Origin of the sequence: Janthinobacterium sp. LS2A, assembly GCF_036543145.1 — a bacterium.
In the GTDB taxonomy this organism is placed as follows: domain Bacteria; phylum Pseudomonadota; class Gammaproteobacteria; order Burkholderiales; family Burkholderiaceae_D; genus Janthinobacterium; species Janthinobacterium aestuarii.
This window is the reverse complement of the sequence record NZ_JAZHPB010000003.1, coordinates 169897-226909: the sequence shown is the minus strand read 5'-3', so window position 1 is coordinate 226909 and position 57013 is coordinate 169897. Positions and strand designations below refer to the sequence as shown.

Here is a 57013-nt window from a genome sequence, read left to right as displayed (position 1 = left end):
CAGCTCCGGGCCGGCGAGGGCGTTGGCGATATCGGCCAGCGACAGCCCGAACTTGCGCAGCGCCATGATCCGGTGCAGCCGGTCCATGTCGCCGTGCTGGTACAGGCGGTAGCCAGCTTGCGTGCGCGCCGAAGGCGAGAGCAGGCCGATGCTGTCGTAGTGGTGCAGGGTGCGGATGGTCAGGCCGGTGAGCCTGGCCAGTTCACCGATTTTCAACAGCATCGTCTTCTCCTTGTCTTCAGTGCGTGCCAATCACGATGGCGCCTGACGTAACGTCAGGGTCAAGCAGGAATGTAGCAGAGGCCTCGAAAAAACCCGCAAAAGAATCCGTTGACCTTCATTTTTTTGTACGGTATATTTATAAAACCGAACGACAGCTTCAGCAAAATAAACGGGTTCGGGCCAGGCGGCATGACGGAGTAATCGTTGTGCGACGCAGCAAGACGCGCCATTGGCAGGGCTGGAAAGACAATCCGCACAGACGGATTTTTTTCACAGTTGGTTTGTACGTTAAATATAATATGCCACCGGCAAGATCCGGGCGGCGAGAGAGACGACCATGATGAAAAGTATCGTTTGCGATACCCCCGGCAGTTTGCGCATGGAACAGCGCCCCGTGCCCGTGCCCGGCGAGGGTGAAGTGCTGCTGCGCATACGCCGCGTCGGCATCTGCGGCACCGACATGCATATCTTCCGCGGCACCCAGCCTTTCCTCAGCTATCCGCGCGTGATGGGCCATGAATTGTCCGGCCATATCGACAGCGCGCCAGCCGGCTCGCGCCTGGCCGTGGGCGACCAGGTCTACGTGATGCCCTACCTGTCATGCGGTACTTGCGTGGCCTGCCGCCAGGGCAAGACCAACTGCTGCACCCGCATCGAAGTGCTGGGCGTGCACCGCGACGGCGGCATGACGGAATACCTGGCGCTGCCCGAGCGCTTCGTCTTCAAGACGGAAGGCATATCGCTCGACGACGCGGCCATGATCGAATTTCTCGCCATCGGCGCGCACGCCGTCAAGCGCGGCGCGGTCGATGCCGGCAAGCGCGTGCTGGTGGTGGGCGCCGGCCCGATCGGCATGGCCGTGATGCTGTTCGCGTCCTTGAAAGGCGCCGACGTCACGGTGCTCGACGGCCGCGCCGACCGTTTGCAGTTCTGCCGCGACGCGCTTGGTATCACCCGCACGGTGCAGCTGGGCGACGGCGACAAGGAGCAGCTGTCCGATGCCACAGGCGGTGAATTCTTCGACGTGGTGTTTGACGCCACCGGCAATATCGCCGCCATGGAGCGGGGCCTGGACTTTGTCGCTCACGGCGGTGCCTATGTGCTGGTGTCCATCGTGCGCGACCGCCTGTCCTTTTCCGACCCCGAATTCCACAAGCGCGAAACGACTTTGCTGGGCAGCCGCAACGCCACCGTCGACGATTTCGAGGAAGTGGTGGCGGCCATGAAGGCGGGGAAAGTCCCTACCGCGCTGCTCAATACCCACCGCACCACGCTCGATGAATTTACGGGCGTGCTCGATCGCTGGATGCAGCCCGAGGCCGGTGTCATCAAGGCCATCGTCGAGGTCTGAGATGAGCGATCTCAACCCCATACTGCAATTTGGCACCAGCCGCTTCCTGCAGGCGCACGCCGACCTGTTTGTCAGCGAAGCGGCCAAGAAAGGCGAGGCGCTGGGCCATATCACCATCGTGCAAACGACCGGCAGCGGGCAGGGCGCGGCGCGGGTGGCGGCGTTTCGCCAGGCCGGCGGCTACCCGGTGCGCATCCGCGGCTGGCAGGACGGCGCGCAAGTCGATGAAGAGCGCCGCGCCGACGCCGTCACGCAGGCGTGGCAGGCCGGCAGCGACTGGCGGCAGGTGCGCGATGCGGCCGTGGCCGCGCGCGTGATCATCTCGAATACGGGCGACACGGGCTACCAGCTCGATGACGGCGACCACGCCGGCATGCTCGATGGCGCGACCGTTCCCGCCAGCTTTCCCGCCAAGCTGCTGGTGCTGCTGCATGACCGCTACCTGGCCGGCGCCGCACCTGTCTCGATTTTTCCGTGCGAACTGGTGGCCGACAACGGCAATGTACTGCGCCAGGTGATCGTGACATTGGCGTGGCAGTGGCGCTGCGATGCCGCGTTCATCGGGTATCTGCAAACGGGCTGCCTGTGGATCAATTCCCTCGTCGACCGCATCGTTTCCGAACCGATTGAACCGATAGGCGCGGTGGCCGAACCGTATGCGCTGTGGGCCATCAAGGCGCAGGAAGGCATGCTGCTGCCGTGCCGCCACCCGCAGCTGGTGGTGACGGACAGCCTGCGCGAGTATGAGCAGCGCAAGCTGTTCCTGCTCAACCTCGGTCACACGTATCTGGCGCAGCTGTGGATGGAACGGGGCAGCCCGGCCGGCATGGCGGTGCGCGAGGCGATGGACGATGGCGCCATGCGCGCCGCGCTGGAAGCCCTGTGGCACGAGGAAGTGCTGCCCGTGTTTGCCGCCATGGGCGCGCGGCACGGCGACGCCGCGCTGGCGTATGTGGCGCAGGTCAGGGAACGCTTCGGCAATCCCTTCCTCGCGCACCGCCTGGCCGACATCGCCCAGCACCACGCCGGCAAGATCGAGCGGCGCATGGCGCCCGTGGCGGCGCTGGCGCGGCAGCTGTGTCCCGCCCTGGCGCAGCCGCGCCTGCGCGCCATGCTGGCGCCGGGAGCGCAGCCATGAACGCCCCGCTCAGCGCAGTTGTTTCTTTTTTAGCATGCCGATCCAATCCGATATCGACTAAAATGGCCCACTCATCCACTTTCCCTTTCGCTGGCATAGCGCGTTCATTCATCCATGTCCAAACCCGCCACCGTCTTCAAGCGCAGTACCAACCTGCTGTTGCAATTTCTCGCCGAGAATGTCGCAGTGGGCGAGATGCTGCCGACGGAGCAGTTCCTGACCACGATCTGCCAGGGCAGCCGTACGGCCATCCGCAGCGCGATCGCGTATCTGTCGACGCGGCGCCTGATCGCCAGTCCTGCGGACCGGCGCCTGCTGCGCAAACCCATACCGGGCGACTACTTCGATATCTCCGAATTGCAGTCGGGGGCCGAGCGCATCCAGCAAGTGCTGATGGAACGCGTGTACCAGCGCGACATGCCGCCCGGCGCGGAATTCTCGGAAGCGGAGCTGGCGCGCGAGGCGGGTGCCAGTACCGTCAGCGTGCGCGAATTCCTGATCGGCTTTTCGCGCTTCGGCCTGATCGAAAAGAAACCGCGCGGCGGCTGGCGCCTGTGCGCGTTCGACCGCTCGTTCGCCACCGAACTGGCGGACATGCGGCGCATGTTCGAGATGGCGGCCGTGGAGCAGTTTGCGCACTTGCCGCTTGGCGATCCGGCGTATGCGGAACTGGCGCGGCTGATCAAACAGCACGAGAAGCTGGCCGCCAGGATCGATACGCGCCACAACGCGTTTCCGGCGCTGGACCGCGAGTTCCACACCTTCCTGATCGGCCTCTTGAACAACCGCTTCGCGCAGGGCTTCTACGATATCGTCTCGTTCGTGTTTCACTATCACTACCAGTGGGACAAGGGCGAGGAAAAGGGCCGCAACAAATACGCGGTGCAGGAACACCTGGCGATCCTGCACGCGCTGGCGGAGCACGACATACCGAAGGCGCTCGAGTGCATGCGTTCGCACCTCGATTCCTCGCGCAGCACCATGCTGTCGTCGATCGGCACGCGGGAAAAACTGAGCCAGCCGGCCGCCTAGCCGTCTTTGCCGGGGAGGGTGCGCCATGAGCCTCGCTTCCCAGCCTAGCAGCCTGCTGCTGATGTCGCCCGAGGATAACTGCCTGATCGCCAGGACAGCCTTGGCCTGCGGCGACGTCGTCGCCATCGACGGCGTGCCCGTCACCCTGGCGCAAAATATCCACATCGGCCACAAGGTGGCGCGCCGCGCGCTGGCCGTCGGCGACAAGGTGCTGCGCTACGGCGCCCTGATCGGCAGCATCACGGCCCCCGTCGCCATCGGCGAACATATCCACACGCACAACCTGGCAAGCGATTACATCCCCACGTTTACCCTGGGCCAGGACGGCCACCATTTCCTGGACAAGGACGACCAAGCATGAACGCTCCCGTAACGACACCCGCCCTGTCGGGCTACCTGCGCGCCGATGGCCGCAAGGGCATCCGTAATATCGTGGTCGTGGCCTATATGGTCGAATGCGCGCACCATGTGGCGCGCCTGATGGTCAACGCCTTTCCCGGCCAGCCCGTGCACCTGATCGGCTTTACGGGCTGCTTCCCCAACGAATACGCGGACCAGGTGATGCGCCGTTTGCTGACGCACCCGAACGTGGGCGCCGTGCTGCTGGTGTCCCTGGGCTGCGAAGGCTTCAACAAATATGGCCTCTCCAGCGCCGTGGCCGACAGCGACCGCCCCGTGCACACGATTACCATCCAGGAAAACAGCGGCACCCGTCCCAGCGTGAGCAGCGGTGTCGAGTGGATCAGCTGGGCGCTGGAACACCTGGCGCGGCAGGAGCGTGTGCCGATGGGGATCGATGAACTGGTCGTCGCCACCATCTGCGGCGGCTCCGACAGCACCAGCGGCATCAGCGCCAACCCGGCCGTTGGCGTCGCGTTCGACACCCTGATCGCGGCCGGCAGCCCCTGCATCTTCGAAGAGACGGGCGAACTGGTGGGCTGCGAATACCACATGCAGCGGCGCGCCGTCAGTCCGGACCTGGGCAATGCCATCGTAGAAACCGTGGCCAAGGCGGCCCGCTACTACACCATCATGGGCCATGGCAGCTTCTCGCCGGGGAACGCCGATGGCGGCCTGACCACGCAGGAAGAAAAGTCGCTGGGCGCCTACGCCAAGAGCGGTTCCTCGCCCATCGTCGGCATTTTGAAGCCGGGCGACCAGCCGGCCGGCGGCGGCCTGTACCTGCTCGATGTGGTGCCGGACGGCGAGCCGCGCTTCGGTTTCCCGAACGTGTCGGACAACGCGGAAATCGTCGAACTCATTTCCTGCGGCGCCCACATCACCTTGTTTACCACGGGCCGCGGTTCCGTCGTCGGTTCGGCGATCTCGCCCGTCATCAAGGTGTGCGCCAATCCGCAAACCTTCGAGCGCCTGGCCGACGACATGGATATCAACGCGGGCAAGATCCTCACGGGCGAAGCCAGCCTGGAAGAAGTGGGCGCGGAGATCGTCGCCGCCGTGCTGAACGTCGCCAACGGAGAACTGAGCCGCTCGGAAGACCTGGGCCACCAGGAATTCGTGCTGACCTATAAACAATTCGATGCGGTGGGGCCAGGCTGCTTCCCATTGCGCGCCGCTTGAGGGCCGGATTCATGGATGTCACACAATTGCATACTTTGCCGCGCGGGGGCCTGTCGCTGCCCTGCATCGGCATGGGCTGCGCGCCGATAGGCGGCTTGTACCAGCCCGTCAGCGACGCGCAGGCGCGCATCACGCTCGATGGCGCGTGGGATGCCGGCGTGCGCTTCTTCGACACGGCGCCGTTCTATGGCTATACCCAGTCCGAGCGCCGTCTCGGTGCGGCGCTGCGCGAGCGGCCCCGCCATGAATTTGTGATCAGCACCAAGGTGGGACGGCTGATGCGGCCCGACGCTTCCGTGCGTCCCGGCGACGACGGCTTTGCCGCGCCGCTGCCGTTCCGCCCCCATTACGACTATACGTATGACGGCGTGCTGCGTTCGCACGAGGACAGCCTGCAAAGATTGGGGCTGGACCGCATCGACATTCTGTTCGTGCACGATATCGGCAAGGCCACGCATGGCGAACACGATCAGCACTACTGGCGCCAACTGACGGCCGGTAGCGGTTTTCGCGCCCTCGATGAACTGCGCGCCAGCGGCCAGGTGAAGGCTGTGGGCCTAGGTGTCAATGAATGCGAAATCGTGCTGCGCGCGATGGCGGAATTCGACCTCGATTGCACCTTGCTGGCCGGCCGCTATACCTTGCTGGAACAAGCCTCGCTGTCGCCGTTGCTGGACCTGTGCGTGGAACGCGGCAACGCCATCGTGATCGGCGGCCCGTTCAATTCGGGCGTGCTGGCCGGGAACGGCAAATTCAACTACGCCGATGCGCCGGCCGCGATACTCAAGCGCGTGGCGCGCCTCGATGCCGTCTGCCGTGAATTCGGCGTGCCGCTGCAGGCTGCGGCACTGCAGTTTCCGCTCGCCCATCCTGCTGTCGCTTCCTGCATTCCGGGCGGCCAGGACCTGGCGCAGCTGCGGCAAAACCTGGACTGGTTCGCCACGCCGCTGCCCGACGCCCTGTGGCTGGCGCTGCGGGACGCGGACTTGATCGATGCGCGCGCGCCGCTGCCTGCGGGAGTGGCCGCATGATGCGCATCGACGCCCACCAGCACTTCTGGCAGCTGGCCGCGCGTGCCGGCAGCTGGCCGCCGCCATCGTTGGCCGCCATCCACCGCGATTTTGCGCCGGCCCACCTGGCGCCGCTGCTGGCCGCGCACGGCATCGCCGGCACGGTACTGGTGCAGTCGCTGCCGTCGGCTGCCGATACCGATTACCTGCTGGCGCTGGCGGCAAAGACCAGCTTCATTCGCGCCGTCGTGGGCTGGGCCGATTTGCTGGCGCCTGACGCGCCGGCCAATATCGCCCACCTGGCGTCGCAACCGAAGCTCAAAGGCTTGCGCCCCATGCTGCAGGATATCGATGACTATGCCTGGATTGCCAATCCCGCGCTGGCGCCGGCCCTGGCTGCCATGGTGGAACAGGGCTTGCGGCTGGACGCGCTGGTGCTGCCGCGCCACTTGCCCGGGCTGCTGCATTGCGCCCGCGCTTATCCGCAGCTGGCCATCGTGATCGACCATGCGGCCAAGCCGCCGATCGCCCATGCCGCGTTCGGCACCTGGCGCGAAGACATGGCGTTGCTGGCCGCGCTGCCGAACGTGCACTGCAAGCTGTCCGGACTGGTGACGGAAGCGCGGCCCGGCTGGAACGTGGACGACCTGCGCCCTTATGCCGCACATGTGCTGGACGTGTTCGGCCCCCGGCGCGTGATCTGGGGCAGCGACTGGCCTGTGGTCGACCTGGCCGGCGGCTATGCGGCGTGGCTGGCCGCCAGCGAGGCGCTGCTGGCGCATTTGGGGCAAGAGGACAGGGACGATATTTTCGGCCGCAATGCGTGCCGGTTTTATGGTTTTGAATGAGGTGGCGGGCGTGTCTACGAATCACCGCGATGCCAACTGTAGGTTGGCTTAGCCGGTACGGCGTAAGCCAACAAAGGAGTCGTAATGCAAAGAATGGGCATGGTCATCGGCATCGCGCCGGAGCGCATCGCTGAATACAAAACCCTGCACGCCGCAGTCTGGCCGCAGGTGCTGGCCAGACTGGCTGCCGCGCATGTCGGCAATTATTCGATCTTCCTGCGCGAGCCGGAAAACCTGCTGTTCGCTTACTGGGAGTACCACGGCGAGGATTTTGAGGCCGACATGGCGACGATTGCCGCCGACCCGGAAACGCAGCGCTGGTGGACCTTTTGCGCACCGTGCCAGGAGCCGCTGGCTTCGCGTGCCGAGGGCGAGCACTGGGCGATGATGGAGCAGGTATTCCACGTCAGTTAGCAAAAATCCGGGGTCAGACCCGCCGGGTCTGACCCCAGCCGTTAAGGTGTTGGGTTAAAAAATAAAAGGAGACAACATGACCGCCAGACTACAAGGCAAAATCGCGCTGCTCACCGCCGCCGGCCAGGGCATCGGCCGCGCCACGGCCGAAGCGTTCGTGCGCGAAGGCGCCACCGTGATCGCCACCGATATCAACCAGGCCCAGCTCGACGCGCTGAAGGAAGCGACGGGCTGCACCATCCGCCGGCTCGACGTGACCGATGGCGCGGCGATCACCGCGCTGGCCGACGAGATCGGCCCCGTCGATATCCTGTTCAACTGCGCCGGCTTCGTCGACGGCGGCACCATCCTCGACTGCGACGATGCGGCGTGGGACCGTTCCTTCGACATCAACGCGCGCTCCATGTACCGGCTGATGCGCGCCGTGCTGCCCGGCATGCTGGCCAGGGGCGCCGGCTCCATCGTCAATATGTCGTCCGTGGCGTCGAGCGTGAAGGGCGCGCCGAACCGCTTTATCTATGGCACCTCGAAGGCGGCCGTGGTGGGCATGACGAAATCGGTAGCGGCGGACTTCGTCACGCGCGGCATCCGCTGCAATGCGATCTGTCCCGGCACCATCGAGTCGCCGTCGCTGAAGGAACGCATTGCGGCGCAGGCGGCAGCGACGGGCGTGAGCATCGATGAAGTGCAGGCTGCGTTTGTCGCCCGCCAGCCGATGGGCAGAGTGGGCAGGGCAGAGGAAATCGCCGCCCTGGCCGTGTATCTGGCTTCGGATGAATCCGCCTTCACCACCGGTATGACTCACGTCATCGATGGTGGTTGGTCCAATTAATTACAACAACGAGAGACACACATGAAACTGATGCGATATGGCGCCAAGGGCGCTGAAAAACCTGCACTGATCGATGCCGATGGCGCCGTGCGCGACCTGTCCGGCGTGCTGTCCGATATCACGGGCGCGACTCTGGGCAAGGATGGCCTGGCGACTTTGGCCGCCCTCGATATCGCCAGCCTGCCGGTGGTGGCGAATCCTGGCCGCATCGCGCCGCCGTGGAAGGGCGTGGGCAAGTTTTTGTGCGTGGGCCTGAACTATGCCGACCATGCGGCCGAATCGGGCATGGCCGTGCCGGCTGAACCGGTGCTGTTCATGAAAGCCACCAGCGCCATCATCGGCGCCAACGATGCCGTGGTGATGCCGCAGGACTCGAAGAAAAGCGACTGGGAAGTGGAGCTGGGTGTGGTGATCGGCACCACCGCGCGCTATGTGAGCGAAGCCGATGCGCTGTCGCACGTGGCCGGCTATTGCGTGGTGAACGATTTGTCCGAACGCGAGTACCAATTGGAGCGCGGCGGCCAGTGGGACAAGGGCAAGGGCTGCGATACCTTCGGCCCGATCGGTCCCTGGCTGGTCACAAGCGACGAAGTGGCGGACCCGCAAAACCTGGGCCTGTGGCTGGAAGTGAACGGCAAGCGCGTCCAGGACGGCAATACCAGAACGATGGTCTTCGGCGTGGCCAATCTGGTCAGCTACATCAGCCGCTTCATGACCTTGTACCCGGGCGACATCATCAGCACCGGCACGCCGCCGGGCGTGGGCATGGGCCAGAAGCCGTCGGCCGTGTATCTGAAGCCGGGCGACACCATGCGCCTGGGGATCAGCGGCCTCGGCGAACAGAGCCAGACCGTGCATGCGTGGAATCCGGAACTGATCGACAGTTAAATGAGTAGCAGACCGGCGCGCCGCCAAGATGCTCAGACATCGGCACGCCGGCCTATGGCAGTGGAGTGGAGGAGACACACCATGAATCAATCCGAAGAGATACTGGCCCTGAACAAGGTCAGCAAGCGCTTTCCCGGCGTGCTGGCGCTCGACAACGTCAGTTTCAGTCTGCGCAAGGGCGAAGCCCATGCGCTGTGCGGCGAAAACGGCGCCGGCAAGTCCACCCTGATGAAGGTGATGAGCGGCGTGTACCAGGCCGACGAGGGAGAACTGGTCTACAAGGGCAAGGTGTGCAGTTTTTCCTGCAGCGTGGATGCGGAGGCCGCCGGCATCGCCATCATCCACCAGGAACTGAACCTGATCCCGCACCTGAGTGTGGCCGAGAATATTTTTCTGGCGCGTGAACCGGTGCGCGGCATCTTCATCGATCGCAAGAAGATGCGTGCCGATGCGCAGGCGCTGCTGGACCGGTTGAAGCTGCGCATCGACCCGCGCCAGCTGGTGAAAAACCTGTCCTGTGCGCAGCAGCAGATGGTGGAAATCGCCAAGGCGCTGTCGCTCAATACGGAAGTGCTGATCATGGACGAGCCCACGTCGTCGCTGACGGAAAGCGAGACGGGCCAGCTGTTCGACATCATCAATGAACTCAAGCGCAACGGCGTGAGCGTGGTCTACATCTCGCACCGGCTCGAGGAGATGCAGCACATCATCGACAGGGTGACGGTGCTGCGCGACGGTAAATTCGTCTGCACCGACGATTTTGCCGCCACCACCCTCGACGCCATCGTGGCGAAGATGGTGGGCCGCACCCTCGATGAAAAATTTCCCGACCGCGTCTCGACGCCGACGGCTGAAGTGCTGCTGCGCGTGACCGATTTGCACCGCAAGGATGTCTTCGGCCCGCTGAGTTTTGATTTGCGGCGCGGCGAGATCCTCGGCTTTTCCGGCCTGATGGGGGCGGGGCGCACGGAAGTGGCGCGCGCCATCTTCGGCGCCGATCCGCTCACCAGCGGCGCCATCCACCTGGGCGACGTGGCGGTCACTATCGACAGTCCCATCGACGCCATCGGCCACGGCATCGCCTACCTGTCGGAAGACCGCAAGAGCCACGGCCTGGCGATCCGCATGTCGGTGGCGGCCAATCTCACCTTGACGAATGTGTCGGGGCTGGCGAACCGTTTCGGCTTCATCGACTTTGCGAAAGAAGAGGCGGTGGCCAAGCAGTACATCGCGGCGCTGGGCATCAAGACGCCGACGTCGAAACAGATCGCGCGCAATCTCTCGGGCGGCAACCAGCAAAAGATCGTCATCAGCAAATGGCTGTACCGCGAATCGAAAATCATCTTCTTCGACGAACCCACGCGCGGCATCGACGTGGGCGCCAAGTTCGCCATCTACCAGCTGCTCGACAAGCTCGCGTCGGAGGGCATCGGCGTGGTGCTGATCACGTCCGAGCTGCCCGAGATCATGGGCATGACGGACCGGGTGGCCGTGTTCCATGAAGGGCGCATCAGCGGCATCGTCAATACGCGCGAGTCGTCGCAGGAAGAGATCATGCAGCTCGCATCGGGCCGCCAGGCAGCAATGCATTAACATCAGAAAGCCACAAGAAAATGAACAAAGAACTGATCCAAAAATTCGCCGCGCTGGGCAGCCTGTCGCTGTTGCTGCTCGTGTTTTCGCTGACCAGCAACGCCTTTTTCTCCGTCAGCAATGGCATGAGCGTGGCCTTGCAAGTGACGTCGATCGCCTACCTGGGCATTGCCGCCACCTGCGTCATCATCACGGGCGGCATCGACTTGAGTTCCGGCTCCGTGCTGGCGCTGGCCGGCGTGGCTGCCGCGCTGCTGGTCAAGAGCGGCGTGCCCGTACCGGTCGCCATGCTGGGCGGTGTCGTGGTGGGCGCCATGTGCGGCGCCGTCAACGGCTTTTGCATCACGCAACTGAAGCTGCCTCCTTTCATCGCCACCCTGGGCATGATGCTGATCGCGCGCGGCCTGGCGCTGCAGGTGACGGGTGCGCGCGCCATTTCCGGCCTTGGCGACTCGTTCGGCGAACTCGGTAACGGCGTGCTGTGGCGCATCGAGCGCGACACGGGCGGCACCTTTCCCGAAGTCGTCTTTCCCGGCATTCCGTATCCGGTGGTGCTGATGGTGGTGATCGCCGTGGCCGTCTCCATCATGCTCAGCCGCACCACCTTTGGCCGGCATATCTATGCCGTCGGCTCGAATGCGGAAGCGGCGCGCCTGTCGGGCGTGAAGGTGGGCCGCGTGACCCTGCTCGTGTACACCCTGTCCGGCGCCTTGTCGGGCCTGACAGGTTGCGTGCTGATGTCGCGCCTGGTGACGGCGCAGCCGAACGAGGGCGTGATGTACGAACTCGATGCGATCGCCAGCGCCGTGATCGGCGGCGCCTCGCTGATCGGCGGCATCGGCACCATTTCCGGCACCGTCATCGGTTCCTTCGTCATCGGCATCCTGCGCAACGGCTTGAACATGAACGGGGTATCGAGCTTTATCCAGCAAATCATTATCGGACTGGTCATCTTGCTGACCGTCTGGATCGATCAGAAGCGCAACCGCGCCTGAAGCAGCAAGCAGCACGCATGAAGTCAATCTACTAAATCTATAATTACATGAGGACGACAATGAAAACCATCAAAGCCATGTCGCTGGGTCTGTTGACCGCAGCATTTGCCCTGAGCTCCAGCGCCGCCTTCGCCGCCCCGGGCGAGATCGCCGTGATCGTCAAGACGACCAATTCCAACTACTGGCAAAACGTCAAAAAGGGCGCCACGGCCAGCGCGGCAGACGCCAAGGGCTACAGCCTGACCTTCCAGGGACCGGCCTCGGAATCGGCGATCGCCGACCAGGTCAGCATGGTGGAAAACGCCGTCACGCGCAAGGTGGCCGGCATCGTACTGGCCGCGTCGGACCCGGACGCGCTGGTGCCGGCCCTGAAGAAGGCGTGGGAAGCGAAGATTCCCGTCGTGCTGATCGATTCGCTGGTGGCCGACAGCGGCAAGCGCTATTACCAGTCCTTCCTGTCGACCGACAATGAAGCGGCCGGCGAGCAAAGCGCCAAGGCCCTCATTTCGCAGGTCGGCAAGACGGGCAAGATCGCCGTGATGTCGTACGTGGCGGGCGCCGGTTCCGAGACGGGCAGGGTGGGCGGCTTCAAGCGCTATATCGAAAAGAACTCGCAGCTGCAGATCGTCGGCACGTATTACTCGCAGTCGCAGATGGCCACGGCGCTGAACCAGACGACCGACGTGCTGGCCTCGAACCCTGACTTGAAGGGCATCTTCGGCGCCAATGAGCCAACGGCCGTGGGCATGGGGCGCGCCATCGCGCAGGCGGGCAAGGCCGGCAAGGTGATCGCCGTGGGCTTCGATGGCAATGAAGACCTGAAAAACTTCGTCAAGGACGGCACCCTGTATGCGACCGCCGTGCAGGGTTCCTACTCGATGGGCGCGCTGGGCGTGAAAACCCTCGTCAGCCTGATCGAAGGCAAGAAGGTCGCACCGTTCGTCAACACGGGCGTGGTGATCGTCACCAAGGCCAATGTGGAACTGCCGGAAGCGAAGAACGTTTTGTATTGAGTTCCATATTGCGTATCAGCTGATCGTCAGGCGCTGCTTCAATTCATTGAGCAGCGTGCCGGTCTTGGTGGTCAGCTGGCGCGCCAGCGGCCACGCGAGGGACAGCGGCAAGCCTGGCGTGGCGCAGGCCGGCAGTACTTCGACGATGGCGCCGCTGGCCAGGTGCTCGTGCACGAGCCAGGTCGCCTGCTGCGCGATGCCCAGGCCGGCCAGCACGGCGGCCGTTTGCGCCTCGGCGTCCCCCACCGTCAGGCGCGGACTGACTGTCCGCCGTTCCACCCCGTCCTCGCCGGCAAACAACCACGGCGCCGCCGTGCCGTCGCCGCGGCCGTAGGCGATGCAATCGTGGCCATCGAGATCCGCGATGGCGAGCGGCGTGCCGCGCCGCGCCAGATAGGCGGGCGCCGCGCAAAAGATCAGGCGCTCTTCGCCCAAGGGCATCTGCCCCAGCGTTGGCGGCCAGCTGCCCGGTGCGCCGATGCGCACGGCGATATCGATGCGCTCTTCGAACAGGTCGGCAAAGCGGTCGCTGAAGCTGATGGACGGCTGCAGCTGCGGAAATTTTTCGCACAGATCAATCAGCGCCGGCATCACGCGCATGCGGCCATACGACGCGGGCACGCCGATGCGCACCTTGCCTGCCAGTTCCCCATCCTGCTCGGCCAGCACGTTTTCCGCCTCGACCAGTTCCTGCAGCACGCGCTTGCAGGTGGCGTAATAGGCATGCCCCGCGCTGCTCAACTGCAAACGCCGCGTGCTGCGCTCGAACAATATCACGCCCAGGCGGGCTTCCAGGCGCGCCACGCTCTTGCTCACGGCCGAGCTGCTCAGGTGCAGTCTCTCGGCCGCCCTGGTGAAACTGCCGGCGTCGGCGGTGGCAAGAAAAGTCGCGATGCCTTTCAAGTGTTCGGACATGATTGCAGAATATTTTTCATGAATAAGGTGAAATACTATCGCGGATAAGAATTTCTGTCCGCTATATCATGGCTTTTTACACAGGCACTGGAGCATCCATGAACAAGCACGCATTGATTATCGGCGCCAGCGGCGTTATCGGCAGCAACCTGGCCACGCACTTGCTGGCGCAGGGCTGGCAGGTGACGGGCGTCTCGCGCGGCCGCACCCCCGTGCCTGCCGGTTGCGCGGCCCTGTCGCTCGACGCCACGGATGGCGCGGCGGTCAGCGCGGCCCTGGCTGGCCTGGACGCCAGCCACGTCTTTTTCACGGCCTGGGCACGCCAGGCCAACGAGCGGGAAAACATCCGCGTCAATGGCGCCATGGTCGCCAATGTGCTGGCCGCGCTGGGCTCCACCAGCCACTTGCGCCATGCGGCGCTGGTCACTGGCCTCAAACACTACCTGGGACCGTTCGACGCCTATGGCAAGGGCAGCGTGCCCGTCACGCCGTTCCGCGAAGAGCAGGGCCGGCAAGCGGTCGAGAATTTTTACTATGAGCAGGAAGACCGGCTGTTCGACGCGGCCGCGCGGTATGGTTTTACGTGGAGCGTGCACCGCCCGCACACCATCATCGGCTACGCGCTGGGCAATGCCATGAACATGGGCCTGACCCTGGCCGTGTATGCGAATCTGTGCAAGGTCGGCGGCCAGCCCTTCGTCTTTCCCGGTTCGCCCGCGCAATGGCACGGCTTGTCCGACATGACTGACGCGGGGCAGATCGCACGCCACCTGGCGTGGGCGGCCGACAGCCTCGCCGCGCGCAACGAAGACTTCAATATCGTCAATGGCGACGTGTTCCGTTGGAAGTGGCTGTGGCCGCGCCTGGCCGCTTATTTCGGCGTCGAGGCGGCCGATCTGCCCGAGGCGATGGCGCCGCTGGCCGACCGCATGCAGGACGCCCCCGCGCAGTGGCGCGCCATCGCCGAGCAGCATGGCCTGGTGGAGGCGGATGTGAGCCGCCTTGCTTCCTGGTGGCATACGGATGCCGACCTGGGGCGGCCGATGGAAGTGATGACGGACATGGGCAAAAGCCGCAAGGCGGGCTTCCTCGATTATCAGGATACGCAGGATGCCTTCTTCAATCTGTTCGACAAGCTGAAGGCGGAGCGCGTCATTCTCCGCTGACCTGGTTGCGGCCAACTATGTTGTCGGCTTACGCCGTTCCGGCTAAGCCGACCTACCGGGCCATCGTGGTAGTGCGTAGGTCGGCTTAGCGCGCAAGCGCGTAAGCCGACATCTTCACATGCTATTCGGGCTTGCGCCGCTCCTGCGCCCGCTGCCACTCCAGCCCCGGACGGTCGACGCGAAATTGCAGCAGCCGTCCCTGCACCACTTCCGTCACGTAGGCCGTACGCCCATCGGGGCCGCCGAAGGTGATGTTGCTGGGCTTGGCGCCGGGTACGCTGATTTCGCGCAGGATGCGTCCCTGAGGCGACAATTTCACCACCGTGCCCTTGCCGTAGCGCGTCACGTACAGGTTGCCGTCCACGTCCACGCGCATGCCGTCCATGCCGAAATCGTCGAACTTGATCAGCAATCGCTTGCCACTCAGGCTGCCGTCCGCGGCGATGTCGTACATCCAGATATTGCGCTGCACGCTTTCATTTACATACAAGATCTTGCCGTCGGGGCTCACTTCGATGCCGTTGGCCGTGCCCATGGTGTCGAGCGCCAGGGTCACCGTGCCGTCCTGCGCGATGCGCCACACGCGGCCCGTGTTTTCCTTCCAGTTCGGGTCGCTCGCATACAGCACGTCGTCGGCCGTGATGGCGATGTCGTTCGGCTGCGCCATGCGCGGCTCGCGCGCGTGGATGGTGAGCGCGCGCGTGGCCGGGTCGACCAGGTAGATCGTGTGTTCCATGTAGTCGGCCAAATACATCTGCCCACGGCTGCCGAAGCGGATGCCGTTGGCGATGCTGGTGCCGGGCAGGGTCAGGTACACCTCGCCAGTGCCGCCGGGACTGACCTTGCCGATGGTTTGCTGGCGCGCAAAGTTGACGGCATAGATATTGCCATCCGCATCCACGGCCGGGCCTTCGATGCCCTTGGTAAAGGAATGCGCGGGCGTGAGCGTGGTGGCGAGGAACAGCGCCTCGTGCGCGGGCTGGCTGGCGCAGGCGGACAGGCTGGCCAGCGCGGCGGCCAGCACGGCCGTGCGCAGCGACGGCAGGGCGTATCGGGTATGGTGCATCGGTGTTCTCTGTATGGCAAAGGTGGCGTATGTTACCCGACGCGCGCCAGCCGGGGCGCCTGGCTAGGCTGCCACCACGACGAGGTCGGGGAAGTCGTCTTGCCAGCCGTCCCATTCGTCTTGCAGATGGGCGTGCATGCCGGCGCGCTCTTGCGCCTGATCGAAGGTGTCTGCGCTGGCCAGCAGGAAGCGGGCGATGGCGCGCAGGGTGGCCGGATCGGCCTGGATGGTCACGTCGGAACAGCGTTGCGGGCGTTCGGACGGCGCGTTTTGCAGATAGCAGTGCAGCGATAAATGGGTGGTCATGGGTGTCAGTTGTCGATGGGCACCGCACATGATGCCACGCGCGCGCGGTATCTGTAAGGTGAACGAGCGGCAATTGACGCCGGACGGGCGGAATGGAAAAAGATGCGCGACAGGACAGCGCAATGGCCGGGTTGAGGCGTATGATGGAAATACAGATGTGGTTGCCGCAAGGCAGTGTGACCGATGCCGGCTACACGTCTTGCTGGTTTTTTTCGTGGTTTTGGCAGTAATGACAACGAGGAGACATCATGGACAAACCCGAATTCATCCTGGCCGCCAAGGCCATGGAAACGCTGGAGATGTATCAAACGTTTTATGGCCACTCCAGCGAATACCAGGCGCACCAGCAGGAAGTACTGAAACTGCTGCGCCACAAGGGCGCCTCCCTGCTCGTGTCCGAGCATGGCCCGGCGAAATTCCTGCTGGCCTTTGCCGATGCGCTGGAAGCGGCCAGCTTGCCGGGCGAGTATGTGCCGCTCAGCCGCAGGTAGGACGAGCCCGTCCCGGCAGGGGATGCAGATATCTGCCGGGATAGTCCTTAGCCGCCGTTTCCCTCGCCGCTTAGCGATACCCTGGGCAGGCGCACGGTAAATATCGTGCCGCTTTCCAGGCTGGACTCGGCGCCGATGGTGCCGCCGTGCGCGCTGGCGATTTCACGCGCGATAAACAGGCCCAGGCCGATACTGGTGGCATTGGGTGCCTTGTGATCGTCGGAAATGGCCAGCTGGACCAGCGGATCGAAGATGCTCTTCAGCGACGCTTCCGGGATCTGGCGGCCGAAATTCTTCACTTGCACCACGGCCGTATCGGCATCGCCGCAAGCCGTGATGGTCACCGGCTGGTCGTTGGTGCGGTATTGCGCGGCATTGTTGAGCAAATTTGAAAACAGCTGGGCCAATCGGGCCGCATCGAAGTCACCGATCATCTCGCCCGTAGTACTCAGTTCGAACTTGCATTGCGGGTGAGCGGCCGAGGCATCCTCGACGGATGTCTTGCAGATTTCCCCCAGGTCGCCCAAGGCGGGTGAAATAGGCATGTGTCCTCCCAGCTGCGTCCTGGCGAACTCCAGCAGATCGTTGACCATGGTTGTCATGGTGGCCGCGCTGCGGGCAACCCGCGCACCGATCTGCACCGTGGAAGCGGAGGTCGCGCTCGGCCTGCTCAGCAGCGCACCGGCCATCGTCATCGTGCTCAGCGGACTGCGCAGATCGTGGCTGAGGATGGCGAGAAAGGTATTGCGGGTGCGGTCGCTCTGCTGCGAGTAGCGTATGGCCGATTCCTGCAGCGCCTGGTCTATCGCTTCATTGAAGCGCAAGATGTCGTCCGTTGCCGTTTTCGACGTCACCGACACCTGTGCCATCCACAGCCGCAGTACGCTGGCCCGCATCGCGCGAAATTCCGCCGTCAGCTGCGGCAGCGTGAAGCCGATCTGCTGGCGCAGCGAGCCGTGCGTGGCGGCGGCCGTTTCCTTGCCCGTTATTTCCGATACGCCCGTGGTCGATTTCTTTTTTCGCTGCGCCGCGTTCTCGATGACATCCATGTCGCGCACGATGGTTTGCAGCATCTGCTTGGCATGATCGCGCAATTCCGCTTTCGAGATGGCGGCCCCCGGAATGGGCAGCGACCTGGCGAAGAGTTCCCACTCTTCCAGGATCGGCTCCAGATGGCCGGTAATAAAGCGTGATAGTTTCACGGTGGACCAATGCGTTGATGGAAGAGGAGCCAGTGTACGCTGTTGAGCTGAGGGATGGGGGATTGGGTTCTGCTCTGGGTGTCATATGCAGGTAGAGTCGCTCAGGCGGAAGAATTCGGCTGGATGTGCGCCGGTACAAGGAGGAGGGCCCTGGTTGTAGCTGTGCCAGGCAGCGCCCAGGCTAGCAGATTGCTCCATACATCCCTTTTCCCGTACGCAGGTCGAGTCCGAAATAGCATTGGTATGCCGCCCCTTTTGTATGAACGCAGGTAATATCTCCCCTGCGCCGCTCACGGTAGTCAGCCGAGGAACTGCACGCCTGTTCCTGTTTTATATCGGGGCCGAGCTGAGCAAACAGTTCCCTTGCCAATTCCCCTTTGACCATGATTGCCACTTTCCGGTCGTTTCGCGTGGGTGGCAGCATTTCGGACAGCGTTCCGCCGTAGATCTGATAGTCACCACGCAAGGGCCTTGGTTCGCCAGTCCACGCCCGCTGTTTGTCGGCCGCGTGTGCCGTTGAGAATAGAGCGAGCGCCATGGCGCAGCATGCAAGCTGAGTAGTCATCCATGCTCCCTGATTTCAATATGAAGATGGTCGTCGTGTCCTTTCAGAGACCGCACGCGCCCGCCACCGATCGTCTTTTGTATCTCTTCATCGTTAAAGAAGACCTTGGTGACCATTGGATGCCGCAGAAACAGCTGTATCAATTTGATAGTAGCGCTCCGGTCATACACGCTATCAAAGCGCGACACGCGTGCGGACTGGCCTTGCAGTTTGTCCTTCCGCAAGGGGCGTAAATCCATTTCAATGCCTTTTCTGTGGCTGACATGCTTGTCGTACGCTAATCCTTCGGCGATGCTGATATTCCCGATACCAAATTTCCTATCATCAATTGCCTGCCATTCACGTTCGGTGTAAAAGATCAGGGATAGCAAGCTGGGGTGCGCATATTGGGCCATATGGCCGGAATTTGGCATCCGGTGCAGATTGCCATAGACGTAGTACCCGGCATCTTCCGGAGCTTGCGGCAATATAAAAAACCCGCGCTTATCCCTGGGCTGAACTGCAAGCATGGTCAACTCCGCTACGCGCAACGGTGGGGGAGTTGGCATTGTTTCGTATTTCTTTCCATCGGGAATTGCGGTGTCGCAAACTGTGGCGAACACGAACCGGATTCATCAACGCCATGGTGGTAACTTTTTTATATCGTTTTTGTGACGATGTGTGAGTATGTTGCCGCCTATTTGGTGCACACTTTGCCGGATATAAATCCGGGAGTGCCGCCATGGCCAGGTCACGCAGCTTGCCGCCACGATTGCTGGGAGCTGGCTTTCGTGGCTTTTCCTTGCTGCCGCTGACCATCTCATTTGTCGTGCTGGTGTGCCTGTCGCTGCTGGCGATCCAGCTATGGATGACCTTGCGTGCACGCGAAGTGCAACTCGATGAAGCGGGGCGCGAAAGCGCTAACCTGGCGCAAGCTGTTGCCCAGCATGCCTATGACACCATCAAGGAAGCCGATACGGTGCTGGTCGGATTGGTGGAGCGGGTGGAAACAGACGGTGTTTCCGATCCTGAACTGGCCCGTATGCACAAGTTGCTGGTGAACCGTGTCGCCGAGCTGCGCCAGCTGCACGGCATCTTCATTTATGCCAGCGATGGCAGCTGGCTCGTGAATTCTCAGAAAACGCTGTTGAGCAATCTGAATATTGCCGACCGGGATTACTTCAACTACCATCGAACGCATGCTGATCGAGGCCCGTATGTCGGCCCTCCCGTGCGCAGCAAATCGACGGGCGGCTGGATAGTCACCGTGTCGCGGCGGATCAATATGCCTGACGGCAGCTTCGGCGGCGTGGCGCTGGCGACCATCGATATGAATTATTTCAGGCTCTTTTATGAACGCTTTTCGATAGGTGAAAAAGGCGCCATTTTCATTGCGAATGGACAGGGCATTCTTTTATTGAGACGGCCGTTCGACGAAAGTTTGCTGGGACGCGATCTGTCGCAATTTCCCGTATTTCATGATTATTTGCCCAAAGGTCCTGTCGGGACGGCCGTGATCCGGTCGCGAGTCGATGGTGTGACGCGTATCAATAGCTATCGAAGAGTCGAGGAATACCCGCTGGTGGTCTCCGCCGCGCTGTCGCAGGATGAAGTGCTCGCTGCGTGGCGGCTCGATACGGTGATGCAAAACGCGGTGGGTGGCGTGCTGGTGCTGCTGATTGCCTTCATCGGATACCGCGTGGTGCGGCAGATCGATTTGCGGGTCAAGAGCGAGGCGGGACTGGTCGAGGCGCGCAATGAACTGGAAATGATCAATGAAACCCTGGCCCGCCTTGCCAGCCAGGATGGATTGACGGGGCTGGCGAACCGGCGCCACTTCGACCAGTCGCTGCTTGCCGAGTTCAGCCGTGCGCAGCGTGAAGACAGCTCACTTGGGCTGGTGTTGATCGATGTCGATTTCTTCAAGCAATACAACGATATCTATGGCCATGTGGCTGGCGACGAGTGCCTGAGAAAAATCGGCAAAGTGGTCGGCTACAGCATGCGCAGGCCGGGCGACCTTGCGGCGCGCTACGGCGGCGAGGAAATGGTCATTTTATTGCCAGGAACGGAGTTGCCGGGCGCATTGGCGGTGGCGGAAGGCGTCCGCCAGGCCGTGCAATCGCTGGGAATCGAGCATAGCGGCAATGCCCTCGGCGTGGTGACGGCCAGCGTCGGCGTGGCGGCATTTATGCCGAAGCACCTTGAAAACCAGGCGGTCGAACTGGTTGAACTGGCTGACACTGCACTGTACAAGGCCAAGGCATTGGGGAGAAATCAGGTCTGTTATGAATCGTCTAGTGAAATTGCCGCCGAGCAGGCCGCGACTGCCTTTGCGTTTCGATAGCCATTTTTGAAGATGGATGGGCGGGTGCGGCTTTGCGCTGCGTCCTGTGCGGCGCGTGCGCCAGCCTTGTCCATGTACAATCGGCAACATCCGGATCGACGTATCCGCCCCTTCACTGCGGAGTACGCACTAGCGTGACACCAACATTGCAAACCTGGCTGCGGGCCTGGCGGGAAGCCTTCACGTGCGTCGGCCTGGGCCTGCGCGATGCGCGTCATGCGGGCCTGTGGTGGCGTTCCGCGCTGTGGTGCATGGCGGTCGTGGCGCTGTGGCTGGGACTGTATAGCTACTTTGGCCGTTTTTTTGTCGAGCTGAGCGCCATGCTGGCGCTGGTGTCCGTCACCGGCTTGCTGGGCCTGGGTGTGATGGATGGCGTCGGGGCGCTGGCCAACGGGCCTGCCACGGTGTCGCAGATGGGCAATATCGCTGGCGGCCTGGGCAGCGCTGTCAAGGCCATGCTGTCGATCGGCCAGATCGCCCTGGCATTGCTGGCGCTGGCTGCTTTTTTCTATGTCATGGTCTTTATCGTCGGCGCCATCGGCACGGCGCGCCTGCCGCTGCGCTGGCTGTTGCTGGAGCGCGCCAAGGTGGTGGTGGCGCGGCGCTATGTCGCGTGGGCGCCGCCGGCCGGCCTGGATGCATCCGCCGCGCGCCCCGCCTGGCGGCGTGGCCTGCTGCTGCTGCTTTCCCTCCTGATTCCCGTGTGGGCCATGTGCGTGCTGATTTCGTACTTGCTGGCCTGGAACGTCCAGATGGTCTACGGCGCGGCGGCCGAAGAGGTGCTCGGCGCGGAACAGCAAGCGGCCTTGCGCCGCGGACAGCGTCCGGCGATTTTCGCCCTGGGACTGCTGTTGTGCTTGCTGATGCTCGTCCCGGTTCTTAATTTACTGCTGCCAGCCTTGCTGTGCACCAGCGTTTGCCATTTGCAGCGCCGCGGCTGGCGCGCAACGGGAACGTCAATCAACGTGGAGTGAAGATGACTGAAAATGCACGACGCGGCACCCTCGAGCGCGCGATTGAAATCGCCGCCGCCACGCATGCCGGCCAGACGGACAAGGGCGGCGCGCCGTACATCCTCCACCCCTTGCGCGTCATGCTGCGCGTCGCCCCCGGCGCCCAGCAGATAGTCGCCGTGCTGCATGACGTGGTGGAGGACAGCGACGGCAAAGTCACCTTCGACGACCTGGCGCGCGAAGGATTTTCCCAGGAAGTCATCGACGGCATGCGCGCCGTGACCAAGGTCGAAGGCGAGTCGTATGAGGCGTTCATCGCCCGCGCGGCGTTGAATCCGGTAGGCAAGGCCGTCAAGCTGGCTGATCTGGCTGAGAATAGCGATTTGTCGAGGATAGATAGGCCGACGGAGAAGGATTTGGAGAGGGGGGAGAAGTATCGGAGGGCTATTCAGCAACTCATGTCGCAGGAATGATTCTTGAGTGCCGAGATCGTGTCCGAGCGTGAGACCAGAGGCCGGCACCTGTGAAGACGTTGTCAAAAGGCTGAGGTCTTGCGGAAATGGCGGAACTGATCCTGGTCGCCGACACTTCTCTTTTCCTGTGCGCAGGTTTGTTGATGCTCATACCGGTACGTAGTGAACGTGAGCTGAGGCGTCACTCCATTGGAAGCTGGCATACCATCACCACCATGCCAATGGCAACTTTGTCTGTTTGGAAGGGGATTTCGCCCCGCTCTTTAAAACCCTGTTTTGCGTAGAAGCGGCGAGCATTTAAGTTTGTTTTGAGCACATCTAACCATATCAGGCTCTCTTTGCGCTCCACCGCCAGATCATGAATGTAGCTCAAGAGCTGCTTCCCATAACCGCGTCCTGCCTCGGATTTGAGGAAGTATATCTTCTGCAGCTCCAGGCCCACTTCGCCGCTGATAGGCGCCGGTTTCGACAAGTTGACCTTGGCGAAGCCGACGACTTTTCCGCTTTCATCGGAAGCGACAAGCCAGACTTGTGTCAATGAAGCCAGCGAATCTTCAAGCGTGCTGGGAGAAAAATCTTGGTCCAGAAAATCCAATATTCCGGTAGCGGACCAAATATCCGAAAAATGCTCACGGTAGGTCTGGCAGCCGATTTCCTGTAGAACGCGCAGGTCTGCGATTTCAGCTTCACGGATATTAATCATATTCTTTCGGTTTGGTCAGAAATGGAGATGCAATGATATTGTAAATTGCATCATTTCGTTGGGACTCTGTGGGCGGAGTCGTACGGTGAACAGCGGAACGAGAAGTCCGATCCGCCATTGGTACACGACCTGAGCGACTGATGTTGTCGTTAGGAAAAACCGCCTGCGACGCAAAACCTAGTCAGAAGAATCGAAGAGGGTTGCGCTTGCAAGCGCAACCCGGTTTTGCGGCGTCGAGCTGCGCTCGCCGAAGGCCCCGCAAAACCCCCGCGCCCGTACCGGACGCGGATGCGACGCTCGCGTTCTGCATGCATGGAATAAATAAAAAGGGCCTCCCCACCAAAACGGGGAAGCCCTTTTTATTTATTCAGTGGTGGAGACGGCGGGAATCGAACCCGCGTCCGCAAGCACTCTACAGACAGTTCTACATACTTAGCACTATCATTTAATTTAACTCAGCCAGCACGGATGTGCACGTTATGGGCAAGCGAGTTACCTATTATTTAGTCGGACGCTAAGTAACCCAGCATACGACGAGTCCCTGTAAATGACTCTAGAGCTTTTGACGGCCCACCCCAGGGACGAGGTGTTCTAGAGCTAACAGCGATTAAGCTGCCAGTGCGTACGAGTTATCGTTTGCAGTTAAGTTTTTTCAGGTTGTATTTACGAGGTAGCCCGCCCTCGGTATGCCCTGCGCTGCTTTGCAACCCACGTCGAAACCAGGTCGTCCCCACAGAACCTTCATTGTAGCGCAATCTGCCCACTCTTGCATGATGCATTCGCGGTAAGGAGCGAGGCAGCTTTGAATCGCTTGAGCCAGACGAATTGGAGGGGCTTGTGCTGGCAGGCACAAGCCGGTTGTGCGGCGCCGGGCTGTGCCCGCCGAAGTCCCGCACAACCCCCGCGTCCGCAAGCACTCTACAGACAGTTCCACATACTTGGCACGATCATTTAATTTGACTCAGCCAGTACGGATGTGCAGGTTATGGGCAAGCGAGTTACCTATTATTTAGTCGGACACCAAATAACCCAGCATCAGACGAGCCCTGTGGTGACTCTGGAGCTTTTGACGGCCCACCCCAGGGACGAGGTGTTCTAGAGCTAACAGCGATCAAGCTGCCAGTGCGTACTAGTTATCGTTTGCAGTTAAGTTTTTTCTGGGTGTATTTGCGAGGTAGCCCGTCCTCGGTATTCCCTGCGTTGCTTTGCAACCCACGTCGAAACCAGGTCGTCCCCACAGAAGCTTCTGTGTAGCGCAATCTGCCCACTCTTGCATGGTGCATTCGCGCCATAGACGTAAGGGGTCTGACCCGCCGGGTCAGACCCCAGCTTTCCACTGCGGAAAGTGCTGCTCCTCAGGCCGCCAACTGCCGCTCCTGCGCCGCCTTCACCACGCCAGTCACCAGCTCCAGCAAGGCCAGTGGCGTATCGAGCAAATGGTCGGCGTTCCAGTGCTGCGGCTCGACGGCGCCGCAGTAGCCCCAGGCGCATGCGACCGTGCGCATGCCGGCGGCGCGGCCGGCCTGGATGTCGCGCAGGTCGTCGCCCACGTACCAGCAGTTTTCCGGCGCCAGGTTCAGGCGGCGGGCCGCTTCCAGCAGGGGGGCGGGGTGCGGTTTCGGGTGGGGCATGGTGTCGCCCGATATCACGCAGCCGGCGGCGCCCAGGCCGATCTGGCCGACCAGCGGGTCGGTGAAGCGGGCGGCCTTGTTGGTGACCACGCCCCAGGCCAGGCCCAGAGCTTGCAGGCCTTCCAGCATGGCGGGGATGCCGTCAAATAAACGGCTTTCCACGGCCAGGGCCGCTTCGTAATTGTTCAGGAAGCCGTCTTTCAGGGCTTCGTAGCCGCTTTCGCCAGGAGCTATTCCATACGACGCGCCTATCATGCCGCGCGCGCCGGCCGAGGCCGTGGGACGCAGGATGTCATACGGGGTCGGCGCCAGGCCGGCGCGCGCGCGCAGCAGGTTGATGGCCGCTGCCAGGTCGGGCGCGGTGTCGGCCAGGGTGCCGTCGAGGTCGAACAGAATGGCGCGCGGGGCTGGCAGATGGTCAGTGATCATGGCGGGCAAAGTGTGTCAAGTGGGAATGAAAAATGGCGGCCGCAGCCGCCTTGTATTGTGCGTGATGGTTACAGCGGCCGGGTGCAGGCCACCAGGTAATTGACGCTCGTATCGCTATTAAGTGAGTAAATCTTGGTCAGCGGATTGTAGCCCATGCCGCGCATGCTGTTAACGTCCAGGCCGGCGCTGCGCAGGTATTGCGACAGCTCGGCCGGGGTGATGAATTTGTCATAGTCGTGCGTGCCTTTCGGCAACAAACGCAGCAGGTATTCGGCGCCCAGGATGGCGAACAGATACGCTTTCGGGTTGCGGTTCAGGGTCGACAGGAAGACGTGGCCGCCCGGTTTGACCAGCGCGGCGCAAGCCTTGACGATGGCGGCGGGGTCCGGCACGTGCTCGAGCATTTCCATGCACGTCACGACGTCGTACTGGCCCGGCTCTTCCTCGGCCATGGCTTCTGCGGCGATCAGCTTGTAGCGTACCTTGGCGCCTGATTCCAGGCTGTGCAGGTCGGCAACTTTCAAGGCCTTGTCGGACAGGTCGATGCCCGTCACGTCGGCACCCTTGCGGGCCATCGATTCGGCCAGGATGCCGCCGCCGCAGCCGATGTCGATCACGCGCTTGCCGGCCAGCGGCACTTTCGCGTTGATCCATTCCAGGCGCAGGGGGTTAATTTCGTGCAGGGGACGAAACTCGGAAGTGGGGTCCCACCAGCGGTGGGCCAGCTCACTGAATTTTTGGATTTCGAGAGGGTCGGCGTTCATAGGTCGAATAATAGCGGCAATTTTACAATTGGGCAGCCACGGACGAAAAAAAACCCCGCCGTAGCGGGGTTTTTCATGCTGTTCTTGACTTGCGCGATGACTTGCGGCAAGTCCAGGGGTTCAGCAATTACTTGTTGCGGGTACCAACAACTTCGATTTCCACGCGACGGTTTTTCGCACGGCCTTCGGCAGTTTTGTTATCAGCAACAGGTTGTTTTTCGCCTTTGCCTTCGGTGTACACGCGGTTGCTTTCAACGCCTTTGTTGACCAGGTAGGCTTTGACAGCATCAGCACGACGTACCGACAGTTTTTGGTTGTAAGCATCGGTGCCGACGGAGTCGGTGTGACCCACAGCGATGATGACTTCCAGGTTGATGCCACCCAGTTGTGCGGCCAGCTCGTCCAGCTTGGACTTGCCTTCTGGCTTCAGCGTAGCTTTGTCGAAATCGAAGAATGCATCAGCAGCGAAGCTGACTTTTTCCGAGGTAGGAGCAACTACGACTGGCACTGGCACGACTGGTGCTGGTGCTGGAGCTGGTACGACTGGTGCTGGAGGAGCCACGCATTTGCCGTCTTGCAGGGTTTCTGGCTCTACGCACAGTGGTACGTCGCAACCTGGCACCGCGTCAGCAGGTGTCCAGTAGCCGGTACGCCAGCACAGGCCGAATGGGTCACGCACGATTACGCCGCGAGCATCTTGCACATAAGCGCTTTTTGGGCTTGGTGCTTTGATGTCAGTGGTAACTGGCGCGAATGGTGGGGAGGTTGGGGTTTGGGCCGAAGCCGAGCCAGCAATCACTGCGGATGCAGCGAAAAACAGCGTTACAAATTTATTCATTCTTTTTTCCTTTCGGGGGGTGATATCCGCAGAACAACACTGCGCTACTGGTGCTACGTGCCAAGATTTTATCATGTAGACCATATGCGCTCGTTTCAGATTGCGAAACTAGCAATTAACTTCCCAGTCATTTTGCCACACGCATCAGGGGCACACGACCGTGGTTAAATCAAAGCTTGCCCGATTTTAGACCGTGCGTTGTTTTTGCGCAACGAAAATGCCCATTTGTAACGCATCTGTAACAATTGATCGCTTTTTTTTGCCTCTTTTAAGGGCAGGTGTCTTGAACTGACATTGCCATTGTGCATTATCGACAGGGCAACATGCACGGCTCCGATGCAAACTGCCAATCTTGCCGGTATGGCCAATTTGTACAGGTAGCTGGGCGCGCATGCTAAAATCGTGCGCTTGACTGTTAAGAGTGTCGAGCAAATGCCCACGGCGGCACTGCACGGCCAGCACGTACCCTTGCGGTACCCGTACTGGCTGCGCCGCCAGCCCGCCGATTTGTTCAGGCACTCTGCGACATGGAAACCGGGCCACGCCAGCAGCGCGCGGCACGGCGTCCACGACGACAGCCACCCAGGATATGCAGTATTGCGTCATACATTGCGTAACAGATAAGTTAACCACAGCCTGAGATCAGTCGAACCGCCAATGGATCAATTCGCAAAAGAAACAATTCCTATTTCCCTCGAAGAAGAGATGCGCAAGAGCTACCTCGATTACGCCATGAGCGTGATCGTCGGTCGCGCCTTGCCCGATGCGCGCGATGGCTTGAAGCCAGTGCACCGCCGCGTCTTGTTCGCGATGCATGAAATGAATAACGTGTGGAACCGCCCTTACGTCAAGTGCGCCCGCGTGGTCGGCGAAACCATGGGTAAATACCATCCCCACGGCGATGCCTCGATCTACGACACACTGGTGCGCATGGCGCAAGATTTTTCGCTGCGCTACATGCTCGTCGATGGCCAGGGCAACTTCGGTTCCGTCGACGGCGACGGCGCCGCGGCAATGCGTTACACCGAGTGCCGCCTGGACAAGATCGCCAGCGAGCTGCTGGCCGATATCGACAAGGACACCGTCGACTTCCAGCCCAACTACGATGGCAAGGAAAAGGAACCGACGGTCTTGCCGACGCGTATCCCGAATTTGCTGATCAATGGCTCGTCCGGTATCGCGGTCGGCATGGCGACGAACATTCCGCCACACAACATCACCGAAGTCATCGACGGTGCGCTGCACGTGCTGCGCAATCCCGAGTGCACGATCGATGAATTGATCGAGCTGATCCCGGCGCCGGACTTCCCGACGGCTGGCATCATCTATGGCGTGTCCGGCGTGCGCGACGGCTACCGCACGGGCCGTGGCCGCGTCGTCATGCGCGCCAAGACCCACTTCGAAGAATACGGCAAGGATGGCGGCCGTATCGCCATCATCGTCGACGAGCTGCCATTCCAGGTCAACAAGAAATCCTTGCTGGAACGCATCGCTGAAAACGTGCGCGACAAGAAGCTCGACGGCATTTCCGACATCCGCGACGAATCCGACAAGTCGGGCATGCGCGTGGTGATCGAGCTGAAACGGGGCGAAGTGCCGGAAGTGGTGCTGAACAACCTGTACAAGCAGACCCAGTTGCAAGACACCTTCGGCATGAACATGGTGGCTCTGGTCGATGGCCAGCCCAAGCTGCTGAACCTCAAGCAGATGCTGCAATGCTTCCTGTCGCACCGCCGCGAAGTGGTCACGCGCCGTACCGTGTTCGAACTGCGCAAGGCGCGCGAACGCGGCCACGTGCTCGAAGGCCTGGCGGTCGCGCTGGCCAACATCGATGACTTCATCGCCATCATCAAGGCCGCGCCGACGCCGCCGATCGCCAAGGTCGAGCTGATGGCCAAGGCCTGGGATTCGTCCGTCGTGCGCGAAATGCTGGCCCGCACGGGCGACGGCACGACGCCGGGCGGCGTGGACGCCTACCGTCCGGAAAACCTGCCGAAGCACTACGGCATGCAGACGGATGGCCTGTACAAGCTGTCGGACGACCAGGCGCAGGAAATTTTGCAGATGCGCCTGCAGCGCCTGACCGGCCTGGAACAGGACAAGATCGTCAACGAGTACAAGGACGTGATGGAACATATCGCCGACTTGCTCGACATCCTGGCCAAGCCGGAACGCGTCACCGTCATCATCACCGATGAAATGACGGCCGCGAAGAACGAATACGGCGCAGGCAACAAGGACGTGCGCCGCTCGCAGATCGAGTTGAATGCGACCGACCTGGAAACGGAAGATCTGATCACACCGCAGGACATGGTCGTGACCCTGTCGCACACCGGCTACATGAAGGCCCAGCCGATCACCGAATACCGCGCGCAGAAGCGCGGCGGCCGCGGCAAGCAGGCGATGGCGACGAAAGAGGAAGACTGGATCGACCAGCTGTTCATCGCCAATACGCACGACTACATCCTGTGCTTCTCGGATCGTGGCCGCATGTACTGGCTGAAGGTGTGGGAAGTGCCGCAAGGCTCGCGCAATTCGCGCGGCAAGCCGATCGTCAACATGTTCCCGCTGCAGGACAACGAAAAGATCACCGTGATCCTGCCGCTGTCGGGCGAGAACCGCACGTTCCCGGAAGACCATTACGTCTTCATGTCGACCAGCCTGGGCACCGTCAAGAAGACGCCGCTGAAGGACTTCAGCAATCCACGCAAGGCCGGCATCATCGCGGTCGACCTGGACGACGGCGACTTCCTGATCGGCGCGGCGCTGACCGACGGCCAGCACGACGTGATGCTGTTCTCCGATTCGGGCAAGGCAGTGCGCTTCGACGAAAACGATGTGCGTCCGATGGGCCGTACGGCGCGCGGCGTGCGCGGCATGAACCTGGAAGAAGGCCAGCACGTGATCGCCCTGCTGGTGGCCGAGAACGAGCAGCAGTCGGTGCTGACGGCAACGGAAAACGGTTACGGCAAGCGTACGCCGATCACCGAGTACACGCGCCATGGCCGTGGCACGAAAGGCATGATTGCCATCCAGACCAGTGAGCGCAACGGTAAAGTGGTTGCCGCGACCCTGGTCGATACCAGCGATGAAATCATGCTGATCACCACCGGTGGCGTATTGATCCGCACCCGCGTGTCGGAAATTCGCGAGATGGGCCGCGCGACGCAGGGCGTGACCCTGATCGCCGTGGAGGACGGCACCAAGCTGTCCGGCCTGCAGCGCGTGGTGGAAACGGATATCGACGAAGTCGAGCTGACGACGGAGGCGGACGCCGCGCCTGCGCCGGCGGCGGCTGAACCAGCCGATCCTGTCGATCCGGCACAGCCGGAGTAAGATGATTGGGGCTCTTTCGGGAGCCCCAATTGCTATTGGCGCGTGCTTATGCCGCCAGCAGAATTGCGTAGGTCGGCTTAGCCCGTCGGGCGTAAGCCGACAGGCCTTCCGGCCGCCACCCTTTTACCAGTCATTCAAGACCCCGCATGCCATGAGAAAAATCGTCGCCACCTTCTTCGCCGCGTTTTCGCTGGCCTTCCTCGCGACCCTGCCTGCCCTGGCCCAGAGCACGCAAGCCACGCCGGCGCGCCAGGCTGCGCCCAGCCCCGCCATGAAAGTGGCCGTGCGGCGCATGCTCGACGCGATGCAGTTCCCGCAACTGACGCGCAGCATCTTCGATCAGATGCTGCAATCGGTGCCCGCGATGATCCGCCAGTCGGCGCAGCAGCAAATCAACAGCAACCCGAAACTGGACGAACAGCGCAAGGCGCGCGCGCTGGCCAGCGCCGAGGAAGAAATTCCCCTGGCCATCGCCACCCTGACGCAGGTACTGGCCGACCCGACCCTGATCGACGAGCTGGGCGACGAAATGGTGCCCCTGTACGCGCGCTTTTACACGGTGCAGGAAGTCGAGCAGCTGACGGCCTTCTACAAGACGCCGCTGGGCCGCAAGATGCTGGCCACCATGCCGCAACTGTCTGCCGAATCGATGGCCATCAGCCAGCGCGTGCTGATCCCCCGCGTGAATGCCGTACTTGACCAGGTCATGCGGGCGGCCACGCAGTCGCCCCAATAAGATTTTCATTTTTGCCAAGGATCGTATCGTGACCCATATCTACAATTTTTCAGCCGGCCCCGCCGTCTTGCCCAAGGAAGTGCTGGCGCAAGCGGCCGCCGAGATGCAGGACTGGCATGGCAGTGGCATGTCGGTGATGGAAATGAGCCACCGTGGTCCCGAATTCATCTCCATCTACAAGCAGGCCGTGGCCGACCTGCGCGAACTGCTGGCCGTGCCCGACAACTACAAGATCCTGTTCCTGCAGGGCGGTGGCTTGGGCGAAAACGCCATCATCCCGATGAACCTGGCGGGCCTGGCCGCGCAGCAGCCGGCCACCGTCGACTTCGTGCATACGGGTTCGTGGTCGGGCAAGTCGATCCAGGAAGCGGCCAAGTACGCCAACGTCAACGTGGCCGCGTCGTCCAAGGCCGCCCATTTCACGGGCGTGCCGCCCGTCTCCGAATGGAAGCTGACGCCAGGCGCCGCCTACCTGCACATCTGCACCAATGAAACCATCGACGGCGTGGAATTCCAGCAGGCGCCGAACGTGCCGGCAGGGACCACCATCGTGGCCGACATGTCCTCGCACATCCTGTCGCGCGTGATCGACGTGTCGCAATATGGCGTCATCTTCGGCGGCGCGCAGAAAAATATCGGCCCGGCCGGCCTGACCCTCGTCATCGTGCGCGAAGACTTGCTGGGCAAGGCGCTGCCGATTTGCCCGTCCGCTTTCGACTGGACCATCGTGGCCGAACATGAGTCGATGTACAACACGCCGCCCACCTACGGCATCTATATCGCCGGCCTGGTTTTCCAGTGGCTCAAACGCCAGGGTGGCGTTGCGGCCATGGAACAGCGTAATATTGAGAAAGCGGCTCTGCTGTACGCAGCGCTCGATGCGGACGACTTCTACCAGAACCGGGTCGAGCCCGCATACCGCTCGCGCATGACCATCCCGTTCTATCTGCGCGATGAAAGTCTGAACGACGCATTCCTGGCCGGCGCCAAGCAGCGCGGCCTGCTGCAACTGAAGGGCCACAAGTCCGTCGGCGGCATGCGTGCATCGATCTATAACGCGATGCCGATCGAAGGCGTGCAAGCCTTGGTCAATTATTTGAACGAGTTTGCCGGACGCTGAGTCGCCTAGACGACCGCGCCGGCCCGCCGCCGGCGCAGGCCGTGCGGCCATGATTGAAGTACAGCTGACGAAACAAACCACCATGACCGATAAATTGAAACCGCTGCGCGAACAGATCGATGCGATCGACGCGCAAATCCTCGAGCTGCTGAACCGCCGTGCGCAAATCGCCCAGCAGGTGGGCCACGTGAAGGCCGAGACGCAGGCGCCCGTGTTCCGTCCCGAGCGCGAAGCGCAGGTGCTGCGCGGCGTGGCCGAGCGCAATCCCGGCCCTATGGGCGACCGCGAAGTGCAGACCATCTTCCGCGAAATCATGTCGTCCTGCCGCTCGCTGGAAAAGAGGGTCACCGTGGCGTATCTGGGCCCTGCCGGCACCTTCAGCGAACAGGCCGTGTATCAGCAGTTCGGCAGCGCCGTCGAAGGCTTGCCGTGCGCGTCGATCGACGAGGTATTCCGTTCCGCCGAGGCGGGCACGGCGGACTTCGGCGTCGTGCCGATCGAGAATTCCTCGGAAGGCGCCGTCAACCGCACGCTGGACATGATGCTGCAGACTAGCCTCATCATCAGCGGCGAGGTGGCGATCGCCGTGCACCACAGCCTGATGACGAAGAGCGGCAACATGGAGGGCGTCACGTCCATCTGCGCCCATTCTCAGGCGCTGGCCCAATGTCAGGTGTGGCTGAACCAGAATTATCCGCACGTGGCGCGCCACGCCGTGGCCTCGAACGCCGAGGCGGCCCGCATGGCCGGCGAAGATGGCACGGTGGCCGCGATTGCCAGCGAACTGGCCGGTGCGCAGTACAAGCTGGGCGTGGTCAAGGGCCATATCCAGGACGACCCGCACAACCGCACGCGCTTTGCCGTCGTCGGCACCTTGCAGACGGCGCCGTCGGGCAAGGACCAGACCTCGCTGGTATTGGCCGTGCCGAACAAGGCGGGCGCCGTGTACCAGTTGCTGGCGCCATTGGCCAAGCACGGCGTGTCGATGACGCGCTTCGAGTCGCGCCCGGCGCGCATGGGCAGCTGGGAGTATTATTTCTATGTCGACGTGGAGGGCCACGTGCACGATGCCGCCGTCGCACAGGCGCTGGCCGAGCTGCAGAGCAATGCGGCGTTTTTCAAGGTGCTGGGGTCGTATCCGGTCAGTCTGTGACTTCGATTGATGCCTGTGGTGGTGTCGGATTACGCTCCGCTAATCCGACCTACCCGACATACGGTAAGCTGTAGCTTGGGTTAGCGCAGCGTAACCCAACAACAGCCACCAGCCTAATCATTCACCAACTTTTAAAGAACACCATGTCTAAAAATATCGGTCCAGAATACGTCCGCGCCATCGCCCCTTACCAGAGCGGCAAGCCGATCGCGGAAGTTGCGCGCGAATTCGGCCTCGACGAGGCAGCCATCGTCAAGCTGGCGTCGAATGAAAACCCGTACGGCATGCCGGAGTCGGCGAAGCAGGCGATGATCGCCGCCATCGACGACCTGGGACGCTATCCGGACGCCAACGGCTTCGACTTGAAAGCCGTGCTGTCCAAGCGCTACGACGTGCCGGCAGACTGGATCACCCTGGGCAACGGCAGCAACGACATCCTGGAAATCGCCGCGCACGCGTTCGTGCAGCATGGCCAATCCGTCGTGTATTCGCAGTACTCGTTCGCCGTGTACGCGCTGGCCACGCAAGGCCTGGGCGCGCGCCACATCGTCGTGCCGGCGCAAGCCTACGGCCATGACCTGGACGCGATGGCGGCGGCGATTGCCGACGACACGCGTCTGGTCTTCATCGCCAACCCGAACAACCCGACCGGCACCTTCCTGACGGCCGCGCAGCTGGAAGCGTTCCTGCAAAAAGTGCCGGCGCATGTCGTCGTCGTGCTGGACGAAGCCTACAACGAATTCCTGTCGGCCGACGACCAGTACGAGTCGACGGCGTGGGTGCGCCAGTATCCGAACCTGGTGGTATCGCGTACCCTGTCGAAGGCCTACGGCCTGGCCGGCCTGCGCATCGGCTTTGCCATCGCCCAGCCGGTGCTGACGGACCTGATGAACCGCATCCGCCAGCCGTTCAACGTCAACTCGCTGGCGCAGGCCGCCGCGATTGCCGCCCTGAACGACAAGGCCTTCCTCGAGCAAAGTGCGCGCAATAACGCGGCCGGCTACCAGCAGTTCACGGAAGCGTTTGCGCAACTGGGCCTGGAATACGTGCCGTCGCACGGCAATTTCGTGCTGGTGAAAGTGGGCGACGACGATGAAGCGGGCGCGCGCGTGAACCTGGCGCTGCTGAAGCAGGGCGTGATCGTGCGTCCCGTCGGCAGCTATGGCTTGCCGCAATGGCTGCGCATTTCCATCGGCCTGCCGCAGGAAAACGCCATCTTCATCGCCGCGCTGACGAAAGCGCTGGCCTGACGATATGACGACGCCTGCACTGAACAAGGTAGTTATCTTTGGCGTAGGCCTGATCGGGGGCTCGTTCGCGCGCGCCCTGAAACACGCGGGCGCGGTGACCAAGGTTGTCGGCATGGGCCGCTCGCCGGCGTCGATGGCGCGCGCGCTCGAACTGGGCATCATCGACGCCATCGGCGGCGACATGGCGCAGGCCTTGCATGGCGCCGACCTGGTGCTGCTGGCCGCGCCCGTGGCGCAGACGGGCGCCATCCTGGCATCCATCGCGCCGCACCTGCAGCCGGGCACCATCGTCACCGATGCGGGCAGCACGAAGAGCGACGTGGTGGCGGCCGCGCGCGCGGCGCTCGGTGGCAAGGTGGGGCAATTCGTGCCCGGCCACCCGATCGCGGGGCGCGAGACGAATGGTCCCGATGCCGCGGTCATCGACCTGTATCAAGGCAAGAAGGTGGTGCTCACGCCGTTGGCGGAAAACGCCGCGGCTGACGTCGAGCGCGTGGCGGCCGCGTGGCGTGCCTGCGGCGCCATCCTGCACACCTTGAGCCCCGAAGAACATGACAAGGTGTTTGCCGCCGTCAGCCATTTGCCGCATCTGCTGGCCTTTGCGCTGGTCGACGACATCGCCAACAAACCGCACGCGGGCCTGTTGTTCCAATACGCGGCCAGCGGCTTTCGCGACTTTACGCGCATCGCCGGCTCATCGCCGGAAATGTGGCGCGACATCAGCCTGGCCAACCAGCCGGCGCTGCTGCACGAACTGGACGCCTACCTGGCGCAGTTGACGACCTTGCGCGCCCACCTGGCCGCGAACGACGGCGCCGCCATCGAGGGCGTGTATGCGAACGCCCAGCACGCGCGGCAGCAATGGATCGAGGCGATTGAAACGGCGGAAGTGCCGGCCGCGCCCACACGATAAATACTCAAGGATTCCAGCATGACCCAGACCAAGCACTACCCCCACCATATCGATCTGAAACCGGTGATGCACGCCGAAGGCACGGTGCGCCTGCCCGGCTCGAAAAGCATTTCCAACCGCGTGCTGCTGCTGGCCGCGCTGGCCAAGGGCACGACGAAGATCATCGACCTGCTCGCCTCCGACGACACCTTCGTCATGCTGACGGCCTTGACGTCGCTGGGCGTGAAATGGACGCAGGATGAATTGACGGGCGACCCGGCCACGGCCCACCAGGTGCACCACGTGGAAGGCTGCGGCGGCGTGTTCCCGCACCACGAGGCGGACCTGTTCATGGGCAACGCCGGCACGGCGATCCGTCCGCTGACGGCGGCGCTGGCCGTCATCGGCGGCGACTACACCCTGCATGGCGTGTCGCGCATGCACGAGCGTCCGATCGGCGATCTGGTCGACGCGCTGAACGCCGTCGGCACGCAGATCGAATACACGGGCGAGCAGGGCTTCCCGCCGCTGCGCATCCGCCGCGGCCACATCCACGCGCAGCGCATCGCCGTGCGCGGCAACGTGTCGAGCCAATTCTTGACGGCCTTGCTGATGGTGGCGCCGCTGATGGCGCGCGACCATGCTGTCACCATCGACGTGACGGGCGAGCTGATTTCGAAGCCGTACATCGAGATCACCCTGAACCTGATGCGCCGTTTCGGCGTGACGGTCGAGCATGACGGCTGGCAGTCGTTCACCGTGCAGCCGGGCCAGCAATACCAAAGCCCGGGCACGATCCATGTGGAAGGCGACGCCTCGTCGGCCTCGTATTTCCTGGCGGCCGGCGCCATCGGCGGCGGTCCCGTGCGCGTGGAAGGCGTGGGACGCGACAGCATCCAGGGCGACGTGCGCTTCGTCGAAGCCTTGCAGCAGATGGGCGCGACCATCACCATGGGCGAGAACTGGATCGAAGCCCGTTCAAACGGCGTGCTGAAAGCCGTCGACATGGATTTCAACCACATTCCCGACGCGGCCATGACGATCGCCGTGGCCGCCCTGTACGCGGACGGCACCAGCACTTTGCGCAATATCGCCAGCTGGCGGGTGAAGGAAACGGACCGCCTGGCCGCCATGGCCACGGAGTTGCGCAAACTCGGTGCCGAAGTGGAAGAGGGCGCGGACTACCTGCGCGTGACGCCGCCGGCCGAAATCCAGGCTGCCACCATCGACACGTATGACGACCACCGCATGGCCATGTGCTTTTCGCTGGCCTCGCTCGATGGCGCCGCGCGCCGCGGCAACGAGATGCGCATCAACGACCCGAAATGCGTGGCCAAGACCTTCCCCGAGTATTTCGCCGCGTTTGCGGGGATTGCCAAAGACACCCTGATTTAATTGATTGCTCATACTATGCCGACTTCCCACATCCCAGTCATCGCCATCGACGGCCCCACCGCTTCCGGCAAGGGCACGGTGGCGCACCGCGTGGCCGACAAGCTGGGCTTTCATTACCTGGACTCGGGCGCGCTGTACCGCCTGACGGCCTTGAGCGCGCTGCGCCGCGGCACGGACTTGCGCGACGAGCACGCGCTGGCCAAGCTGGCCGAGCACTTGCCTTGCCACTTTGCTAATGGCGAGATCCTGCTGGCGCAGGAAAACGTCACCGAGCAGATCCGTGCCGAAGAAGTGGGCAATACGGCGTCGAAGATTGCCGTGTTGCCAACCGTACGCCAGGCGCTGGTCAGCTTGCAGCTGGGCTTTCGCAAGACGCCGGGCCTGGTGGCCGACGGGCGCGACATGGGCACGGTGATCTTCCCGCACGCCCAATTGAAGGTGTTCCTGACGGCCAGCGTCGAGGCGCGCGCGCAACGGCGCTACAAGCAATTGATAGACAAGGGTTTTTCTGCTAATATGGAAGACCTTCTGATGGATTTGCAGGCGCGGGACGAACGTGATACTCACCGTGCGATTGCGCCGCTGGTCCCTGCGGAAGGGGCGCATGTCCTCGATACGTCGGAAATGACGGCAGATGTTGCCGTTGAAACCGTGTTGAAATGGTATGCCGCCGCAGCAAAATAGCGTGTTGTTGTGCTATGTGGTGCCCGTTGACGGCTCCTGGCCTGTCCGGGTGTGTCAAAAACCTAACCCAGTTTAAGTCGCATCGTGCGATCTCTGCTGGATAACCTGTGTGAACCCTATGTCTACTGTTACAACTAACGAATCTACCGGTATGGAAAGTTTTGCTGCGCTCTTCGAGGAATCGTTGTCGCGTCAAGATATGCGCTCCGGCGAAGTTATTTCCGCTGAAGTCGTGCGCCTCGACCACAATTTCGTGATCGTGAACGCTGGCCTCAAATCCGAAGCATTCATCCCTGTCGAAGAATTCAAGAACGACCACGGCGAACTGGAAGTCAAAGTTGGTGACTTCGTTTCCGTGGCGATCGAATCGCTGGAAAACGGTTTCGGCGATACCATCCTGTCGCGCGATAAAGCCAAGCGTCTGGCTTCGTGGCTGGCTCTGGAAAAAGCGATGGAATCGGGCGAAATCGTCGTCGGTACCGTCAATGGTAAAGTCAAAGGCGGTCTGACCGTGTTGACTAACGGCATCCGCGCATTCCTGCCGGGCTCGCTGGTTGATACCCGTCCTGTCAAAGACACGACCCCATTCGAAGGCAAAACCCTCGAATTCAAAGTGATCAAGCTGGATCGCAAGCGTAACAACGTGGTTCTGTCCCGCCGCGCCGTCATCGAAGCTTCGATGGGCGAAGAGCGTCAGAAACTGATGGAAACGCTGAAAGAAGGCACGGTCGTGACCGGCGTCGTCAAAAATATCACCGACTACGGCGCGTTTGTGGATCTGGGCGGTATCGATGGCCTGCTGCACATCACCGACCTGGCATGGCGCCGTGTACGTCACCCGTCGGAAGTCCTGACGGTTGGCCAGGAAATCACCGCCAAAGTCCTGAAATACGATCAAGAGAAAAACCGTGTTTCGCTGGGCGTGAAACAACTGGGCGACGATCCTTGGACCGGTCTGTCCCGTCGTTACCCACAAAGCACCCGTCTGTTCGGTAAAGTAACGAACCTGACCGACTACGGCGCGTTCGTTGAAGTGGAACAGGGTATCGAAGGTCTGGTACACGTTTCCGAAATGGACTGGACGAACAAAAACGTTGCTCCTAACAAAGTTGTCCAACTGGGCGACGAAGTAGAAGTGATGGTTCTGGAAATCGACGAAGAGCGTCGTCGTATCTCGCTGGGTATGAAACAGTGCAAAGCCAACCCTTGGGATGACTTTGGCGTAACCCACAAGAAGGGCGATAAAGTCCGCGGCGCGATCAAATCGATCACCGACTTCGGCGTGTTCATCGGCCTGGCCGGCAACATCGACGGTCTGGTGCACCTGTCCGACCTGTCCTGGACCGAAACCGGCGAAGAAGCCGTGCGTCGCTTCAAGAAAGGTGACGAACTGGAAGCCATCGTTCTGGCCATCGACGTTGAGCGCGAGCGCGTTTCCCTGGGCGTCAAGCAACTGGAAGGTGACCCATTCAACAACTTCGCAGCCATGAACGACAAAGGCTCGCTGGTAACCGGTACCGTTAAATCGGTTGAGCCTAAAGGCGCCGTGATCCAACTGTCCGAAGAAGTTGAAGGCTACCTGCGCGCTTCCGAAATCTCGCGCGACCGCGTTGAAGATGCTGGTACGCACCTGAAAGTCGGCGACACCGTTGAAGCAATGGTGCTGAACATCGACCGCAAAGCCCGTGGTATCCAACTGTCGATCAAAGCGAAAGACAACGTTGAAACCCAGGAAGCCATGCAGAAGATGGCAGCTACCGACAACAATGCAGCTTCGGGCACCACCAGCCTGGGCGCCTTGTTGAAAGCTAAGTTCGATAACAAGAACTAAGACTTCGCGGATACTGGCAGATGACAAAGTCCGAGCTGATCAACCGCCTCGCTGAGCGTTATTCTCAGCTGGTGGCGAAAGATGCGGAGTATGCCGTCAAGACCATTCTCGATGCGATGACCAACGCCCTGGCGACCGGTCAGCGTATCGAGATCCGCGGTTTTGGCAGTTTTGCCCTGAACAGCAGGCCCCCGCGCATCGGCCGCAACCCGAAATCCGGCGACAAGGTGATGGTTCCCGAAAAACGGGTACCGCACTTCAAGCCGGGCAAACAGTTGCGCGAGCGCGTGGACGCGATGGTCGGGCAACCGATTATCGAGGATTAATCGTCTGCTGGAAGGCGGAAAATAAAGAGCGGCGTCCTTGGATGCCGCTTTTTTTTGTTAATATGCTGTAGAGCACTGCTTAAACCTACTGCGCGGCGCGCTTTGCGGCCGGCGAGGCTCACCGTACTTCAGTACGGTTGCGCTTCTCGGCCACAAATCACTGCCGCTCGCTACGGTTTGGTCAGCACTCTACGTTTGCGCCATTTGCCATTTGCCATGTCGCACTGGTATTTTTTTGTTCACTCTGGACCTATCGATGAAAATCATCTCCACCATCGTTGGCTGTGTTCTTTTCGTCCTGTTCTTCAGTTTTGCGCTGAAGAATGCGCAGGTTGTCGACCTGCATGTTTTCCTCAATTATGAAATTCGTGGCCCCCTGGTCCTGATGCTGCTGGGCTTTTTTGTCGCTGGCGCGAGCCTGGGCGTACTGGCCCTGACGCCGACCGTGTTCCGTCACCGCCGCGAAGCGACCAAGCAAAAAACCACCATTGCCGCGCTGCAGACCGTTGGCGTGGCCAGCAATGTCCAGCCGCAACCGGACAGCGTGAGCGCGCAGTAAGCGCCGCCGTCGCTCCTATCTCTCTTACTCGAATAAAAACAATCGCATGGATTTTGAACTCTGGTGGCTCTTGGGTATCCCGATGTTTTTCGCGCTGGGCTGGATCGCCGCGCGCGTGGACATTCATCAACTGGTGTCCGAATCGCGCAGCCTGCCGCGCAATTATTTCAAGGGCTTGAATTTCCTGCTCAACGAACAGCATGACAAGGCCATCGACGCCTTCATCGAAGTCGTCAAGCTGGACCCGGAATCGGCCGATATGCACTTCGCGCTGGGCAATCTGTTCCGCCGCCGCGGCGAAACGGAGCGCGCGATTCGCGTGCACCAGAACTTGCTGGCGCGCCCGGACTTGCCGCTGGAACAGCAGGGCCACGCCGCCTACGAGCTGGGCATGGATTACCTGAAAGCGGGTCTGCTGGACCGTGCCGAAGAAACCTTCAACAGCCTGATCGACACGCAATATGCGGCCCAGGCGCGCCGCGCGCTGCTGGAAATCTACCAGCGCGAAAAGGAATGGCCACGCGCCATCGAAGCGGCCGTGGGCTTGCAGGAATCGGGCGCCGGTGCGCGCCAGAAGGAAATCGCCCAGTTCTATTGCGAACTGGCGCATGACGCCCTCGTGCACATGAAGCCGGACGACGCCATGCCGCTGCTGGAAAAAGCCCTGCAGACGGACCGCAAGAGCGTGCGCGCCACCATCCTGACGGGCGACGTGCTGCTGGCGCGCGGCGACGTGGAAGGCGCGCTGACCACCTGGCGCCGCGTGGAGCAGCAAAGCGTGCCGCACGTGGCCCTGGTGGCGCAGCGCCTGATGGATGGCTATACCAAGCTGGGCCGTCCACAGGAAGGCGTCAACCTGCTGCGTTCCTACCTGGAAGAGGCGTCGTCGATCGACCTGATCGAAGTCGTCTTCAAGGCCGTCATCGAGCTCGACGGCGTGGAGGCGGCGAAGCAGCTGGTCAGCGCCGAGCTGCGCCGCACGCCGACCCTGCTGGGCCTCGATAAACTGCTGGAAGCGCGCATGATGGATGCGCCGGCCGCGATCTGGTCCGAGCTGTCGATGGTGAAAAACCTCGTGCACGGCTACACGCAGAAGCTGGCCCGCTACCAGTGCAGCCACTGCGGTTTCAAGGCCCGCCAGTTCTACTGGCACTGCCCTGGCTGCAACAAGTGGGAGACTTACCCACCACGCCGCACAGAAGAACTCAATGTCATGAACTGATTCGTACACGTCACCTTGCCCTGAGCAATGTGGCGTGTACTTCTATGTAAGACCTGCTTTTTATCCATACGGTACATCCATGAAAATCACTATTATCGGCACCGGCTATGTTGGCCTCGTGACCGGCGCCTGCCTGGCGGAGCTGGGCAACGACGTCTTTTGCCTCGACCTGGACGCACAGAAGGTCGCCTTGCTCAACAGCGGCGGCATTCCCATCCATGAACCGGGCCTGGAAGAAGTCGTGGCGCGCAACCGCGCCGCCGGACGCATGACCTTTTCCACCGACATTGAAGCGGCGGCCGCGCACGGCGTGATGCAATTCATCGCCGTCGGCACGCCGCCCGACGAAGACGGCTCGGCCGACCTGCAATACGTGCTGGCCGCCGCGCGCGGCATCGGCAAGTACATGACGGACTTCAAGGTCATCGTCGACAAGTCCACCGTGCCCGTCGGCACGGCCGAAAAAGTACGCGCCGCCATCCAGGGCGAACTCGATGCGCGCGGCGTGACCGCCACGTTCTCGGTCGCGTCGAACCCGGAATTCCTCAAGGAAGGCGCGGCCGTCGAAGACTTCATGCGCCCCGACCGCATCGTCATCGGCGTCGACGCCACGCCGGAAGGCGAGCGCGCGCGCGAATTGCTGAAAAGCCTGTACGCGCCGTTCAACCGCAACCACGAACGCACTTACTGGATGGACGTGCGCTCGGCCGAATTCACGAAGTATGCGGCCAACGCCATGCTGGCCACGCGCATCTCGTTCATGAATGAACTGGCGAACCTGGCCGACAAGGTCGGTGTCGACATCGAAGCCGTGCGCCACGGCATCGGCTCCGACCCGCGCATCGGCTACAGCTTCCTGTACGCCGGTTGCGGCTATGGCGGTTCGTGCTTCCCGAAAGACGTGCAGGCGCTCGAGCGCACGGCGCGCGGCTACGGCCAGGAATTGCTGATCCTGCGCGCCGTCGAAGCCGTCAACGACCAGCAGAAGCAGGTGCTGGGACGCAAAGTGGTCACTCGCTTCGGCGAAGATCTGACGGGCCGGCATTTCGCCGTGTGGGGCCTGGCCTTCAAGCCGAATACGGATGACATGCGCGAAGCGTCGGCCCGCGTGCTGCTGGCCGACTTGCTGGCGCGCGGCGCCACCGTGGCTGTGTACGACCCCGTCGCCATGGCCGAGGCGCGCCGCGTGCTGCAGCTGGACTTGACGCCGGAGCAATTGGCCAAGGTGCGTTTTGCCGACAGTTCGAAAGATGCGCTGCAGGACGCCGATGCGCTGGTCATCGTGACCGAATGGAAAGCCTTCCGCAGCCCCGACTTCGAGCAGGTCAAGGCGCGCCTGAAGCAGGCCGTGATCTTCGACGGACGCAACCTGTTCGAGCCGGCCGTCATGGCCGAGAACGGCATCGAATACCACGGGATCGGTCGCTCGATCCTGACGCGCACATGAGCGCCCAAGAGGTGGTCGCCTTGACGGCGCCGGCCGCGTTGGCCCAGGTACGCCTGCTGGTGGTGGGCGATGTGATGCTGGACCGCTACTGGTTTGGCGACGTCAGCCGTATTTCGCCGGAAGCGCCCGTGCCCATCGTACGCATCGAGAAGCGCGAAGAGCGCCTGGGCGGCGCGGCCAACGTGGCGCGCAACGCGGCCGCGCTGGGCGCGAAGACGAGCTTGCTGGGCGTGGTCGGCGACGACGAGGCCGGCAGCCAGGTCGAACGCCTGCTCGAGGGCGGCGGCATCCACAGCTATCTGCAGCGCGATGCGGCCATTTCCACCATCATCAAGCTGCGCGTGATCGGCCGCCAGCAGCAGATGCTGCGCATCGATTTCGAGGATGCGCCCAGCGATACGGTGCTGCGCGACAAGCTGGCGCAGTTCAATGCCCTCTTGCCGCACTACGATGTGGTGATCCTGTCGGACTACGCCAAGGGCAGCCTGGTGAACGTGGCCGAGATGATCAAGGCGGCACGTGCCGCCGGCAAGATCGTCATGGTCGACCCGAAAGGCGATGATTTCAGCCGCTATACGGGAGCGTCAGTGCTCACTCCGAATAAATCGGAACTGCGCCGCGTGATCGGCAACTGGAGCACGGAAGAGCAATTGACGGAACGCGCGCAGCAGATGCGTGCGCAGCTGGGCCTGGACGCCTTGCTGCTGACCCGTTCTGAAGAAGGCATGAGCTTGTATACGGCCGATGAGGTGCTGCACATGCCTACCGATGCGCGCGAAGTGTTCGACGTCTCGGGCGCCGGCGACACGGTGATCGCCACCATGGCGGCCATGCTGGGCGCCGGCATGGGCCTGGGCGAGGCCGTGCGCACGGCCAACCGGGCTGGCGGCATCGTCGTCGGCAAGCTGGGCACGGCCACCGTCACCCGCGACGAGCTGTTCCCGCAGTAACTATGCCGCTGTATTCCGCATATCACCTGCGCCAGTCTGTTTGATCTGGCGCAGGTTTTCCCCTCCTTCCGCTGTCCCGTCTTGTCAACCGTATCACGCCACAGCCGTTAAAGCCGTTAAGGCGCTGCTCTTCCCTTGCGTTCGAGTCAACTTGAAACCACACCACGGAGAGATACCCATGTTCAAAAAAATACTGCTGGCCATCGCCACCTTGATTGCGACGATGGGCTTTGCCTTTGCCCAGGTCGATGTCAACAAGGCGGACCAGGCGGCACTCGACAGCGTCAAGGGCATCGGCCCCGTTACGTCGAAAGCCATCATCGATGAACGTGCCAAGGGCGGCGCCTTCAAGGATTGGGCCGATTTCGAAACCCGCGTGAAGGGCATCGGCCCGAAAAGTTCCGTGAAACTGTCGGAAGCGGGCTTGCAAGTGAATGGCCAGTCCATGTCCGGCGCGCCAGCGGCGCCCGCTCCGGCGCCGAAAGCTGCCGCAGCTAAAAAGGAAGCTGCTGTGAAGGAAGTTGCAGCGAAAGAAGCCGCAGCGAAGCCAGCTGCTGCGACCGACACCGCTGCGGCGCCAGCCAAGACAGCCGCTGAAACGAAGAAAGAAGCTGCTGCCGCGAAGAAAGAAGCCAAGGCCGCCGCTGCTGCCGCCAAGAAAGAAGCAGCCGCCGCCAAGGTCGTGCCTGCCGCCGCCACTGCGCCAGCCGCCGCCGATGCCGCCCCCGTGAAAACGGCGGCCGAAACGAAGAAGGAAGCGGCTGCCGCGAAGAAGGCGGCTACTGCAGCGAAAAAAGAAGCCAAGGCTGCGGAAGCGGCTGCGAAGAAGGAAGCCAAGCTGGCTGCGGCCGATGCGAAGAAGGCCGAAGCCGAGAAAAAGTAAGCGTGTTGCTGTAAGGCGTGCTGCGTGGTGGTGCCGCGCAGCACGAGAAGAAAACCCCGCGTGGTACCGGCCGCGCGGGGTTTTTTTTATGCGGCTACAGCTGCGACTCGATCGGCAGCCAGCGCATCACCGACACCAGCATGCGGCGCCAGAAGCCTGTTTCCGGGTCCTGCGTCCACACTTTGGCTGGCTCTTCGGTAGCGTCGGACCAGCGCAGGGCGCCGTTATCGAGGAACAATCGGTAGCTGGTGTCGCTCGCGGTCGAGTGCAGGAACAGCGTGCGCATGTCCGCCGCCAGCGCGGCATCGTCGAACAGGACGCCCATTTCCGTGTTCAGCTGGGCCGAGCGCGGGTCGAGGTTGAAGGAGCCGACGAAGCCCCGCTGACCGTCCACCACCACGGCCTTGGTATGCAGGCTGGCGCGGCTTGAGCCCATCAGGCTGATGCGCTTGCGGTGCTGGGTCTTCAATTCAAACAGCTCGACGCCGCCGCCCAGCAGCATCTGGCGGTAGCGCGCATAGCCCGCATGCACGAGGGCCACGTCGGTGGCGGCCAGCGAGTTGGTCAGTACCTGGACCTTGACGCCAGCGGCGACCTTGTCGGCCAGGGTCTGCGTCAGTTCCGTGCCGGGCACAAAGTATGGCGAGGTCAGCAGCGCTTCCTCGCGTGCGTCCGTCAGCAGGGGCAGCAAGCTGTGCATGAGCCAGTGCTCGCTGCGTTGCAAACTGGCTACGGGCGCGGCTTTTTCCGGCGGGTCCGACAGCACCTGCACCTGGTCGCTCCAGTGCAGGCGCAGGCGGCCATCGAGGTGGGCCTGCAGCTGGCCCGCATCGGTCAGCTGGCGCAGATAGGGCGAGGCGCCCAGTTCGCCCGTGAGTGCGTCGAGGCGGGCGCGTACCGCCTGCAGTTCAGCCGCGCCAGCGTCCTTCCCCTCGTGCAAGGCGCCGATGGGGATGACGGCGCGGCTGTTCCAGAAGCGGTCGAAGATGTCGCTCGTCTGCCGCACGGCGGGCCCCACCAGCAGCAAGTCGGCATCCTGGAAATTGACTTGTTCGGCGGCATCGAAGTATTCGTCGCCGATATTGCGCCCGCCGACGAGGGCGACCCTGCCGTCGACGATCCAGGCCTTGTTGTGCATGCGCCGGTTCAGGCTGACGGCGCGCAAGCCCATTTCCACGGCGCGCATCCAGATGCCGTCGCGGTTGCGGCCCGGATTGAAGATGCGCACATCGATCAGCGGGTGGCTGTCGAGCGCGAGGATGGCCGCGTCCTGGCCCCGTGCGTTGATATCGTCGAGCAGGACGCGCACGCGCACGCCGCGGTCGGCCGCGCGCAGCAGTTCGCGCACCAGCAGGCGTCCCGTGACGTCGTTATGCCAGATGTAGTATTGCAGGTCGAGACTGCGGCCCGCTTCGCGCGCGCTCAGGGCGCGCAGGGCGAACGCTTCCAGATTGTCGTCGATCAGGGCCGTGCCGCTGTGGTCCGGGCGTTGCGCCAGCTGCGGCGCCAGCACGCGGTCGAGCAGGGTGGCGTCGGCTGCCACGGGCAAGGCCGTGCCCGGCGCCCCCAGCGAGCGTTCGGCGAAGCGCCCGTAGCTGTACAGGGCGGCGATGCTGAGCACGGCAAACAAGGTGGCCAGCAGCAGCAATTTGACGAGCATGCGGCGCACCGTCAGCGGACCGCGCGCAGGCTGCGGCGTGCGGAGTGAAGGGTGGTCAGGCGCATGCGGTGTCTTTCGTGAGCGGGGCAGTGGCCGATTGTAGCAGTTTCTATAACGCACGATTTTCGTCCAGGAACATCCTTGCCCGTCGTCAAAAATGCGAGAATGGCCAGCTCAATCAATCATCGGGGGATGCACGCATGGGACGGATTTTGACGGCAATGACGGCAGCCCTGCTGTCGGCGGGCGCGGCGGCGGCGCCGGGCGCCGAACCGGCGCAGCAGCAGATACGGCAAGTGGTGGCCGACATTTCGCCGCAGCGCATCGAGGCGCATGTGCGCAGGCTCGTGGGCTTCCAGACGCGGCATACGATGTCCGATACCGTGTCCGACACGCGCGGCATCGGCGCGGCCCGGCGCTGGATCAAGGCCGAGCTGGAGCGCTGCGGCGCGCAGGCGGGCGGTCGGTTGCAGGTGGCGTTCGACAGCCATATCGCACCCATATCGAAACGCATTGCGCGGCCGACGGACATCGTCAACGTGGTGGCGACCTTGCCCGGCAGTCAGCCGCAGTCGGCCGGGCGCATCTATGTCGTCAGCGGCCATTACGACTCGCGCGCCACCGACGTGATGGATGCGCAGAGCGACGCGCCCGGCGCCAACGATGACGCATCCGGTACGGCGGCCGTGATCGAGATGGCTTGCGCGATGGCGCGCTACCGCTTCGACGCCACCATCGTCTTCATGGCCGTGGCGGCCGAGGAACAGGGGTTGCTGGGTTCCGGCCATTGGGCGCAGCAGGCAAAATTGAAAAATCTCAACATCGCCGGCATGCTCAACAACGACATCATCGGCAGTTCCCGCGCGGAAGACGGCACGGTCGATGGCGGCCAGGTGCGCCTGTTTGCCGAGGGCATCCCGGCCGTGAAGGAGATGAGCGACGGCGTGCGCGCCCTGGTGGCGACGGGCGGCGAAAACGATTCGATTTCGCGCCAACTGGCGCGCCATGTGAAACAGGTGGGCGAGCGCTATGTACCCGGCTTTACGGTCAACGTCATCCAGCGCGCCGACCGCTACCTGCGCGGCGGCGACCATATGCCCTTTCTCGCGCAAGGTTATGCGGCGCTGCGCTTCACGGAACCGCACGAAGATTTTGCCCATCAGCATCAGGATGTGCGCGTGGAGAACGGCGTGCAGTACGGCGACTTGCCGCAATTCGTTGACTATGACTACGTGGCGAAAGTGGCGCGCGTAAATGCGGCGGCGCTCGCGTCGCTGGCCTTGGCGCCAGCCGCGCCCGCCGGCGTGCAGGTGCGCACGGCCCAGCTGGAAAACGCCACCTCGCTGGTCTGGCAGCCGAATACGGAACCGGACCTGGCCGGCTACCGCATCGTCTGGCGCGCCACGACGGCCGACCAGTGGCAGGGCGCACAGGACGTGGGCAATGTCACCGAAGCCAGGGTGAAGCAGTCGAAAGACAACTATTTCTTTGGCGTCCAGGCCATCGACAGCGACGGCAATGTCAGCGTGGCCACGTATCCCATGCCCTTGCGTTAAGCGCTGTTGACGGGCAGGCGCGCAAGAAAGCCGTGAATCTGGGAAACGACGGCAGCGCCTTCGCCGACAGCGGCGGCCACGCGCTTGGTGGAGCCGGCCCGCACGTCGCCGATGGCGAACACGCCCGGCACGCTCGTTTCCAGCGCGGCCCGGTCGGGCAAGTCTGGCGGATAGATTGCGTGGCCGTGGGCGCGGCATTCGGCGCGCGTGACGTCGAAGCCCGTGCGGATAAAGCCCTGTTCGTCGACGGCCACGGCGCAGTCGTGCAGCCAGTCCGTGTTCGGGTCGGCGCCGACGAAAAGAAACACGCGGCGCACGGCGCAATCGGCTTCCTCGCCCGTGCGGTTGTTGCGCCAGCGCACCTCCGTCAAGCCATCGTCGTCGCCTTCGAGGGCGATGATTTCCGTGTGCGTGTGCAAGGTGATGTTGGGCGTGGCGGCGATGCGCTCGATCAGGTAGCTCGACATGCTGGCCGCCAGGCCTTCGCCGCGGATCACCATGTGGACCTTGGCGGCGTGGCCGGATAGAAACACGGCCGCCTGGCCGGCCGAGTTGCCGCCGCCAACGAGGATGATCTCTTCCTGCCGGCACAGCTTGGCTTCGATGGGCGAAGCCCAGTAATACACGCCCCGTCCTTCATATGTTTTCAGGTTGGCCAGCGAGGGGCGGCGATAGCGCGCGCCGCACGACAGCACGACCGTGCGGGCGCGTACCTGCGTACCGTCGCACAGATTGACGCGCAGGGGCCAGGTGTCGCATAGCAAGTTGGCGGCACTGGCCGGGGTGGCGATTTCGACGCCGAACTTTTGTGCCTGCACATAGGCGCGCCCCGCCAGGGCGCGGCCGGAGATGCCTGTCGGAAAGCCCAGGTAATTTTCGATGCGCGCGCTGGCGCCCGCCTGGCCGCCATACGCGCGCTGCTCGAGCGCCAGCACGCTCAAGCCTTCGGAGGCCGCATACACGGCCGTGGCCAGGCCGGCCGGTCCGGCGCCCACCACCAGCACGTCGAAAATCTTGTCGCCGGACAAATCGGGCAGCATTCCCAGGCAGCGCCCGAGTTCCGCATTGCCGGGATTCTTCATGATCTTGCCGTCAGGGCAGACGACCAGCGGCCATTCCTGCGGCGTGGGCTGGTAGCGTTCGGCCAGCGCGGCGGCGGCCGCATCCGTGGCTGGATCGAGCACCGTGTGCGGGTGGCCATTGCTCGATAAGAAACTTTGCAGGTGGAACAGATTGCCATTGCCGCGCGGCCCCACCAGCACGGGGCCGCCTGAATTCGATTCGATCAGCGCCACGCGGCGCAGGATCAGGGCGCGCACGATGCGTTCGCCCATTTCCGCCTCGGCCACGATCAACGCGCGCAGCGATTCCGAACTGATGTCGAGCAATTCCACGTCACCGACAGCGCTGCCGTTGACGAGGGTGGGGCGGCCCGACAATTGCGCCACCTCGGCAATGAAGTGACCGACGCCCACTTCGCGCAGCACGGACGCCTGTCCCAGCACTTCATGGCGCTTGATGCTGACCCGTCCGGACAGTATGACCAGCATGCCGAAGCTGCTGCTGCCTGCCTCGAACAGCGTCGCGCCATCGGCAAAGTGATGGCGCGTGCCATAGCGCTGCAAGCGCTGCAGTTCGAGCCCATTGAAGACGGGCGAAATCTGGTGGCTGCGGCCGTGCAAGTCGAGCGTGGCGAACTGGACGGGATCGTCCTGCGTCGTTTCGGGAATGAATTCGGGTGTGCTGCTGGCCATGGCGAGTCCGTTCGGAGGCTGAATAAGCAAATAACAAAAATAACTAACAGTGACGAGTTTAGCGCATGCGGTGCGCGCCTGCCGCAATACCCCTTGCGCACGCCCGGAAATGGCAGCGCGGCAGGCGCCATGCGACCAGTGGCGGCGCAGCCGGAGGCACAAATGGGCCCGGATGCCGCCACCGATCAGCGATACGCCGTCCAGCATCTCATATTAGAATGGGTCTTTGTTGAATCTACTCAAACAGACACGATGGCTTACAAGACACTTGAAGATACGATAGGCAATACCCCGCTGGTGCAGCTGACGCGCTTGCCGGGTGCCGATGCGCTTGCGCGCAACAACGTCATCCTGGGCAAGCTGGAGGGCAATAATCCGGCTGGCTCCGTGAAGGACCGCGCGGCCATGTCCATGCTCAAGCGCGCTGAAGAGCGCGGCGTCATCAAGCCCGGCGACACCCTGATCGAGGCGACCAGCGGCAATACGGGCATTGCGCTGGCCATGGCCGCCGCCTTGCGCGGCTACAAGATGTTGCTCCTGATGCCCGATAACCTGAGCGTGGAGCGCCGCCAGAGCATGGCCGCCTACGGTGCCGACATTTTATTGACTCCGAAGACGGGCGGCATGGAATATGCGCGCGACCTGGCCGAACAGATGCAGAAGGATGGCCGCGGCGTGATCCTCGACCAGTTCGCCAACGAAGACAATTCGCGCGCCCATTATGAAAGCACGGGACCGGAAATCTGGCGCGATACGGAAGGGCGCGTCACGCATTTCGTCAGCGCCATGGGCACGACGGGCACCATCATGGGCGTGTCGCGCTATTTGAAGGAACAGAATCCCGCCATCCAGATCATCGGCGCCCAGCCCGAGGAAGGTTCGCAGATTCCCGGCATCCGCAAGTGGCCGGAAGCGTACTTGCCGAAAATTTACGACAAGTCGCGCGTGGACCAGGTGGAATACGTGAGCCAGGGCGTGGCCGAGCGCATGGCGCGCAGCCTGGCGGCGGAAGAGGGCTTGTTCTGCGGCATCTCTGCAGCCGGCGCGTGCGAAATCGCGCTGCGCATCTCGCAAATGGTGGAAAACGCGACGATCGTGTTCGTCGTGTGCGACCGCGGCGACCGCTATCTCTCGACGGGCGTGTTTCCTGCCTGATAGTTAATACGGGAAATATATCGGCCAGAACGGCCTGAGAACTGCTGGAAAGACCCCCTCCCCATGGCGGGGAGGGAAAACCTGCAAAACTGGCAGGATCAGCCTTGTGGCGTTTCGCCTTCTTTTGGCTTGAATTGCTTGTCGCTGATACGGAATTTGTTACGACGGTCACCCATCAGGTAACGCAGGTCGCGGATGCTCAGGTCGCTGACTTCGTGCATGCGGATCAGCAGCGATGCGCCGACCGGCAGGCGGTGGTGGCGGATTTTACTGATGACCGGTGGCGCCACTTCCAGCGCGCGGGACAAGGCTGCGTCGTTTTTCAGGCGCAGGTTTTCGATCAGGGTATCGAGCAGTCTGTTTGGGTTGTACTGAAGCAGATCGTCGGAGTCCGAATCGCTGTTCATATCAATGCCGACTTGGTTTGTCATGATGTTATTGTTCCTTCTGTAGTTGCACTGCAAAGTAAAAAACACTCGGAGCTCGCTCTTGCTGCGTTCATGTTCATTCTTTACTAAAAGGAACGAATTCACACACGGTACGATCCGGGATACAGTTTTTCATGATATATACACAATTGTACAACAGGATTCAATTTCAGGCGGGAAAGCCCAATAATCTTGCTTGGTACAGAACCGGTGTTGTCTAGCTGCAACACCTATTTATTCTTTATTATGCTCTATGATAGAACAAAAATTGTACTTTGACAAAAGTTAAGTATAAAACCATTACTGCATTCCGTGCCGCACAAAGGCTGGCGAGCGAGGCTGGCACATGTTATCGGGCCTACCATAGACCTGTTTGCTGGTCGATTCAATATCCCTTACGCTTTCTTACAAGTAATATTATAACTTTACACTGACTTTCGGTTAGCGTGCGCGCACTTGACTGATGGCTTTGCCCAAGTCGATCACTGACATGGCATAAAAATAACTTCTGTTGTACTGAGTTATAGCAAAGAAGTTATTGGTTGCCAAGTGATACTCAGTTGCTTCTGAACCATTTTGCAAGTCGATCAAGCCGAACAGCATGTTCTGGGGCGTGGACGGGGCGGCACTCACGCCGGCTTCCTGCAATTCCCCCAGCCGGTACTTCGCTTGCAAGCCCTGGCCGATGAACTTTTCCCACGCGCGGCTGGCCGAAACGGTCACGGGATAGGTGCTGATGGCCGGATCATCGCGACGCCAGCCGTGCTCGACGAGGAAGTGCGCGACGCTGCCGATGGCGTCGGATGTGGAATTGCGCAGGTCGATGTGGCTATCGCCATCGAAATCCACCGCATATTTCATGATGCTGCTAGGCATGAATTGGGGCAAGCCGATGGCGCCCGCATACGAGCCGAGCAGGGTCAGGGGATCGATGCCATCCTTGCGCGCGTACAGCAGCGCGTTTTCCAGCTCTCCCTTGAAAAATTCCATGCGCGCGGCGCGGGTCGGGCTTTCCGGATAGGAAAACGCCAGGGTCGTCAGTGCGTCGAGCACGCGGAAACGGCCCGTGTTGCGTCCATATACAGTTTCCACGCCGATGATGCCGACGATGATCTCGGCCGGCACGCCATATTCGCGTTCGGCGCGCGCCAGCGCTTCCGCGTTCTCTTCCCAGAATTTCACGCCCGCATTGATGCGCACCGGTTCGATGAAGCGGGCGCTGTACGCTTGCCAGTTCTTCGGCTTGCCGGGCGGCGCGGGCTTCATCAGTTGCACGGTCGACTCGACATAGCGGACCTTGCCGATCAGGGTATCGAGTTCGGCGCGGTCAAAGCCGTGTTTGGCGGACATGTCGTCGAGGAAGGCGCGTACTTCCTTCCAGTTGGCATAGTCGACAAATTCGCCTTCGAAGTCGAATTTCGCCGGTGCCTTTTTGGCTGCTGCCTTGGCGGGCGGCGCCTTGGCCGCGCGCACGGCACGGGCGCGGTCGGCAGCGGAAATATTGCTGTTTTCGCCAGCGTGCGCGGTGGCCAGGCACAGGGGAAGGGAGAGGAGCAGGGACAGGGCGGGGTATTTGATCGGTAACAAGGAGCGTCTCATCGGCATTGGGTTAACAGGCGGCGCAAGGTGCGCCGCGCGCGGAGTTGTTCGTCTGGGCTGGCATTACCATACTTCATCGCGGCATAGATTGCCAGAAACTGTGCGATGGCGGCGTGTGCCTCTTGTGTGGCCTTGCCCGCGGCCAACCGCGCAGCATAACCGTGCGGGCCTTCGTGCGGCGCACGGCTGTACCCGCGCCGCGCCTGTAAATGGCAAAACTGCGCATACAGGGCGTCAAGCGGATCGCCTTGCCGCGCCTGCCGCCACCAGACCAGTGCGCCCGCCACGGCGGACAGCATGGCCAGCACGGCGCACGCGAGTGCCAGCTTTTTCGCCGGCACGTTTTTCAAGCCATCGAGCATGGCGCGCTGGCGCTGCGGCGTGGTGTCGAGCACCCAGCTGCTCCAGGCGTGCTCGGCCTGCTGCCATTGCTGGCGCCACGCGGCAACCGCCCCTTGCGCGCCGCCATCGAGGCCGGCCAAGGCGCGCCACGCCGTGAGCGGCGACGAGGCCGGCGGCAGCGCGGCGTCGAGGTTGCGCTGCGTGCGCAGGGGCGCGACGGCGCTTGTCGGGTCGACGCGCACCCAGCCCCGGCCCGCCAGCCACACTTCGCTCCACGCATGGGCGTCGGACTGGCGCACCGTCAAGCTGTTGTCCGTACCGTTGCGCACGCCGCCCTGGTAACCGGTGACGACGCGCGCGGGTATGCCCATGGCGCGCATCAGCACGACAAAGCTGCCCGCGTAATGTTCGCAAAAGCCCGCCTGCGTGCCAAACAGGAAGTCGTCGACGCCCTGCTTGCCCAGCAGCGGCGGCTGCAGGGTGTAGCGGAACGGCGCGCGGCGGAAGTGCCCGAGCACGGCGGCGATCGCGCCGGCGGGCGCCAGCGCCCGCGCGCCGCTGCCGCGCAATGCGCGGGCCCAGGCCACGCTGCGCGGGTTGCTGCCAGCGGGCAAGGCCAGCCATGGCTGCTGCTGTTCTGGCGACAGGTTTGCCTGCAGCCGGTAGCGGGGCTGGGAACTGACGCGGTAACGCACGGTCGAAGTAATAGGTTGTATGGTCAGCACTTCCAGCGCGGACGACACGACGTACGGATTGCCGGGCAAGCGTTCGATGCTGCGCGGCACGTCGAGCGCGAAGATGCGCCGCTGGCCGCTTGCTTGCAGGGTGACTTCGTAGTGGCTGGGCTGGCCTTCCAGCGCGATATCTATCCGGCTGTCGCTGGCAGGCGCGCGGCCCTTTGCGCCCCGGCGCGTCCAGGTGGCGCCGTCGAAGTCGCCCAGCACCACGCCGCGCCAATACAGCTGGTCTTGCGGCGGGAGCGGTGTGGAAAATCGGGCCGTGAAGACGGGTTCGCTTGACAGGGCCAGCGAGGCGATGGCGCCCGGCTGCATGCTGTCGGACAAGCCCGTGCGCGCCTGCGCGCCTTCCGGTGCCGTACCCCACAGGGGGCCGTCCACGCGCGGCAGGGCAAAAAACATCACGGCCGACAGGGGGATGGCCAGCGCCAGCATGCGTCCCAGCAAATTTAACCGTTGCGCCAGGCGGGGCTGCACGGCGCCGTACTGGGCTGACAGCAGGGCGGCCAGCAAGACGATGACGGTGGCCAGCATCCAGGCGGCGCTGAGGATGCCTTGCGCATGGAAGAAATTTGCCAGCAGGAGGAAAAAACTGAGGAAAACAAAGACGAAGATGTCGCGCCGGCCATGCATTTCCAGCGATTTCAAGGCCAGCAGCAAGGCCAGCATGGCCACGCCGGGATCGAGTCCCAGCACGGTGCCATAGCTGGCGTAGACGCCGGCGATACCGAGCAAGGCCAGCGGCGCGAGCAGGGCCAGCCGCGGCTGGCGCTTGCCCCGCACGGTGATGACGGCGCGCCACAGCAGGAGGGCTGCGGCGGCGGCCGACAGCCACGGAGGCAGGTGCAGCGCGTGCGGCGCCAGCACCATGGCGGCGGCCAGCAACAGCAGCACGATGTCGGCCTTGTCGCGCGGCAAGTTGCTCAGCCAGGCTTTCATGGCGTCGCCTGCGCTGGCGGAAAATCGTGCCGCCAATCGTGTGGCGAACCGTGCAGGGCCAGCGCGCGCAGGCAGGTGTCGCGGTGGCTGGCGCCCAGGGCCGACGCGACAGTCAGCGGGCCCAGGCGCAAGCCATATGGGAGGCCCGTGCGTTCCGCCTGCAGCACCCAGGCGGCCAGGCGCGACAAACGCGCTTCCGGCGCCAGCGCGTGCAGGGAAGCGTGCTCGAGCATGATGCTGCCATGGGCTGCACCTGCGGTAGCGTCGGCGGCAGGCTGGAATTGCTTGCTGAAGACATGCTCGCCATCGTGGCGGGCGATCTGGCGCCAGGCCAGGCGGTGCAAGGGGTCGCCGGGCTGGTAGGCGCGCACGCCTGCCAGTTCCAGGGCGCCATCGGGCAAGTCTGGCGAATCTGGCGAGCCTGGCCTCTGTACTTGCTGTACCGTGCCGGCAGGCAAGGGCAGTGGCGGCGCATTGTGTTCGGGCTGCGGATACACGAGTACGCGGCTGTCCGGCTGCCAGTGACACCAGGCAAGGAACAGACCGAGCGGAAAACTGCCGGACAGGCGCACGGGCGGGGCAATCAGCCATCCCCGTTGCGGCGCGGCCACGACGATGTTGACGGCCGTTTCCCCGTGGGCGGCGATGTCGGCCAGGCTGGGCGCTGCCGCCGAATCGCGGATGGCCACGTGGATCGCATGGCGCGGGCGCGCGCTGCGGTTGATCAGGCGCAAGGTGAACGTGGCCGGGCTGCCCGCGAACACGGGGCTGCCCGGCGTGGCGGACAGGGCCAGGCCCGCCAGGTTGCGGCTGGCAAACAGCATGTCGGCGATGGCGCAGGCGGCCGCGAAATACGTGAGCACATAGCCCAGGCCCAGGCGGTAATTGACGGCGGCGATCCACAGCGCCAGCAGCAGCGCGGCAAACGCCAGGCCAGCGCCCGAGGGACGGATGTGCACGCGCTCCGCGCCCAGCCAGGGGCGCGCCGGCAGCCATTGGATAGTGCGCCAGCGCATGCCGCTCAGACGGGAATACTCAACAGCATGTGCTGCAGCAGGCTGCGGCTATCGACGGACCCTTGCGCGGCATGCAGGCGGTGGGCGCAGACGGGCAGCAGCACGGCTTGCACGTCGTCGGGCGTGACATGGTCGCGGCCTTCCAGGGCGGCCCAGGCGCGCGCCGCCTGCAGCAGGGCCAGCGCGGCGCGCGGGCTCAGGCCATCGGCAAACACACCGGGCGCGCGCGTGGCATGCACGAGGGCCAGCACATAGTCGACGACGGCGGCCGAGGCGTGGATGGCGCGCAAGCCAGCTTGCGCCTGCAGCAATTCTTCCGCGTTCATGACGGCAGGCAAGGTGTGCAGCATGGCGCGGCGGTCGGCGCCCAGCAGCAGCGCCCGTTCCGCGGCCGCATCGGGGTAGCCGAGGGTCACGCACATGAGAAAGCGGTCGAGCTGCGATTCGGGCAGGGGGAAGGTGCCCAGCTGGTGCGCGCAGTTCTGCGTGGCGATGACGAAAAACGGCTGCGGCAGCGCGTGCGTGACGCCATCGAGCGTCACTTGCCGCTCTTCCATCGCTTCGAGCAAGCCCGATTGCGTCTTCGGCGTGGCGCGGTTGATCTCGTCGGCCAGCAGCACTTGCGTGAACAGGGGGCCAGGATGAAAGATGAAGCTGCCACTGCCCCGGTCATACACGCTCATGCCGGCCACGTCGGCGGGCAGCAGGTCGCTCGTGAATTGCTGGCGCTTCCATTGCAGGCCCAGCGAGATGGCCAGCGCGTGGGCCAAGGTCGTCTTGCCCACGCCGGGCACGTCTTCGATCAGCAGGTGGCCGCCGGCCAGTACGCAGGCGAGGGTCTGGCGGATCTGCAAGTGTTTGCCGACGAGAACTTCGCCGATCTGCTGTGCGGCCTGGTGTATTTTTGGAAACATGCTATTTCTATCACAGTAAGTCGGATTATTTAATTTACAATCGCTTTGGCCAGGTCAAGCCGTGCCGCCCGCCCGTGCCGTGCACGTGGTAGATTAGTGCGGTAGCGGCACAGACCGGCCAGTGATTTTATGCGAGAACGCGCAGGGCGAACAGGAATGCCATGCAGTGTTCCCGGAGAATGGACAGAGACAGAGGTAACCAGTACAGCGCATGAGCACAGCCATTTATACCCATCCAGATTGCCAGCGCCATGAAATGGGCGACTGGCACCCAGAATCGCCGGCCCGCTTGCAGGCCATCAATGACCAATTGATACTCGCGCACATCAGCGACCTGGTCGAGCACCGCGACGGCGTGCGTGCCCAATTGTCCGATATCGAGCG

General features: G+C 62.6%; 54 protein-coding genes and 2 other RNA genes (2 of these 56 running past the window's edge). 36 read left to right on the top strand and 20 right to left on the bottom strand.

Features of this window, described 5'->3' with window-relative positions:
- Positions 1–222, bottom strand: partial view of a MerR family transcriptional regulator gene (locus V3C40_RS11225; protein ID WP_331777461.1) — the 5' portion only. The gene continues 813 nt to the left of window position 1, outside the view; the window shows 222 of its 1035 coding nt (coding positions 1–222); it begins with the start codon at positions 220–222; its stop codon lies off the left edge, out of view.
- Positions 223–562: 340 nt separating this feature from the next.
- On the opposite strand from V3C40_RS11225, the gene V3C40_RS11220 reads away from it, so the two are divergent.
- From V3C40_RS11220 to V3C40_RS11160, 13 genes are all read left to right on the top strand, one after another.
- A complete protein-coding gene (locus V3C40_RS11220) occupies positions 563–1573 on the top strand; it encodes a zinc-binding alcohol dehydrogenase family protein (RefSeq protein WP_034760300.1) in 1011 nt (336 codons plus the stop codon).
- A gap of 1 nt (position 1574) precedes the next feature.
- The gene (locus V3C40_RS11215; RefSeq protein ID WP_331777460.1) at positions 1575–2711 is read left to right on the top strand and encodes a mannitol dehydrogenase family protein; all 1137 of its coding nucleotides are present in this window, start codon (positions 1575–1577) and stop codon (positions 2709–2711) included.
- 114 nt (positions 2712–2825) lie between these two features.
- The gene (locus tag V3C40_RS11210) at positions 2826–3743 is read left to right on the top strand and encodes a GntR family transcriptional regulator (protein ID WP_072454407.1); all 918 of its coding nucleotides are present in this window, start codon (positions 2826–2828) and stop codon (positions 3741–3743) included.
- A 25-nt stretch (positions 3744–3768) separates the two neighbouring features.
- Positions 3769–4104, top strand: a complete 336-nt coding sequence (locus V3C40_RS11205) for a UxaA family hydrolase (protein WP_070303651.1) — start codon at positions 3769–3771, stop codon at positions 4102–4104.
- Positions 4101–5324, top strand: a complete 1224-nt coding sequence (locus V3C40_RS11200; RefSeq protein WP_070303650.1) for a UxaA family hydrolase — start codon at positions 4101–4103, stop codon at positions 5322–5324. Before V3C40_RS11205 ends, V3C40_RS11200 begins: the two co-directional genes overlap by 4 nt.
- A gap of 11 nt (positions 5325–5335) precedes the next feature.
- A complete protein-coding gene (locus tag V3C40_RS11195; protein WP_331777459.1) occupies positions 5336–6355 on the top strand; it encodes an aldo/keto reductase in 1020 nt (339 codons plus the stop codon).
- Positions 6352–7182, top strand: coding sequence for an amidohydrolase family protein (locus V3C40_RS11190; protein WP_331777458.1), 831 nt, complete (start codon positions 6352–6354; stop codon positions 7180–7182). The genes V3C40_RS11195 and V3C40_RS11190 overlap by 4 nt, the downstream gene beginning before the upstream one ends.
- An 84-nt stretch (positions 7183–7266) precedes the next feature.
- Positions 7267–7596: an L-rhamnose mutarotase gene (locus V3C40_RS11185; RefSeq protein WP_331777457.1), complete on the top strand. Its 330-nt coding sequence runs from the start codon at positions 7267–7269 to the stop codon at positions 7594–7596.
- A gap of 76 nt (positions 7597–7672) precedes the next feature.
- On the top strand, positions 7673–8428 hold the full coding sequence (locus V3C40_RS11180; protein WP_331777456.1) for an SDR family oxidoreductase: 756 nt from the start codon (positions 7673–7675) through the stop codon (positions 8426–8428).
- Positions 8429–8449: 21 nt separating this feature from the next.
- Positions 8450–9316, top strand: a complete 867-nt coding sequence (locus tag V3C40_RS11175; protein ID WP_331777455.1) for a fumarylacetoacetate hydrolase family protein — start codon at positions 8450–8452, stop codon at positions 9314–9316.
- A gap of 81 nt (positions 9317–9397) precedes the next feature.
- Positions 9398–10909, top strand: coding sequence for a sugar ABC transporter ATP-binding protein (locus V3C40_RS11170; RefSeq protein WP_331777454.1), 1512 nt, complete (start codon positions 9398–9400; stop codon positions 10907–10909).
- A gap of 20 nt (positions 10910–10929) precedes the next feature.
- The gene (locus tag V3C40_RS11165; protein ID WP_070257549.1) at positions 10930–11904 is read left to right on the top strand and encodes an ABC transporter permease; all 975 of its coding nucleotides are present in this window, start codon (positions 10930–10932) and stop codon (positions 11902–11904) included.
- A gap of 77 nt (positions 11905–11981) precedes the next feature.
- The gene (locus V3C40_RS11160) at positions 11982–12917 is read left to right on the top strand and encodes an ABC transporter substrate-binding protein (protein ID WP_070304000.1); all 936 of its coding nucleotides are present in this window, start codon (positions 11982–11984) and stop codon (positions 12915–12917) included.
- Between the two features lie 15 nt (positions 12918–12932).
- On the opposite strand, the gene V3C40_RS11155 is transcribed toward V3C40_RS11160, so the two are convergent.
- A complete protein-coding gene (locus V3C40_RS11155; RefSeq protein ID WP_331777453.1) occupies positions 12933–13832 on the bottom strand; it encodes a LysR family transcriptional regulator in 900 nt (299 codons plus the stop codon).
- 98 nt (positions 13833–13930) lie between these two features.
- Between V3C40_RS11155 and V3C40_RS11150 the strand changes: the two genes are divergently transcribed.
- Positions 13931–14998, top strand: a complete 1068-nt coding sequence (locus V3C40_RS11150) for an SDR family oxidoreductase (protein ID WP_331777452.1) — start codon at positions 13931–13933, stop codon at positions 14996–14998.
- A gap of 121 nt (positions 14999–15119) precedes the next feature.
- On the opposite strand, the gene V3C40_RS11145 is transcribed toward V3C40_RS11150, so the two are convergent.
- Entirely contained in the window at positions 15120–16064 is a 945-nt protein-coding gene (locus tag V3C40_RS11145; RefSeq protein ID WP_331777451.1) for an SMP-30/gluconolactonase/LRE family protein, read from the bottom strand.
- Between the two features lie 63 nt (positions 16065–16127).
- Positions 16128–16370, bottom strand: a complete 243-nt coding sequence (locus V3C40_RS11140; RefSeq protein ID WP_331777450.1) for an Imm32 family immunity protein — start codon at positions 16368–16370, stop codon at positions 16128–16130.
- 248 nt (positions 16371–16618) lie between these two features.
- On the opposite strand from V3C40_RS11140, the gene V3C40_RS11135 reads away from it, so the two are divergent.
- Positions 16619–16861, top strand: a complete 243-nt coding sequence (locus V3C40_RS11135) for a hypothetical protein (protein ID WP_070303981.1) — start codon at positions 16619–16621, stop codon at positions 16859–16861.
- A gap of 47 nt (positions 16862–16908) precedes the next feature.
- Here the strand turns inward: V3C40_RS11135 and V3C40_RS11130 are convergent, their stop codons facing one another.
- Together V3C40_RS11130 and V3C40_RS11125 are read right to left on the bottom strand one after the other, a co-directional pair.
- Entirely contained in the window at positions 16909–18063 is a 1155-nt protein-coding gene (locus V3C40_RS11130; RefSeq protein WP_331777449.1) for a sensor histidine kinase, read from the bottom strand.
- Between the two features lie 561 nt (positions 18064–18624).
- On the bottom strand, positions 18625–19230 hold the full coding sequence (locus V3C40_RS11125) for a hypothetical protein (RefSeq protein WP_331777448.1): 606 nt from the start codon (positions 19228–19230) through the stop codon (positions 18625–18627).
- A 119-nt stretch (positions 19231–19349) separates the two neighbouring features.
- Between V3C40_RS11125 and V3C40_RS11120 the strand changes: the two genes are divergently transcribed.
- From V3C40_RS11120 to V3C40_RS11110, 3 genes are all read left to right on the top strand, one after another.
- Positions 19350–20954: a GGDEF domain-containing protein gene (locus tag V3C40_RS11120; protein WP_331777447.1), complete on the top strand. Its 1605-nt coding sequence runs from the start codon at positions 19350–19352 to the stop codon at positions 20952–20954.
- A 134-nt stretch (positions 20955–21088) separates the two neighbouring features.
- Positions 21089–21928 carry a hypothetical protein gene (locus tag V3C40_RS11115; protein WP_331777446.1) on the top strand — a complete coding sequence of 280 codons (840 nt, stop codon included), beginning with the start codon at positions 21089–21091 and terminating at the stop codon, positions 21926–21928.
- Positions 21929–21930: 2 nt separating this feature from the next.
- Positions 21931–22380: a GTP pyrophosphokinase gene (locus V3C40_RS11110; protein ID WP_331777445.1), complete on the top strand. Its 450-nt coding sequence runs from the start codon at positions 21931–21933 to the stop codon at positions 22378–22380.
- 181 nt (positions 22381–22561) lie between these two features.
- Here V3C40_RS11110 and V3C40_RS11105 read toward each other — a convergent pair whose 3' ends face one another.
- From V3C40_RS11105 to V3C40_RS11075, 7 genes are all read right to left on the bottom strand, one after another.
- Positions 22562–23083, bottom strand: coding sequence for a GNAT family N-acetyltransferase (locus tag V3C40_RS11105; protein ID WP_331777444.1), 522 nt, complete (start codon positions 23081–23083; stop codon positions 22562–22564).
- Between the two features lie 371 nt (positions 23084–23454).
- Positions 23455–23815, bottom strand: a transfer-messenger RNA (tmRNA) gene (gene ssrA, locus V3C40_RS11100).
- Between the two features lie 169 nt (positions 23816–23984).
- Positions 23985–24311, bottom strand: a transfer-messenger RNA (tmRNA) gene (gene ssrA, locus V3C40_RS11095).
- Between the two features lie 127 nt (positions 24312–24438).
- A complete protein-coding gene (locus V3C40_RS11090; RefSeq protein WP_331777443.1) occupies positions 24439–25143 on the bottom strand; it encodes an HAD family hydrolase in 705 nt (234 codons plus the stop codon).
- A 68-nt stretch (positions 25144–25211) separates the two neighbouring features.
- Positions 25212–25907 carry a bifunctional 2-polyprenyl-6-hydroxyphenol methylase/3-demethylubiquinol 3-O-methyltransferase UbiG gene (ubiG, locus tag V3C40_RS11085; RefSeq protein WP_034751812.1) on the bottom strand — a complete coding sequence of 232 codons (696 nt, stop codon included), beginning with the start codon at positions 25905–25907 and terminating at the stop codon, positions 25212–25214.
- A gap of 127 nt (positions 25908–26034) precedes the next feature.
- Positions 26035–26745: an outer membrane protein OmpA gene (ompA, locus tag V3C40_RS11080; RefSeq protein WP_034751810.1), complete on the bottom strand. Its 711-nt coding sequence runs from the start codon at positions 26743–26745 to the stop codon at positions 26035–26037.
- Positions 26746–26931: 186 nt separating this feature from the next.
- On the bottom strand, positions 26932–27264 hold the full coding sequence (locus V3C40_RS11075) for a hypothetical protein (RefSeq protein ID WP_331777442.1): 333 nt from the start codon (positions 27262–27264) through the stop codon (positions 26932–26934).
- A 138-nt stretch (positions 27265–27402) separates the two neighbouring features.
- On the opposite strand from V3C40_RS11075, the gene gyrA reads away from it, so the two are divergent.
- The 15 genes from gyrA to V3C40_RS11000 all read left to right on the top strand — a co-directional run bounded on the left by gyrA (position 27403) and on the right by V3C40_RS11000 (position 44529).
- Positions 27403–30081 carry a DNA gyrase subunit A gene (gene gyrA / locus V3C40_RS11070; RefSeq protein WP_128140252.1) on the top strand — a complete coding sequence of 893 codons (2679 nt, stop codon included), beginning with the start codon at positions 27403–27405 and terminating at the stop codon, positions 30079–30081.
- 151 nt (positions 30082–30232) lie between these two features.
- Positions 30233–30817, top strand: a complete 585-nt coding sequence (locus V3C40_RS11065; protein ID WP_331777441.1) for a DUF2059 domain-containing protein — start codon at positions 30233–30235, stop codon at positions 30815–30817.
- A 28-nt stretch (positions 30818–30845) separates the two neighbouring features.
- The gene (serC, locus tag V3C40_RS11060) at positions 30846–31937 is read left to right on the top strand and encodes a 3-phosphoserine/phosphohydroxythreonine transaminase (protein ID WP_319992482.1); all 1092 of its coding nucleotides are present in this window, start codon (positions 30846–30848) and stop codon (positions 31935–31937) included.
- Positions 31938–32019: 82 nt separating this feature from the next.
- Positions 32020–33090 carry a prephenate dehydratase gene (pheA, locus tag V3C40_RS11055; protein ID WP_034751850.1) on the top strand — a complete coding sequence of 357 codons (1071 nt, stop codon included), beginning with the start codon at positions 32020–32022 and terminating at the stop codon, positions 33088–33090.
- 143 nt (positions 33091–33233) lie between these two features.
- Complete coding sequence (gene hisC / locus V3C40_RS11050; protein ID WP_034751805.1) at positions 33234–34340, top strand: histidinol-phosphate transaminase; 1107 nt, start codon at positions 33234–33236, stop codon at positions 34338–34340.
- A 4-nt stretch (positions 34341–34344) separates the two neighbouring features.
- Entirely contained in the window at positions 34345–35253 is a 909-nt protein-coding gene (locus tag V3C40_RS11045; RefSeq protein WP_331777440.1) for a prephenate dehydrogenase, read from the top strand.
- 18 nt (positions 35254–35271) lie between these two features.
- Positions 35272–36627, top strand: coding sequence for a 3-phosphoshikimate 1-carboxyvinyltransferase (gene aroA, locus V3C40_RS11040; protein WP_034751802.1), 1356 nt, complete (start codon positions 35272–35274; stop codon positions 36625–36627).
- Positions 36628–36642: 15 nt separating this feature from the next.
- Positions 36643–37311 carry a (d)CMP kinase gene (gene cmk, locus V3C40_RS11035; RefSeq protein WP_046682679.1) on the top strand — a complete coding sequence of 223 codons (669 nt, stop codon included), beginning with the start codon at positions 36643–36645 and terminating at the stop codon, positions 37309–37311.
- A 118-nt stretch (positions 37312–37429) separates the two neighbouring features.
- The gene (rpsA, locus tag V3C40_RS11030; RefSeq protein WP_071650172.1) at positions 37430–39142 is read left to right on the top strand and encodes a 30S ribosomal protein S1; all 1713 of its coding nucleotides are present in this window, start codon (positions 37430–37432) and stop codon (positions 39140–39142) included.
- 20 nt (positions 39143–39162) lie between these two features.
- Positions 39163–39468 carry an integration host factor subunit beta gene (locus tag V3C40_RS11025; RefSeq protein ID WP_008446215.1) on the top strand — a complete coding sequence of 102 codons (306 nt, stop codon included), beginning with the start codon at positions 39163–39165 and terminating at the stop codon, positions 39466–39468.
- Between the two features lie 256 nt (positions 39469–39724).
- The gene (locus V3C40_RS11020) at positions 39725–40027 is read left to right on the top strand and encodes a LapA family protein (protein WP_034751796.1); all 303 of its coding nucleotides are present in this window, start codon (positions 39725–39727) and stop codon (positions 40025–40027) included.
- 46 nt (positions 40028–40073) lie between these two features.
- The gene (gene lapB, locus V3C40_RS11015; RefSeq protein ID WP_034751794.1) at positions 40074–41249 is read left to right on the top strand and encodes a lipopolysaccharide assembly protein LapB; all 1176 of its coding nucleotides are present in this window, start codon (positions 40074–40076) and stop codon (positions 41247–41249) included.
- 79 nt (positions 41250–41328) lie between these two features.
- Entirely contained in the window at positions 41329–42696 is a 1368-nt protein-coding gene (locus tag V3C40_RS11010) for a UDP-glucose dehydrogenase family protein (protein ID WP_331777439.1), read from the top strand.
- Positions 42693–43646 carry a D-glycero-beta-D-manno-heptose-7-phosphate kinase gene (rfaE1, locus tag V3C40_RS11005; protein ID WP_051991229.1) on the top strand — a complete coding sequence of 318 codons (954 nt, stop codon included), beginning with the start codon at positions 42693–42695 and terminating at the stop codon, positions 43644–43646. Before V3C40_RS11010 ends, rfaE1 begins: the two co-directional genes overlap by 4 nt.
- 178 nt (positions 43647–43824) lie before the next feature.
- Positions 43825–44529, top strand: a complete 705-nt coding sequence (locus tag V3C40_RS11000) for a ComEA family DNA-binding protein (RefSeq protein WP_070303965.1) — start codon at positions 43825–43827, stop codon at positions 44527–44529.
- A gap of 94 nt (positions 44530–44623) precedes the next feature.
- On the opposite strand, the gene V3C40_RS10995 is transcribed toward V3C40_RS11000, so the two are convergent.
- Complete coding sequence (locus V3C40_RS10995) at positions 44624–46189, bottom strand: phospholipase D family protein (RefSeq protein ID WP_331777438.1); 1566 nt, start codon at positions 46187–46189, stop codon at positions 44624–44626.
- 200 nt (positions 46190–46389) lie between these two features.
- Between V3C40_RS10995 and V3C40_RS10990 the strand changes: the two genes are divergently transcribed.
- Positions 46390–47745, top strand: coding sequence for a M20/M25/M40 family metallo-hydrolase (locus V3C40_RS10990; protein WP_331777437.1), 1356 nt, complete (start codon positions 46390–46392; stop codon positions 47743–47745).
- Here V3C40_RS10990 and V3C40_RS10985 read toward each other — a convergent pair.
- The gene (locus V3C40_RS10985) at positions 47742–49499 is read right to left on the bottom strand and encodes an FAD-dependent oxidoreductase (protein WP_331777436.1); all 1758 of its coding nucleotides are present in this window, start codon (positions 49497–49499) and stop codon (positions 47742–47744) included. The genes V3C40_RS10990 and V3C40_RS10985 overlap by 4 nt on opposite strands.
- Positions 49500–49751: 252 nt before the next feature.
- On the opposite strand from V3C40_RS10985, the gene cysM reads away from it, so the two are divergent.
- Complete coding sequence (cysM, locus tag V3C40_RS10980) at positions 49752–50654, top strand: cysteine synthase CysM (RefSeq protein ID WP_331777435.1); 903 nt, start codon at positions 49752–49754, stop codon at positions 50652–50654.
- 98 nt (positions 50655–50752) lie between these two features.
- On the opposite strand, the gene V3C40_RS10975 is transcribed toward cysM, so the two are convergent.
- The 5 genes from V3C40_RS10975 to V3C40_RS10955 all read right to left on the bottom strand — a co-directional run bounded on the left by V3C40_RS10975 (position 50753) and on the right by V3C40_RS10955 (position 56629).
- On the bottom strand, positions 50753–51085 hold the full coding sequence (locus tag V3C40_RS10975; RefSeq protein WP_034751784.1) for a hypothetical protein: 333 nt from the start codon (positions 51083–51085) through the stop codon (positions 50753–50755).
- 438 nt (positions 51086–51523) lie between these two features.
- The gene (gene mltB / locus V3C40_RS10970) at positions 51524–52687 is read right to left on the bottom strand and encodes a lytic murein transglycosylase B (protein WP_442907243.1); all 1164 of its coding nucleotides are present in this window, start codon (positions 52685–52687) and stop codon (positions 51524–51526) included.
- Positions 52678–54699, bottom strand: coding sequence for a transglutaminase TgpA family protein (locus V3C40_RS10965; protein ID WP_331777433.1), 2022 nt, complete (start codon positions 54697–54699; stop codon positions 52678–52680). The genes mltB and V3C40_RS10965 overlap by 10 nt, the downstream gene beginning before the upstream one ends.
- Entirely contained in the window at positions 54696–55715 is a 1020-nt protein-coding gene (locus V3C40_RS10960; RefSeq protein ID WP_331777432.1) for a DUF58 domain-containing protein, read from the bottom strand. The genes V3C40_RS10965 and V3C40_RS10960 overlap by 4 nt, the downstream gene beginning before the upstream one ends.
- Before the next feature lie 5 nt (positions 55716–55720).
- Entirely contained in the window at positions 55721–56629 is a 909-nt protein-coding gene (locus tag V3C40_RS10955; RefSeq protein ID WP_331777431.1) for an AAA family ATPase, read from the bottom strand.
- Between the two features lie 211 nt (positions 56630–56840).
- Between V3C40_RS10955 and V3C40_RS10950 the strand changes: the two genes are divergently transcribed.
- Positions 56841–57013 carry the beginning of a histone deacetylase family protein gene (locus V3C40_RS10950; protein WP_034751778.1) on the top strand. The gene runs 754 nt beyond the window's last position, so the window shows 173 of its 927 coding nt (coding positions 1–173); it begins with the start codon at positions 56841–56843; its stop codon lies off the right edge, out of view.

Coding starts and splice junctions, on each gene's coding strand:
- V3C40_RS11210 (WP_072454407.1), top strand. CDS start 2,826: ATGTCCAAACCCGCCACCGTCTTCAAGCGCAGTACCAACCTGCTGTTG.
- V3C40_RS11145 (WP_331777451.1), bottom strand. CDS start 16,064: ATGCACCATACCCGATACGCCCTGCCGTCGCTGCGCACGGCCGTGCTG.
- hisC (WP_034751805.1), top strand. CDS start 33,234: ATGTCTAAAAATATCGGTCCAGAATACGTCCGCGCCATCGCCCCTTAC.
- V3C40_RS11135 (WP_070303981.1), top strand. CDS start 16,619: ATGGACAAACCCGAATTCATCCTGGCCGCCAAGGCCATGGAAACGCTG.
- rfaE1 (WP_051991229.1), top strand. CDS start 42,693: ATGAGCGCCCAAGAGGTGGTCGCCTTGACGGCGCCGGCCGCGTTGGCC.
- aroA (WP_034751802.1), top strand. CDS start 35,272: ATGACCCAGACCAAGCACTACCCCCACCATATCGATCTGAAACCGGTG.
- V3C40_RS11045 (WP_331777440.1), top strand. CDS start 34,345: ATGACGACGCCTGCACTGAACAAGGTAGTTATCTTTGGCGTAGGCCTG.
- V3C40_RS11010 (WP_331777439.1), top strand. CDS start 41,329: ATGAAAATCACTATTATCGGCACCGGCTATGTTGGCCTCGTGACCGGC.
- V3C40_RS11150 (WP_331777452.1), top strand. CDS start 13,931: ATGAACAAGCACGCATTGATTATCGGCGCCAGCGGCGTTATCGGCAGC.
- V3C40_RS11200 (WP_070303650.1), top strand. CDS start 4,101: ATGAACGCTCCCGTAACGACACCCGCCCTGTCGGGCTACCTGCGCGCC.
- V3C40_RS11090 (WP_331777443.1), bottom strand. CDS start 25,143: ATGATCACTGACCATCTGCCAGCCCCGCGCGCCATTCTGTTCGACCTC.
- pheA (WP_034751850.1), top strand. CDS start 32,020: ATGACCGATAAATTGAAACCGCTGCGCGAACAGATCGATGCGATCGAC.
- V3C40_RS11120 (WP_331777447.1), top strand. CDS start 19,350: ATGGCCAGGTCACGCAGCTTGCCGCCACGATTGCTGGGAGCTGGCTTT.
- V3C40_RS10995 (WP_331777438.1), bottom strand. CDS start 46,189: ATGCTCGTCAAATTGCTGCTGCTGGCCACCTTGTTTGCCGTGCTCAGC.
- cysM (WP_331777435.1), top strand. CDS start 49,752: ATGGCTTACAAGACACTTGAAGATACGATAGGCAATACCCCGCTGGTG.
- V3C40_RS11215 (WP_331777460.1), top strand. CDS start 1,575: ATGAGCGATCTCAACCCCATACTGCAATTTGGCACCAGCCGCTTCCTG.
- V3C40_RS11000 (WP_070303965.1), top strand. CDS start 43,825: ATGTTCAAAAAAATACTGCTGGCCATCGCCACCTTGATTGCGACGATG.
- V3C40_RS11180 (WP_331777456.1), top strand. CDS start 7,673: ATGACCGCCAGACTACAAGGCAAAATCGCGCTGCTCACCGCCGCCGGC.
- V3C40_RS11185 (WP_331777457.1), top strand. CDS start 7,267: ATGCAAAGAATGGGCATGGTCATCGGCATCGCGCCGGAGCGCATCGCT.
- V3C40_RS11190 (WP_331777458.1), top strand. CDS start 6,352: ATGATGCGCATCGACGCCCACCAGCACTTCTGGCAGCTGGCCGCGCGT.
- V3C40_RS11170 (WP_331777454.1), top strand. CDS start 9,398: ATGAATCAATCCGAAGAGATACTGGCCCTGAACAAGGTCAGCAAGCGC.
- ompA (WP_034751810.1), bottom strand. CDS start 26,745: ATGAATAAATTTGTAACGCTGTTTTTCGCTGCATCCGCAGTGATTGCT.
- V3C40_RS11220 (WP_034760300.1), top strand. CDS start 563: ATGAAAAGTATCGTTTGCGATACCCCCGGCAGTTTGCGCATGGAACAG.
- V3C40_RS11025 (WP_008446215.1), top strand. CDS start 39,163: ATGACAAAGTCCGAGCTGATCAACCGCCTCGCTGAGCGTTATTCTCAG.
- V3C40_RS11195 (WP_331777459.1), top strand. CDS start 5,336: ATGGATGTCACACAATTGCATACTTTGCCGCGCGGGGGCCTGTCGCTG.
- V3C40_RS11140 (WP_331777450.1), bottom strand. CDS start 16,370: ATGACCACCCATTTATCGCTGCACTGCTATCTGCAAAACGCGCCGTCC.
- V3C40_RS11065 (WP_331777441.1), top strand. CDS start 30,233: ATGAGAAAAATCGTCGCCACCTTCTTCGCCGCGTTTTCGCTGGCCTTC.
- lapB (WP_034751794.1), top strand. CDS start 40,074: ATGGATTTTGAACTCTGGTGGCTCTTGGGTATCCCGATGTTTTTCGCG.
- V3C40_RS11110 (WP_331777445.1), top strand. CDS start 21,931: ATGACTGAAAATGCACGACGCGGCACCCTCGAGCGCGCGATTGAAATC.
- V3C40_RS10975 (WP_034751784.1), bottom strand. CDS start 51,085: ATGACAAACCAAGTCGGCATTGATATGAACAGCGATTCGGACTCCGAC.
- V3C40_RS11020 (WP_034751796.1), top strand. CDS start 39,725: ATGAAAATCATCTCCACCATCGTTGGCTGTGTTCTTTTCGTCCTGTTC.
- V3C40_RS10990 (WP_331777437.1), top strand. CDS start 46,390: ATGGGACGGATTTTGACGGCAATGACGGCAGCCCTGCTGTCGGCGGGC.
- V3C40_RS11175 (WP_331777455.1), top strand. CDS start 8,450: ATGAAACTGATGCGATATGGCGCCAAGGGCGCTGAAAAACCTGCACTG.
- ubiG (WP_034751812.1), bottom strand. CDS start 25,907: ATGAACGCCGACCCTCTCGAAATCCAAAAATTCAGTGAGCTGGCCCAC.
- V3C40_RS10955 (WP_331777431.1), bottom strand. CDS start 56,629: ATGTTTCCAAAAATACACCAGGCCGCACAGCAGATCGGCGAAGTTCTC.
- gyrA (WP_128140252.1), top strand. CDS start 27,403: ATGGATCAATTCGCAAAAGAAACAATTCCTATTTCCCTCGAAGAAGAG.
- V3C40_RS11105 (WP_331777444.1), bottom strand. CDS start 23,083: ATGATTAATATCCGTGAAGCTGAAATCGCAGACCTGCGCGTTCTACAG.
- V3C40_RS10960 (WP_331777432.1), bottom strand. CDS start 55,715: ATGCGCTGGCGCACTATCCAATGGCTGCCGGCGCGCCCCTGGCTGGGC.
- V3C40_RS11205 (WP_070303651.1), top strand. CDS start 3,769: ATGAGCCTCGCTTCCCAGCCTAGCAGCCTGCTGCTGATGTCGCCCGAG.
- mltB (WP_442907243.1), bottom strand. CDS start 52,687: ATGCCGATGAGACGCTCCTTGTTACCGATCAAATACCCCGCCCTGTCC.
- V3C40_RS10965 (WP_331777433.1), bottom strand. CDS start 54,699: ATGAAAGCCTGGCTGAGCAACTTGCCGCGCGACAAGGCCGACATCGTG.
- V3C40_RS11165 (WP_070257549.1), top strand. CDS start 10,930: ATGAACAAAGAACTGATCCAAAAATTCGCCGCGCTGGGCAGCCTGTCG.
- cmk (WP_046682679.1), top strand. CDS start 36,643: ATGCCGACTTCCCACATCCCAGTCATCGCCATCGACGGCCCCACCGCT.
- rpsA (WP_071650172.1), top strand. CDS start 37,430: ATGTCTACTGTTACAACTAACGAATCTACCGGTATGGAAAGTTTTGCT.
- V3C40_RS10985 (WP_331777436.1), bottom strand. CDS start 49,499: ATGGCCAGCAGCACACCCGAATTCATTCCCGAAACGACGCAGGACGAT.
- V3C40_RS11160 (WP_070304000.1), top strand. CDS start 11,982: ATGTCGCTGGGTCTGTTGACCGCAGCATTTGCCCTGAGCTCCAGCGCC.
- V3C40_RS11155 (WP_331777453.1), bottom strand. CDS start 13,832: ATGTCCGAACACTTGAAAGGCATCGCGACTTTTCTTGCCACCGCCGAC.